At 74.5% G+C, this 56,460-nt stretch carries 38 protein-coding genes (1 of these 38 only partly in view); 25 read left to right on the forward strand and 13 right to left on the reverse strand.

Annotation, left to right across the window (positions count from 1 at the left end; translation table 11 throughout):
* From ORI94_RS20495 to ORI94_RS20520, 6 genes are all read left to right on the forward strand, one after another.
* On the forward strand, positions 1-1,276 hold the final stretch of the coding sequence (locus ORI94_RS20495) for a DEAD/DEAH box helicase (protein WP_266077639.1). 1,580 nt of this gene lie to the left of the window's left edge; the window shows 1,276 of its 2,856 coding nt (coding positions 1,581-2,856); its start codon lies beyond the left edge, outside the window; its stop codon occupies positions 1,274-1,276.
* A gap of 422 nt (positions 1,277-1,698) precedes the next feature.
* Positions 1,699-3,333 (forward strand): sensor histidine kinase, encoded by a 1,635-nt coding sequence (locus ORI94_RS20500; RefSeq protein WP_266077641.1) that lies wholly within the window; start codon positions 1,699-1,701, stop codon positions 3,331-3,333.
* A complete protein-coding gene (locus tag ORI94_RS20505; protein ID WP_042168469.1) occupies positions 3,330-3,737 on the forward strand; it encodes a roadblock/LC7 domain-containing protein in 408 nt (135 codons plus the stop codon). Before ORI94_RS20500 ends, ORI94_RS20505 begins: the two co-directional genes overlap by 4 nt.
* A complete protein-coding gene (locus ORI94_RS20510) occupies positions 3,734-4,141 on the forward strand; it encodes a DUF742 domain-containing protein (RefSeq protein ID WP_266077643.1) in 408 nt (135 codons plus the stop codon). Before ORI94_RS20505 ends, ORI94_RS20510 begins: the two co-directional genes overlap by 4 nt.
* Positions 4,122-4,742 carry a GTP-binding protein gene (locus tag ORI94_RS20515; RefSeq protein WP_042168463.1) on the forward strand — a complete coding sequence of 207 codons (621 nt, stop codon included), beginning with the start codon at positions 4,122-4,124 and terminating at the stop codon, positions 4,740-4,742. Before ORI94_RS20510 ends, ORI94_RS20515 begins: the two co-directional genes overlap by 20 nt.
* Positions 4,743-4,787: 45 nt before the next feature.
* The gene (locus tag ORI94_RS20520; RefSeq protein WP_266077647.1) at positions 4,788-6,374 is read left to right on the forward strand and encodes a cytochrome P450; all 1,587 of its coding nucleotides are present in this window, start codon (positions 4,788-4,790) and stop codon (positions 6,372-6,374) included.
* Here ORI94_RS20520 and ORI94_RS20525 read toward each other — a convergent pair.
* The 4 genes from ORI94_RS20525 to ORI94_RS20540 all read right to left on the reverse strand — a co-directional run bounded on the left by ORI94_RS20525 (position 6,368) and on the right by ORI94_RS20540 (position 9,781).
* Positions 6,368-7,429, reverse strand: a complete 1,062-nt coding sequence (locus tag ORI94_RS20525; RefSeq protein ID WP_266077649.1) for an RluA family pseudouridine synthase — start codon at positions 7,427-7,429, stop codon at positions 6,368-6,370. The two genes, ORI94_RS20520 and ORI94_RS20525, sit on opposite strands and share 7 nt — an antisense overlap.
* Before the next feature lie 11 nt (positions 7,430-7,440).
* On the reverse strand, positions 7,441-7,728 hold the full coding sequence (locus ORI94_RS20530) for a hypothetical protein (protein ID WP_042168457.1): 288 nt from the start codon (positions 7,726-7,728) through the stop codon (positions 7,441-7,443).
* A gap of 187 nt (positions 7,729-7,915) precedes the next feature.
* Positions 7,916-8,770, reverse strand: a complete 855-nt coding sequence (locus tag ORI94_RS20535) for a siderophore-interacting protein (protein ID WP_266077651.1) — start codon at positions 8,768-8,770, stop codon at positions 7,916-7,918.
* An 81-nt stretch (positions 8,771-8,851) separates the two neighbouring features.
* Entirely contained in the window at positions 8,852-9,781 is a 930-nt protein-coding gene (locus ORI94_RS20540) for a 5'-3' exonuclease (RefSeq protein WP_266077723.1), read from the reverse strand.
* A gap of 235 nt (positions 9,782-10,016) precedes the next feature.
* Here ORI94_RS20540 and ORI94_RS20545 point away from each other — a divergent pair, with 235 nt between their 5' ends.
* From ORI94_RS20545 to ORI94_RS20565, 5 genes are all read left to right on the forward strand, one after another.
* Entirely contained in the window at positions 10,017-11,105 is a 1,089-nt protein-coding gene (locus ORI94_RS20545; RefSeq protein ID WP_266077653.1) for a quaternary amine ABC transporter ATP-binding protein, read from the forward strand.
* Positions 11,098-13,722: an ABC transporter permease/substrate binding protein gene (locus ORI94_RS20550; protein WP_266077655.1), complete on the forward strand. Its 2,625-nt coding sequence runs from the start codon at positions 11,098-11,100 to the stop codon at positions 13,720-13,722. The genes ORI94_RS20545 and ORI94_RS20550 overlap by 8 nt, the downstream gene beginning before the upstream one ends.
* A gap of 468 nt (positions 13,723-14,190) precedes the next feature.
* Positions 14,191-14,760, forward strand: coding sequence for a helix-turn-helix domain-containing protein (locus ORI94_RS20555; RefSeq protein WP_266077657.1), 570 nt, complete (start codon positions 14,191-14,193; stop codon positions 14,758-14,760).
* Positions 14,757-15,488, forward strand: a complete 732-nt coding sequence (locus ORI94_RS20560) for a helical backbone metal receptor (RefSeq protein WP_266077659.1) — start codon at positions 14,757-14,759, stop codon at positions 15,486-15,488. The genes ORI94_RS20555 and ORI94_RS20560 overlap by 4 nt, the downstream gene beginning before the upstream one ends.
* A 24-nt stretch (positions 15,489-15,512) precedes the next feature.
* Complete coding sequence (locus ORI94_RS20565) at positions 15,513-16,448, forward strand: LysR family transcriptional regulator (RefSeq protein ID WP_266077661.1); 936 nt, start codon at positions 15,513-15,515, stop codon at positions 16,446-16,448.
* A gap of 68 nt (positions 16,449-16,516) precedes the next feature.
* Here ORI94_RS20565 and ORI94_RS20570 read toward each other — a convergent pair whose 3' ends face one another.
* From ORI94_RS20570 to ORI94_RS20580, 3 genes are all read right to left on the reverse strand, one after another.
* The gene (locus ORI94_RS20570; protein ID WP_266077663.1) at positions 16,517-17,206 is read right to left on the reverse strand and encodes a gamma-glutamyl-gamma-aminobutyrate hydrolase family protein; all 690 of its coding nucleotides are present in this window, start codon (positions 17,204-17,206) and stop codon (positions 16,517-16,519) included.
* Between the two features lie 45 nt (positions 17,207-17,251).
* Positions 17,252-18,661 carry an ethanolamine permease gene (gene eat, locus ORI94_RS20575; RefSeq protein ID WP_266077725.1) on the reverse strand — a complete coding sequence of 470 codons (1,410 nt, stop codon included), beginning with the start codon at positions 18,659-18,661 and terminating at the stop codon, positions 17,252-17,254.
* 406 nt (positions 18,662-19,067) lie between these two features.
* Positions 19,068-19,802: a FadR/GntR family transcriptional regulator gene (locus tag ORI94_RS20580; RefSeq protein WP_266077665.1), complete on the reverse strand. Its 735-nt coding sequence runs from the start codon at positions 19,800-19,802 to the stop codon at positions 19,068-19,070.
* 97 nt (positions 19,803-19,899) lie between these two features.
* On the opposite strand from ORI94_RS20580, the gene ORI94_RS20585 reads away from it, so the two are divergent.
* The 7 genes from ORI94_RS20585 to ORI94_RS20615 all read left to right on the forward strand — a co-directional run bounded on the left by ORI94_RS20585 (position 19,900) and on the right by ORI94_RS20615 (position 40,072).
* Entirely contained in the window at positions 19,900-21,273 is a 1,374-nt protein-coding gene (locus tag ORI94_RS20585; protein ID WP_266077667.1) for a glutamine synthetase family protein, read from the forward strand.
* A gap of 8 nt (positions 21,274-21,281) precedes the next feature.
* On the forward strand, positions 21,282-22,748 hold the full coding sequence (locus tag ORI94_RS20590; protein ID WP_416237862.1) for an aldehyde dehydrogenase family protein: 1,467 nt from the start codon (positions 21,282-21,284) through the stop codon (positions 22,746-22,748).
* Positions 22,745-23,536: a 3-oxoacyl-ACP reductase gene (locus tag ORI94_RS20595; RefSeq protein ID WP_266077669.1), complete on the forward strand. Its 792-nt coding sequence runs from the start codon at positions 22,745-22,747 to the stop codon at positions 23,534-23,536. The genes ORI94_RS20590 and ORI94_RS20595 overlap by 4 nt, the downstream gene beginning before the upstream one ends.
* Before the next feature lie 223 nt (positions 23,537-23,759).
* Positions 23,760-30,053, forward strand: a complete 6,294-nt coding sequence (locus tag ORI94_RS20600) for a non-ribosomal peptide synthetase (protein WP_266077671.1) — start codon at positions 23,760-23,762, stop codon at positions 30,051-30,053.
* A gap of 184 nt (positions 30,054-30,237) precedes the next feature.
* Entirely contained in the window at positions 30,238-37,560 is a 7,323-nt protein-coding gene (locus ORI94_RS20605; protein WP_266077673.1) for a non-ribosomal peptide synthetase, read from the forward strand.
* On the forward strand, positions 37,557-38,792 hold the full coding sequence (locus tag ORI94_RS20610; RefSeq protein ID WP_266077675.1) for a cytochrome P450: 1,236 nt from the start codon (positions 37,557-37,559) through the stop codon (positions 38,790-38,792). The genes ORI94_RS20605 and ORI94_RS20610 overlap by 4 nt, the downstream gene beginning before the upstream one ends.
* A gap of 29 nt (positions 38,793-38,821) precedes the next feature.
* On the forward strand, positions 38,822-40,072 hold the full coding sequence (locus ORI94_RS20615) for an MFS transporter (RefSeq protein ID WP_266077677.1): 1,251 nt from the start codon (positions 38,822-38,824) through the stop codon (positions 40,070-40,072).
* A gap of 10 nt (positions 40,073-40,082) precedes the next feature.
* Here ORI94_RS20615 and ORI94_RS20620 read toward each other — a convergent pair whose 3' ends face one another.
* The 3 genes from ORI94_RS20620 to ORI94_RS20630 all read right to left on the reverse strand — a co-directional run bounded on the left by ORI94_RS20620 (position 40,083) and on the right by ORI94_RS20630 (position 46,563).
* Positions 40,083-42,995: a helix-turn-helix transcriptional regulator gene (locus ORI94_RS20620; RefSeq protein ID WP_266077679.1), complete on the reverse strand. Its 2,913-nt coding sequence runs from the start codon at positions 42,993-42,995 to the stop codon at positions 40,083-40,085.
* A 131-nt stretch (positions 42,996-43,126) separates the two neighbouring features.
* Positions 43,127-43,324, reverse strand: coding sequence for a hypothetical protein (locus tag ORI94_RS20625; RefSeq protein ID WP_266077681.1), 198 nt, complete (start codon positions 43,322-43,324; stop codon positions 43,127-43,129).
* An 89-nt stretch (positions 43,325-43,413) separates the two neighbouring features.
* Positions 43,414-46,563: a type 2 lanthipeptide synthetase LanM family protein gene (locus ORI94_RS20630; protein ID WP_266077683.1), complete on the reverse strand. Its 3,150-nt coding sequence runs from the start codon at positions 46,561-46,563 to the stop codon at positions 43,414-43,416.
* 529 nt (positions 46,564-47,092) lie between these two features.
* Here ORI94_RS20630 and ORI94_RS20635 point away from each other — a divergent pair.
* Both ORI94_RS20635 and ORI94_RS20640 read left to right on the forward strand, forming a co-directional pair.
* A complete protein-coding gene (locus ORI94_RS20635; protein ID WP_266077685.1) occupies positions 47,093-47,704 on the forward strand; it encodes a helix-turn-helix transcriptional regulator in 612 nt (203 codons plus the stop codon).
* Positions 47,701-48,345 carry a response regulator transcription factor gene (locus ORI94_RS20640; RefSeq protein ID WP_266077687.1) on the forward strand — a complete coding sequence of 215 codons (645 nt, stop codon included), beginning with the start codon at positions 47,701-47,703 and terminating at the stop codon, positions 48,343-48,345. Before ORI94_RS20635 ends, ORI94_RS20640 begins: the two co-directional genes overlap by 4 nt.
* A 130-nt stretch (positions 48,346-48,475) precedes the next feature.
* Here the strand turns inward: ORI94_RS20640 and ORI94_RS20645 are convergent, their stop codons facing one another.
* The 3 genes from ORI94_RS20645 to ORI94_RS20655 all read right to left on the reverse strand — a co-directional run bounded on the left by ORI94_RS20645 (position 48,476) and on the right by ORI94_RS20655 (position 50,338).
* Positions 48,476-49,216 (reverse strand): peptidase E, encoded by a 741-nt coding sequence (locus tag ORI94_RS20645; protein ID WP_266077689.1) that lies wholly within the window; start codon positions 49,214-49,216, stop codon positions 48,476-48,478.
* 161 nt (positions 49,217-49,377) lie between these two features.
* A complete protein-coding gene (locus ORI94_RS20650; protein WP_266077691.1) occupies positions 49,378-50,157 on the reverse strand; it encodes a 4'-phosphopantetheinyl transferase family protein in 780 nt (259 codons plus the stop codon).
* Positions 50,150-50,338 (reverse strand): MbtH family protein, encoded by a 189-nt coding sequence (locus tag ORI94_RS20655; RefSeq protein ID WP_062193195.1) that lies wholly within the window; start codon positions 50,336-50,338, stop codon positions 50,150-50,152. Before ORI94_RS20655 ends, ORI94_RS20650 begins: the two co-directional genes overlap by 8 nt.
* A gap of 335 nt (positions 50,339-50,673) precedes the next feature.
* On the opposite strand from ORI94_RS20655, the gene ORI94_RS20660 reads away from it, so the two are divergent.
* The 5 genes from ORI94_RS20660 to ORI94_RS20680 form a co-directional block, all read left to right on the forward strand.
* Positions 50,674-52,998 carry a lantibiotic dehydratase gene (locus ORI94_RS20660; RefSeq protein WP_266077693.1) on the forward strand — a complete coding sequence of 775 codons (2,325 nt, stop codon included), beginning with the start codon at positions 50,674-50,676 and terminating at the stop codon, positions 52,996-52,998.
* Positions 52,998-54,506 (forward strand): amino acid adenylation domain-containing protein, encoded by a 1,509-nt coding sequence (locus ORI94_RS20665; protein WP_266077695.1) that lies wholly within the window; start codon positions 52,998-53,000, stop codon positions 54,504-54,506. Before ORI94_RS20660 ends, ORI94_RS20665 begins: the two co-directional genes overlap by 1 nt.
* The gene (locus ORI94_RS20670) at positions 54,503-55,528 is read left to right on the forward strand and encodes a threonine ammonia-lyase (RefSeq protein ID WP_266077697.1); all 1,026 of its coding nucleotides are present in this window, start codon (positions 54,503-54,505) and stop codon (positions 55,526-55,528) included. Before ORI94_RS20665 ends, ORI94_RS20670 begins: the two co-directional genes overlap by 4 nt.
* Positions 55,525-55,779, forward strand: a complete 255-nt coding sequence (locus ORI94_RS20675) for an acyl carrier protein (RefSeq protein WP_042168405.1) — start codon at positions 55,525-55,527, stop codon at positions 55,777-55,779. The genes ORI94_RS20670 and ORI94_RS20675 overlap by 4 nt, the downstream gene beginning before the upstream one ends.
* A gap of 234 nt (positions 55,780-56,013) precedes the next feature.
* Positions 56,014-56,460 (forward strand): lantibiotic dehydratase (locus ORI94_RS20680; RefSeq protein WP_266077700.1); only part of this gene is annotated, 447 nt, incomplete at its 3' end.

Consider the following 56,460-nt stretch of genomic DNA (forward strand, 5'->3'; position numbering starts at 1 on the left):
CATCTCGCGGCAGGTGCAGCGCAACGAGGAGGGCCTCGAGGGCTACCAGGCCTCCATGACCTGCCACCTCGGCGACTTCGAGGAATATGCGCGGCTGCGCCGCGACCTGAAGGACCGGGAGACGGAGCTGGCCCGCCAGGGCGCGTCGCAGCGGCGCGCGGAGGCGGCCGTCGCCCTGGAGAAGCTCAAGCCCGGCGACATCATCCACGTACCCGCGGGCAAGTACGCCGGGCTGGCGCTGGTCCTCGACCCGGGCCTGCCCGCGGGCCGTGCGGGCGGCCACCGCGGCATCGAGTACCACGACGGGCCGCGCCCCCTGGTGCTGACCGCGGAGCGGCAGGTCAAGCGGCTGGCGTCGATCGACTTCCCGGCGCCCGTCGAGGCACTGGAGCGGATGCGGATCCCGAAGTCGTTCAACGCGCGCTCGCCGCAGTCCCGCCGCGACCTGGCCTCCGCGCTGCGGACCAAGGCCGGGCACATCGAGCCGGAGCGGCACCGCAAGCGGCGCTCCCAGGCGGCCGACGACAGGGAGATCGACCGGCTGCGCAAGGCGATCCGCGCCCACCCGTGCCACGGCTGCGACGACCGGGAGGACCACGCCCGCTGGGCCGAGCGCTACCACCGGTTGCGGCGGGACACCAAGCAGCTGGAGCGGCGCATCGAGGGCCGGACGAACACCATCGCCCGTACCTTCGACCGTATCGTCGCCCTGCTGACCGAGCTGGACTACCTGCGCGGCGACGAGGTCACCGAACACGGCAAGCGGCTCGCCCGGTTGTACGGCGAACTCGACCTGCTGGCCAGCGAATGCCTGCGGGAGGGCGTCTGGGAGCAGCTCGGCCCGGCCGAACTCGCCGCCTGCGTCTCGGCCCTGGTGTACGAGGCGCGGGTCAGCGACGACGCGGTGGTGCCCAAGGTGCCCTCCGGCAGGGCGAAGTCCGCGCTCGGCGAGATGGTCCGCATCTGGGGGCGGCTGGACGCCCTGGAGGAGGACTTCCGGATCACCCAGACCGAGGGTGTGGGCCAGCGCGAACCCGACCTCGGCTTCGCCTGGGCCGCCTACATGTGGGCATCCGGCAAGGGGCTCGACGAGGTGCTGCGCGAGGTGGAGATGCCGGCGGGGGACTTCGTGCGCTGGTGCAAGCAGGTCATCGACGTCCTCGGCCAGATCTCGGCCGCGGCCCCGGCGGTGGAGGGCTCCACGGTCGCGAAGAACGCCCGCAAGGCGGTCGACGGACTGCTGCGCGGAGTGGTGGCCTACTCGTCCGTGGGGTGACGGCGGACGGGCTCGGCCCGTGCCCCACCCGGTGAAGCCCGGCGCGCTCCGTGTGCGCCGGGCTTCCGCGTCCCCGGTGCCCCGCCGGCAACAGGACCGGATGATTCCGCGGCCGTCGGCCGCGTGCTTCACCCTTCACGGTGAGTGGGATGCGCACGCCCGTACGGCGTTACGCGGGGTGTGCGAACGGTGTCCGAGCGTGTAAATGGGCTCGAGCGTACTCCTGCCCCAGGGGTCGTTTCCGGCACTTGCCGAATATGACACGGCGTTGATCCCGTCGGACTAAGCTCGCCCGCAGCGCACCGAGTTGGGATGAATTCGTGTGTCTGTTCCCTGTTGAGCAGATGGCTCCCGTCATCTCCCGGTCCGTCCCCGCCCGTACGTCCCCCCGACCGCCAGCCGATTCGCTTTCAGAGGCCTACATGGTGAGTGTCCAATCCCCGCCCGGTCGACGCGAACTTCCCTACGCTCGCGTGCTGTTGCTGCCGGCCATACTGATGGCCGCGGCAACCGGAGCCGCCGTCGCCCTGGTGACGGAGCCCGCCCGGATCGCCGTCGGCACCTGCGGCGTCGTCGCCACCCTGCTGGTGATCGCCGCCGCGGCCGAGGCGGTGCGCCGCGGCCGCGTCCTGCGGGACGAGCGAGCCGAACACGAACGTCACCGCGCGTATCTGGAAGCGCGGATCGCCTCCCACGACACGGAGACGCTGCACTTCGCGGACGCCGTCGTCCCCGAGGCCCTGGACTTCCTGCACCGCGGAAACACCCCCAGGGAAGTGCTCCTCCATCTCAAGGAGGTCAACCCGGCCTGGCGTGACCTGCCCGAGTACCAGATCAAGCTGCTCAAGACGATGCTGAAGATCATCGACGACGAGGAGGCCCTGCGCGACTCCTCCCAGCGCTCCTTCGTCAGCATCGCCCGCCGCGTCCAGGCGATCGTCCACCAGCAGGCCAAGGAACTGAGGGAGATGGAGGAGGACCACGGCCGCAACCCCGAGGTCTTCGACGACCTGCTGCGCATCGACCACGGCACCGCGCTGATCGGCCGCCTCGCCGACTCCATCTCCGTACTGGGCGGCGGCCGCCCCGGACGCCAGTGGCCCGAACCCGTCGCCCTCTACAGCGTGCTGCGCGGCGCGATGTCCCGCATCCTCGAGTACCGGCGCATCGACCTGAAGTCCATCGCCAAGGTCAACATCAAGGGCATCTCCGTCGAGCCGGTCATCCACGCCGTCGCCGAACTCCTCGACAACGCCACGCGCTACTCCCCGCCCCACACCAAGGTCCACGTCACCGCCATCGAGGTGCAGACCGGCGTCGCCATCGAGATCGAGGACGCCGGAGTCAGCCTCGACGAGAAGGCGCGGGCCCGGATCGAGGACAAGCTGGAGCAGGCCAAGGCGGGTGTCGACCTCCAGGACCTCGGCACGAGCCCCCGTCTGGGCCTCGCCGTCATCGGCCGGCTCTGCTCCGGATACAAGATGCAGGTCTCGCTGCGGGCCTCCGCCTACGGAGGCGTCCGCGCGGTCCTCATCGTGCCCAGCGACATGATGACCACCGAGCCCGGCGTCGGCCTCGCCCACGGCATCGGCGCGACCGCCGTGCCCATGCAGGTCGACGCGCTTCCCGGCCCCAAGCGCGCCCCCAAGAAGCGCCGCCCCACCAGCCCCAGCATCCCCGCCACCGTCTCCATGGAGGACGACGTCCCCGAGGTCACCGAATGGACCTCCAACGGGCTGCCGCAACGCCGCAGCCGGGTGAAGACGTCGCTGACCCAGCGGTACGCCGAGCAGGCCGCCGCCGAACGGGCCGAGCGGGAGGCCGCCGAGCGGGGCGAGACCATCAGGTCGCCCTGGCCGGCCCCCGAGCCCGAACCGGCCGAGCCGAAGGACGACCGCGAACCCGGGCTGTGGGTCGACGCGTTCTGGGACGGCCTGAAGAAGGACCTCGAACCCGGCGTCCACCCCACCGACTTCACCCGGAACCCGACCGCGTACCTGCATCTGATCAACGAACCGGCCCGCACCGAGGCCGACGACGAGGGGGACCTCAAGTGATCCAGCAACGGGCCAACTTCGACTGGATGCTCAAGGAGCTCGCCGACGGTGTACCCGGCGTCGAGATGATCGTGGTGCTCTCGGCCGACGGTCTGCGCATCGCCCGCTTCGGCGGCGAGCCGGACGCCGCCGACCGGGTCGCCGCCGCCTGTGCCGGCGTGCAGAGCCTCGCCGGTGCGGTCGCCGGGGAACTTCCGCGCAGCGACGGCGAGATGAAGATGGTGATCATCGAGATCAACGGCGGCTACTTCTACCTCATGGCCGCCGGCGCCAACGCCTATCTCGCGGTGCTCTCCGACATGACCTGTGAACCCGGGCGGATGGGGGCCATGATGCGCGACCTCGTGGTCCGTATCGGCGCCCATCTCACCAGCCCGCCCCGCCGGAACGGGACGACCGTATGACTCCTCCGCAACGCCAGAGGCGCTCCCCGCAGGAGGACCCTCCTCCGCAACCGGCCACGGACAAGAAGGAGACCGAACGGCCCAACCCGGAGCGGCTGTACGTCGTCACCGGCGCGGACGGGAACCGCGCGGACCTCGACCTCGTGACGCTGATCGTGTCGCGCGTCGAGGACCCCCCGCACTCCGCCACGCCCGAGCAGGCGGCACTGCTCCGGCTCTGCGCCGCCCCCCTGTCCGTGGCCGAACTCTCGGCCTACCTCAGCCTGCCGTTCGGCGTGGTGACCGTGCTGCTCACCGAGATGCTGGCGGCGGAACTGGTGCAGGCGCGCGCCCCGATCGTCCGCAAGGCGCTCCCCGACCGTTCCCTTCTCGAAGCGGTGATGCATGGACTTCAAAGGCTCTGAGACGATCCCGGGCCCCCGGACCGAGGATCAGCTGCCGCACACGGCCGAGGCCGCGGCGAAGATCGTGATCGTGGGCGGTTTCGGGGTCGGCAAGACGACCATGGTCGGGTCGGTCAGCGAGATCAAGCCGCTGACCACCGAGGAGACCATGACCCAGGCCGGCGTAGGAGTCGACGACAACTTCGGGTCCGCGTCCAAGACGGCCACCACGGTGGCCATGGACTTCGGCCGCATCAAGATCACCGAGCAGCTGGTGCTCTACCTGTTCGGCACCCCGGGCCAGGAGCGCTTCTGGTTCCTGTGGAACGGTCTGTTCGAGGGAGCGCTCGGTGCGGTGGTGCTGGTCGACACACGCCGCCTGGAAGTCAGCTTCGACGTCATGGGACGGCTGGAGGAACGCGGCGTGCCCTTCGTCGTGGCCGTCAACACCTTCCCGGACGCGCCCCGTTATCCCTTCGCGGATCTGCGGACGGCGCTCGACCTGCCCCAGGACGTCCCGATCATGGACTGCGACGTACGACGCCGCGCCTCCAGCCGGGACGTACTGGTCACGCTGATGCGGTTCCTGCACTCGCTCGCCATGACGGGCTCGCGCACCTGACACCCCCGATCCCCTGCTCTCCCCCTGTTCTCCGGAGCGACCACTGTGACGCCTGAATCCCACTCCCCGGCCGGAACGGACGGCTCCCGTCCCGCCCCGCCCCCCGGCTGCCCCGCGCACGGGCAGGGTCCCGGGGGACTGCACCGGCTGCACGAGTCGGCGGACCTGAAGAAGCTGTACGAGGAACTCCGCGCCGAACACGGCCCCGTGGCGCCCGCGCTGCTCCACGACGACGTGCCGGTGTGGGTGGTCCTCGGCCACACCGAGAACCTGCACATGGTGCGCACCCCCGCGCAGTACACCCGCGACAGCCGCATCTGGTCCCCGCTCCGGGACGGCCTGGTCAAACCCGACCACCCGCTGATGCCGCACATCGCCTGGCAGCCGATGTGCGCCCACGCCGAGGGTGACGAGCACCAACGACTGCGCGGCGCGATCGACTTCGCCCTGTCGACCATCGACTTCCGCAGCCTGCGCCGGCACATCAACCGCTGCACCCAGCGCCTCGTCAACCGGTTCTGCGAAGTGGGCGAGGCCGAGGTCGTCAGCCAGTACGCCGAGCACCTGCCGATGGCCGTGATGTGCCACATCCTCGGCATGCCCGACGAGTACAACGACCGGATGGTCGAGTCGGCCCGTGACATGCTCAGGGGCACCGAGACCGCCATCGCCAGCAACGCGTACGTCATGGACGTGCTGGGCCGGCTCACCGCGCGCCGCCGGCTGGAACCGCAGGACGACTTCGCCGGCCATCTCATCACCCACCCGGCCGAACTGACCGACGACGAGGTCAGGGAGCACCTGCGGGTGGTGCTCATCGCCGCCTACGAGTCGACCGCCAACCTCCTCGCCAACGTGCTGCGGACGGTGCTCGTCGACCCGCGCTTCCGGGCCCAGCTCAACGGCGGCCAGATGACCGTGCCGGAGGCGGTGGAGCAACTGCTGTGGGACGAACCGCCGTTCAGCACCATCTTCGCCTACTTCGCCAAACAGGAGACGGAACTCGGCGGCCAGCGCATCCGCCGGGGCGACGGACTGCTGTTCGCCCCGGCCCCGGCGAACGTGGACCCGCGGGTGCGCCCGGACCCGACCGCCCACATGCAGGGCAACCGCTCCCACCTCGCCTTCAGCGGCGGCCCGCACGAGTGCCCCGGGCAGGACATCGGGCGTGCCATCGCCGAGATCGGCGTCGACGCGCTGCTGATGCGGCTGCCCGACCTCGAGCTCGACGTCGACGACGAGGATCTGCGCCACACCGAGTCGATCGCCTCGCGCCATCTCGTCGAACTGCCGGTCCGGTTCACCCCCAGGCCGCCGCAGGACATCACCGAGCGGCCGAACCACGACGCCCAGCCGACGGCCCCGCGCCGCGACTGGCACATCGGCAGTTCCGCACCGGGGGAGCCGGCACCGCCGTCCGCCACCTCTCCCGAGCCGTTCGGCCACCACGACGTCCCCGCCCCGCGGCCCGCGGCGCCGGCCGGGACACCGGACCCGCAGCCGGGTCCGCAGCGGGCGGCCCGGTCGGCCGAGCCACCGGTCGCCGAGCCGGTGGCCGCTGCCGGCCCCGCGGAGCCGGCTCGCGCGCCGGGCGCCTGGCAGCGCTTCCTGTGCTGGTGGCGCGGCTACTGACCGGGGGCGAGGGGGGCCGGCGGCGGCCGCTGGACAGCGGTCCGGGCCGTGCCGGCCGGTGCCTCGGGGATTCGGCCGTCCGGAGCGCGGCCGTCGTCGGCGCGGTCGTCCGCGGCCCAGTCCTCGTACGACGTCCACGCCGTGAGCGTCCGGCCGCTGTGCAGCCGGTGCCGTGCCCCCGTCACCGGGTCGGTGAACTCCAGTGTCCGCGCCAGCAGTTGCAGCGGGCGCCGGAAGTCACCGGCCGGGACGGGGCCGGTCACCTCCGGATACAGGGGGTCGCCGAGGACCGGCACGCCCAGGGCGTTCATGTGCACCCGCAGCTGATGGGTCTGCCCGGTGCCGGGCACCAGCCGGTACCGGGCGAGGCCGTCGGCCCGGTGGCCCAGGAGCTCGACCCGGCTGAGCGCGTTCGGTTCGCCCTCGACCTCGCGGGCGGCCAGTACCCCGCGCTCCTTCACGATCCGGCTGCGCACGGTCCGGGGCAGGACGAGCGCCGGGTCATGGGGCGCGACGGCCTCGTACTCCTTGTGGATCAGCCGGTCGCGGAACAGCGTCTGGTACGCGCCCCGCTCCTCGGGCCGCACGGTGAACAGCACCAGCCCGGCGGTGAGCCGGTCGAGACGGTGCGCGGCGCCCAGCAGCGGGATGCCCAGCTCGCGGCGCAGCCGGGCCAGCGCGGTCTCGGTGACATGGCTGCCGCGCGGGGTGGTGGCCAGGAAGTGGGGCTTGTCGGCGACGACGATGTGCTCGTCCCGGTACACGATCCCCAGCGGGAACGGCACCGGCACCTCGGCCGGCAGCTCCCGGTGGAACCACACGAACAGTCCTGGCACATAGGGGGCGTCGGCCGGCACGGGCCGCCCGTCCACGCCCACGATCAGCCCCGCGTCGAACATGCCGTCGACGACGTCGGAGCCGGCCCGGAGCCGGGCCGCGAGATGGTCCCGTACGGTGGCCCACGACCCCGCACCGGGCAGCCGCACCCGTACCGGGTCCACGCCGTCGCGCTGCGGCAGCGGGGAGGGCGGGACGGTCCTGCGTCTGCGGGTCACGAGGACCAAGGCTACGCGTCCGCCCCACCCTGTTCCTCGTGCCCCACCGCCCGTCTGACCTCGGCCTCGACCACATGGCGCGGTTTCCCCTCGGCCTGCGCGTGCTCGCTCACCGCCACCTGGACGTCACGGGCCAGGTCGCGCCAGGCCCGCCAGGCCGTCTCCCAGGTGGTGGTCTGCCGGCTGCTCCACTTGGTGCCCGTGGGAGACCCGTAGGTCTCCCGCAGATGGCGCACACGGACATGCGCCTCGTCCGCCGCACGCTGCTTGGCCACGAGTTCTTCGAAGGTGACTGTCACGCGCCCGGATCCTCGGGCAGCGGGCGGTGGCGGGACGCCACGCCACGCCGCCCGCCGCGGCGCGGGGGCCGGGGTTCACCCGACCGGAGCCGCCGCGTGCGCCGGCCGGGGCACCGGGACGCCGGCTCGGGCAGGACAGCGGATCAGTGGTGGTCCGAGGGTGCTCCAGGTGCGACCCGGGGGCGGCTCAGCCGGCCGTGGCCGCCGATTCCGACTGCTCCTGCTCCGCCTCGACCCGTGCGTTCCACTCCTGCTTCGAGGCCTGCCAGCCGTCCTCGTCGTGACCGCGCCGCCAGTAACCGGAGATCGAGAGGTCCTCGCGCGCGATCTGCCGCTCGACCCGCAGCATACGGCGCAGCTCCTTCACGAAGTGCGCCTCGCCGTGGACGAAGGCGTGCACCCGGCCCTCGGGGAACTCCAGGCCCCGTACGGCCTCCACCAGAGCCTCACCGACGGGACGGTCCCCCCGGTGCAGCCAGGTGACCGTCACCTCGGAGTCGATCTTCTGCTCCTCCTGGGGCCCCTCGACCTCCACGAAGGCGTACGCCCTGGCCCCGCTCGGCAGGGCCTCCAGCGACCGGGCGATCGCGGGCAGCGCGCTCTCGTCGCCCACCAGCAGGTGCCAGTCGGCGCTCGGGTCGGGGGCGTAGGCGCCGCCGGGGCCGATGAGGAACACGGTCTCGCCCGGCAGGACCCGCCGGGCCCAGGGGCCTGCCAGCCCTTCGTCGCCGTGGATCACGAAGTCCAGCGTCAGCTCGCGATGTCCGGCGTCCCAGTGGCGCACGGTGTACGTCCGGGTCACCGGCCACTGCTCGCGCGGGAACTCCTCGCGGATCCGCTGCATGTCGAACGGCTCGGGGTAGGTGACGCCCTCGGCGGGGAACAGCAGCTTCACGTAGTGGTCGGTGCAGGTGTCCGCCGTGAAGCCGGCCAGGCCCTCGCCGCCCAGCACCACCCGCTGCATGTGCGGGGTCAGCCGCTCGGTGCGGAGCACCCGCCCGGAGTGGGGCCTGCGCGGCTGGCGTACCGGTCGCTGTGCCATGGGGGTCTCCCTGTCACTCAGTTAGGTTTACCTAAGTTAACATTTCCTTTCAGTGATCACCCGTGCGCACCGGCGGTGCTCCTACCGCGCGAGGGTGGCCAGCAGCCGCTGCAGGGAACCGCCCAGGCCCCAGCGGGCCGCCAGTTCCCGTACGGCCTCCGGGTCGCGCGGCGTCCGCGGCAGCGCCGTGACGACCTCCGGGAGCGGGACGTCGTCCGCGACCCGTACGACCTTCGGGGCGACCGCCAGGTACGGGCCCGCCTCGGTGAGGCGCCTCCGCTGGGTCGGGGTGAGCCCGGCCTGCGGGTCGCCGACCGCCGCCAGGATCCCGGCCAGGTCGCCGAACTCGGCCAGCAGCTTGGCGGCGGTCTTCTCGCCCACTCCCGGTACGCCCGGCAGGCCGTCGCTCGGGTCACCCCGCAGCAGCGCCAGATCCGCGTACCCCGAGCCGCCCACCCCGTACTTCTCGCGCAGCACGGCCTCGTCGGTGATCTGGAGCGTGCCGACGCCCTTGAGCGGATACAGCACCCGCACCCCGCGCGCGTCGTCCACCAGCTGGTACAGGTCGCGGTCCCCGGTGACGATGTCCACCGGGCCGCGCGCCCGCGCGGTGAACGTGCCGATCACGTCGTCCGCCTCGTACGCGGGGACGCCCACGCGCGCGATGCCGACGGCGTCCAGCACGGCCTCGATGACCGGCACCTGAGGAGACAGCGTGTCGGGCACCTCCTCCTCGTCGGGGCCCGACGGGCGCTCCTCGGCCACGCGGTGCGCCTTGTAGGAGGGGATCAGCTCCACCCGCCACGCCGGGCGCCAGTCGGCGTCCATGCAGGCGACCAGATCGTCCGGGTGGTGGTCCTTGACCAGGCGGTCGATGAAGTCGAGCAGCCCGCGCACGGCGTTCACCGGCGAGCCGTCCGGGGCCCTGACGGAGTCCGGGACACCGAAGTAGGCCCGGAAGTAAAGAGAAGCGGTATCGAGGAGCATCAGTCGTCCGGTCACGCTCCGCATCATGCCGTACGCCACCGACAGGGCCCGGCAGCCGCCCGACGGCACCGGCCCGGGCCGCGCCGCGCACGGCACGGCGCGGCCTGAATGTGACGCAGGACACGATGGTGTTTGGGGTGGGGGAAAAGGGGGAGGCGCGGCCCCGGAGCGATGCCGGTTGCAGGTTCAACCGTCCGCACGCGTGAGCCGTCCCGGCGGGCGCCGCTCCGCTCCATCGCCGTCGAGACAAGAGGTACGCGTGTCAACCAGGCTAGAGGCCGAACACCTCTACAAGGTGTTCGGCAGACGACCGGGCCAGGCAGTCGAGAGACTGCGCCAGAACGAGACCGACCGTGAGGAGCTGCGTGCCCACGGAACCACGGCGGCCGTCATCGACGCCTCGTTCACCGTGGAGCCCGGCGAGATCTTCGTCGTCATGGGCCTGTCCGGTTCCGGCAAGTCCACCCTGCTGCGCATGCTGAACGGCCTGTCGGAGCCGACCGCCGGATCGGTCCGGTTCGACGGTGAGGACCTCACCGCGCTGTCCGACCGCGAGCTGCGCGCGGTCCGCTCCAAGAAGATCAGCATGGTCTTCCAGCACTTCGCGCTGTTCCCGCACCGCAGCGTCCGTGAGAACGCCGCCTACGGTCTGGAAGTGCAGGGCGTGCCCCGCGCCGAGCGCGAACGCCGCGCCGACGAGGCGCTCGCCCTGTGCGGCCTGGCCGGCTGGGAGAAGTCGTGGCCCGACGAGCTCTCCGGCGGCATGCAGCAGCGTGTGGGCCTCGCCCGCGCGCTCGCGACCGACGCGGACCTGCTGCTGATGGACGAGTCCTTCAGCGCGCTCGACCCGCTGATCCGCCGCGACATGCAGGACCAGCTGGTGGAGCTGCAGAAGAAGCTGAAGAAGACGATCGTCTTCATCACGCACGACCTCAACGAGGCCATGCGCCTGGGCGACCGCATCGCGGTGATGCGCGACGGCCGTATCGTGCAGATCGGCACCGCGCAGGACATCCTGATCCGCCCGGCCAACGACTACGTCGCCTCCTTCACCCAGGACGTCGACCGCTCCCGGGTGCTGACCGCCGGAGCCGTGATGGAGCGCGAGGTGCGCGGCGACGAGGCCGACTGCACGTGCGAGACCGCGACGGCGCAGACGCCGTTCACCGACCTGTGCGCGATGAGCGCCCGCGCGGCGCACCCCGTGGCGGTCCTCGACGGCGAGGGCGCGGTCATCGGCGTCGTGCCCCGGCAGCGGCTCGTCGGTTTCATCGGCGACGAGGAGGGCGCCCCCGGTACCTGCGACTCCCCGCGCGGTGAGGGCGAGAAGGTGATGGCCCGTGCCTAGGATCCCGCTCGGCGAATGGGTCAACAGCGGTGTCGACTGGCTGCTCGCTCATGTGACCTGGCTGTTCGACTTCTTCAAGGCCGTCTTCACCGGTGCCTACGACGGCGTCAACGCCGTCCTCCAGGCGCCCGAGCCGCTGCTGCTCGCCGGTATCTTCGCGGTGATCGCCTTCTGGCTGCGCGGCACTCTCGCCGGTGTCCTCACCTTCCTGGGATTCGCCTTCATCGATTCCATGGAACTGTGGGCGGACTCGATGGTGACGCTGTCACTGGTCGTCGTCGCCACCCTCATCGCGCTGGTCGTCGGAGTGCCCGTAGGCATCTGGGCGGCACGTTCGGACCGGGTCAGCGCCCTGGTGCGGCCGGTCCTGGACTTCATGCAGACGCTGCCCGCGATGATCTACCTCATCCCGGCGATCCTCTTCTTCGGGACGGGGCCCGCCCCCGGCATCGTCGCCACCCTGATCTTCGCGCTCGCCCCCGGCGTGCGCATGACCGAGCTGGGCATCCGCCAGGTCGACAAGGACCTGGTGGAGGCGGCCGAGGCGTTCGGCACCACGCCCCGCAACACGCTGCTGCGCGTCCAGCTGCCGCTGGCGCTGCCCACCGTGATGGCGGGCGTCAACCAGGTGATCATGCTCGGTCTGTCCATGGCCGCGATCGCCGGCATGGTCGGCACCGGCGGCCTCGGCGGTGCCGTCATCGAGGCCATCGGCCAGCTCAACATCGGTCTCGGCGCCGAGTCCGGCCTCGCCATCGTCATCCTGGCGATCTATCTCGACCGCATGACCGGCGCCCTGGGCACCCAGGTGTCCCCGCTCGGCCGGCGCGCCGCCGCCAAGGCCCGCGCCGCGCAGGGGCTGAAGATCTGGTCCTACCGGCCCCGCCCGCAGGTCGCCGTGATCGGTGTCGTCGTCCTGGCCCTGGTGGCCGGCGGCATGGGCGTCTTCGGCGGCAGCGGCAAAAGCGGCGGTACCGGCACCGCTGCCGAGACCGGGAACGTCGGCAACGGCAAGAAGGTCTCCATCGGTTACATCCCCTGGGACGAGGGGGTCGCCTCCACCTTCCTGTGGAAGGAGGTCCTCGAACGGCGCGGCTTCGAGGTCGAGGCCACACAGTTCGACGCCGGCCCGCTCTACACCGCGCTCGCGCAGGGCGACATCGACTTCCAGACGGACTCGTGGCTGCCCACCACCCACGCCGAGTACTGGAAGAAGTACGGCGACAGGCTCGAGGACCTCGGCACCTGGTACGAGGAGACGACGCTCGAACTCGCCGTGCCCGCCTACATGGAGGACTTCGACTCCCTCGAGGACCTCAAGGGCGAGGCCGGTACCTTCGACGGGAAGATCACCGGCATCGAGTCCAGCGCCGGCATGATGGGCCTGCTCAAGGACAAGGTCCTGCCGGACTACGGCCTGGACGAGGAGTACAAGGTCGTCGACAGCTCCACGCCGGCGATGCTGGCCGAGCTCAAGCGCGCCTACAGCAAGCAGGAGCCGGTCGTCGTCACGCTCTGGTCGCCGCACTGGGCGTACAGCGACTACGACCTCAAGAAGCTGAAGGACCCCAAGGGCACCTGGGGCGAGGGCGACGCCGTGCACACCCTGGGACGCAAGGGCTTCACCGCCGAGAACCCCACCGTCGGCCAGTGGCTGAAGAACTTCTCGATGACCGAGGAGCAACTCACCGGCCTGGAGGCCGAGATCAACAAGGCCGGCAAGGGCAGGCAGCAGGCTGCCGTCCGCGCCTGGCTCAAGGACAACCCGGACGTCGTCGACGAGCTGGCCCCGGTGAAGTCCGCCTCCGCCGCCACCCCGGCCGAGGCGAAGCGTCCGCTGACCGTCGCGTGGTTCCCCTGGGAGGAGGACGTCGCGATCACCTACCTGTGGAAGAACGTCCTCGAGCGGCGCGGCTACCGGATGAACCTGAAGCAGATGGAGGTCGGCCCGGTCTACACCGGCCTCGCCAGTGGGGACATCGACCTCAACTTCGACGCCTGGCTGCCGTACGCCCAGAAGAACTTCTGGGACCGGAGCAAGGACGAACTGGTCGACCTCGGCACCTGGTACGAGCCGACCTCGCTGGAGGTCTCCGTCCCCTCGTACGTCAAGGACGTCAAGTCCCTCGAGGACCTCAAGGGCAAGGCGGACCTCTTCGACGGGCGGATCGTCGGCATCGAACCGGGCACCGGCGAGATGGACCTGCTCAAGAACAAGGTCCTGCCGGGATACGGCCTGGACGAGGAGTACAAGGTCGTCGACGGCTCCACGCCGGCGATGCTGGCCGAGCTCAAGCGCGCCTACTCCAAGAAGGAGCCGATCGCGGTCACCCTCTGGTCCCCGCACTGGTCGTACAGCGAGTACGAGCTGACCAAGCTGAAGGACGACAAGAAGCTCTTCGGCGAGGGCAACACCATCCGCACCATCGCGAACAAGGCGTTCCCCGGGCAGTACCCCGAACTCACCAAGTGGATCAAGGGTTTCAGGATGAGTGAGGACGAGCTCGGCACGCTCGAGAAGGAGATCAAGGACCGCGGCCAGGGCAAGGAGGAGGCGGCCGTCGCCGCCTGGCTCGAGGAGCACCCGGACGTGGTGGGGCGCATGACCCCGCAGTGACGCCGAAGGCCACCGCGGCGACCACCGGTCGCCGCGGTGGCCCCCGGCACCGCTCGCTCCCCCCCGCGGCATGTACGGACAGACCGGACGGGGCGCGCGGCCCGGCAACGGGCGCAGCGCTGCGACGGGCGCACAGCCGAGCGGGAACACGGTAGGAATCCGGCCAATCACGCAGCGCTACGCCCTCCCCGAGCCTCCGGTCCTTCGCCGTGACCTCCCGCCCCTCTTCGGGAGACAATGGCGGAAACACCCTGCGTCCTGCGCGCGTCGGACCGGAGGGCTCGCACATCGGCTGGCGTGAACTGTGGGTTGTGCGCGACCGCACAGGACGACGACGTGACAGGCGCCTGAAACGGTCTGCCGAACATGCGTAGGGTGCAGACAGCTCAACAGGAGGCGTGCGCCGGAACCACGGGCACGGACGCGGGCACAGACACGGGACGACGGGCGAAGGAGGGAGCCGAAGCGATGGGCGACCACAAAGAACAGCCACTGCGCGTGGGCGCGGCCGTGCGACGGCGACGTCGCGCGCTCGATCTCACGCTTGCCGTCGTGGCCCAGCGCAGCGGCCTGTCGGTCCCGTTCCTGAGCCAGATCGAGAACGAGCGCGCGCGCCCCAGCCAGAGTTCCCTGGAGAAGGTCGCCGACGCCCTGCGCACCACCGCCGTGGAACTCCTCGCAGCCGCCGACCCGGCGTGCAGCGTCGACGTCGTCCGCGCGGAGGGCGCCGAGCAGCTGCCGGAACCCCGTGTCCGGTCCCTGGTGCGGGGCCATCACCAGATGCACGCCTCCGAGTTCACCGGCGACCACGACGCCGGGCGTGAACTCCAGTTCCGCAACGACCAGTTGATGTACGTGGCGGACGGCGCCGTGGAGATCGAGGCGGAAGGCCGCGCCTACCGCCTCGGCCGCGGCGACACCCTGTACCTCACCGGAGGCGTCCGGCACCGGTGGCGGGCCACGGTCGCGGAGACGCGGCTGATCGTCGTCGCCGTCGCCGAGCACATCGAGGCGGTCCGGGACAAGCCCCGCCGGTGAGTTCCGTGCGGATCGTCTCCCTGGTCCCGTCCCTCACCGAGGCCGTGGCGCTGTCCGCTCCCGGCGCCCTGGCCGGCGCCACCGACTGGTGCACGCATCCCGCCGGACTGGACGTCGTACGGATCGGCGGCACGAAGAACCCGGAGGCCGGCCGGATCACCGCCCTCGCTCCCGATCTGGTGATCGCCAACGAGGAGGAGAACCGCGCCCCCGACCTCGACGCCCTGCGCGCGGCGGGTCTCGAGGTGCTGGTGACGGAGGTACGGACGCTGCCCCAGGCCTTCGGCGAGCTGGCCCGGGTGCTCACGGCGTGCGGCGTGCGCACCCGCCCCCGATGGCTGGACGACGCCGAAGCCGCCTGGGAGGCCGTGGCAGCCCCGGCGACCCGCCGGACCGCGGTCGTGCCGGTCTGGCGGCGGCCCTGGATGGTGCTGGGCCGCGACACCTTCGCCGGCGACCTGCTGTCCCGCCTCGGCATCGACCACCTGTACGCGGGCCATCCGGAACGCTACCCCCGCGTACCCCTGGACGCGTTGCGCGCAAAGGCCCCGGACCTCGTCGTGCTGCCCGACGAGCCGTACCGCTTCACCGCCGACGACGGACCCGACGCCTTTCCCGGACTGCCCTGTGCCCTGGTCGGCGGCCGGCACCTCACCTGGTACGGGCCGTCGCTGGCCGAGGCGGCGGCGGTGCTGCCCCGGGAACTGCGAGCGGCAGGCCGCCGGTAGCACCGCGCGGCATAGGCTGGCGTGATGAGTGCGACGGACGACCACGCGGGACAGCGGCCTGTGGCCACGGGGACCCTGGCCCACCGGGTGCCGGACCTCGGGGCGCTGGAACTGCTGCTGGCGGTGGCGCGGGTCGGGAGTCTGGGCGGCGCGGCGCGCGAGCTGGGCATCACCCAGCCGGCGGCCAGCAGCCGGGTCCGGTCCATGGAGCGGCAGCTCGGTGTGGCGCTGGTGGACCGCTCACCGCGCGGATCGCGCCTGACCGACGCCGGAGCGCTCGTCACCGACTGGGCACGGCGGATCGTGGAGGCCGCGGAGGTCTTCGACGCCGGCGCCCAGGCACTGCGGGACCGCCGGGACTCACGACTGCGGGTGGCGGCGAGCATGACGATCGCCGAGTACCTGCTGCCGGGCTGGCTGCTCGCGCTGCGCGCGCAGCGGCCGGACACGGCGGTGTCCCTGCTGGCCGGGAACTCCGCGACGGTCGCGCAGCGGCTGCTCGCGGACGAAGCGGACGTGGGCTTCGTCGAAGGGCTGACCGTGCCGACGGGCCTGGACTCCGCGGTGATCGCCCACGACCGGCTGATCGTGGTGACGGCACCGTCCCACGCCTGGGCCCGCCGCCGTCGCCCGCTCGCCGCCGAAGAACTGGCGACCACCCCGCTCATCCTGCGCGAGAAGGGCTCCGGCACCCGGCAGGTCCTGGACACCGCGCTGGGCGGCCTGGCCCGCCCGCTGATCGAACTGTCCTCCACGACCGCGGTGAAGGCCGCCGCGGTCAGCGGCGCGGGCCCGGCCGTCCTCAGCGAACTGGCCGTGGGGGAGGAGCTGACGATGCGCCGCCTCGTCCGCGTCCCCGTGGACGGCATCGCCCTGGCCCGCGACCTGCGCGCGGTCTGGCCCACCGGCCACCGCCCCACGGGCCCGGCCCGCGACCTGCTGGCCCTGACCCGAGGCTGAGCACCTCACGCGCCGGGGGCCGGGCGCCGGGCGCCGCGCGGACGGGTCCCGGTGGGGTGCCTCGCGGGTCACGGTGGAGCGGCCGCCTGAACCAGACGGCGTACGACCCGCAGGTCCTCGTCCATCTCCGGATGCCACTGCACGCCCAGGACCCATGCGCCCGTCGGGAGTTCGACCGCCTCCACGGTCCCGTCCGCCGCGTACGCCGAGGGGATCAGGCCCGTGCCGAAGCGGTCCACCGCCTGGTGGTGGAAGGCCGGTACGGACGTCTCCTCCGGGACGGCGTCGGCGTACCGGGTGCCCGGCACCGGTTTGACCGGGTGCCGGCCGAAGACCCCCGGCACCCCCCCGTGGCCGTCGAGGTGCTGGACGAGGGTGCCGCCCAGGGCGACGTCCAGCACCTGCAGGCCCCGGCAGATCCCGAGCAGCGGAACGCGGCGTTCCAGCGCCGCCCGGACCAGGGCGAGCTCCCAGGCGTCCCGGGCACGGTCGGGCGGCCCGGTGCGCGGCCCGGGCTCGGCGCCGTAACGGGCCGGCTCCACGTCGGGACCGCCCGCGACGACCAGCCCGTCGAGCCGGGCCACCGTCGCCGCGGCCTGCTCGGGCGCGTCCGGCGGGAGCATCGCGGCCAGCCCGCCGGCCCGCTGCACCAGCCGCGGGTATCCGAGGGGCAGCAGTGCGGCGTCCATCCGCCACGCGCCCCACCGGACCCCGGACTCCTCGTACGTGCTGATGCCGATCAGCGGCCTGGCCGTCATGCTCTGCTCCTCCGTCCCCGTCCCCCGTCTCCGACACCGGGCGGGTCAGTCCCGGGACAGCTCCGCCTCGGCCGCCGCCAGCGCCGCGAACTCCTCCTCCGGCGCCTTCGCCACCAGATGCCTGCGGCTGTACAGGCCGAAGTACGCCACGGCCGCGATGTACACCGCCAGCGCGACGAAGGCCGCCGTCACGTCCACCAGGAAGGTCGCCACCAGCGCCGCACAGGCCAGTATGAGCGCGACCGACGAGGTCAGCACCCCGCCCGGCGTCCGGTACGGCCGCGGCAGCTCCGGTTCGCGGCGGCGCAGCACGATGTGCGACAGGGACATCAGCGCGTACGAGACGGTCGCGCCGAAGACGGCGACGTTCAGCATGCGGGCGCCGTCGCCCGTGCCGGCGGCCAGCGCGAAGCCGATCGCGCCGGGCACCAGCAGTCCGAGGTACGGGACCTTGCGGCGGCCGGTGAGGGACAGGAACTTCGGCAGGTAGCCCGCACGGGACAGCGCGAACAGCTGGCGGGACCCGGCGTAGATCAGCGAGAAGAACGACGCCACCAGGCCGGCGAGCCCCGCGTAGTTCACGATCCGGCTGAGCACGGTCGCCTCGCCGTCCGGCTGGAGCGCCTCCACCAGCGGGTTGCCCGCGTCCTGCACGGCGGCCGAGCCGCGCGCCCCGGCCGCGGCGAGGAAGGTGACCACCGCCAGGACCACGAGGATGCCCATGGACCAGCGGATCGCCTTCGGCAGTGTCCTGGCGGGGTCCCTGGTCTCCTCGGCGGCGAGCGGTACGCCCTCGACGCCCAGGAAGAACCACATGCCGAACGGGAACGCCGCCCAGATGCCGAGCAGGCCCATCGGCAGCCAGGAGCTCGCGCCGAAGGCGGACGTGTCCACCGGGATGTCGTCGAGCGAGGACGCGTCGAACGAGGGCAGCGCGCCCAGCGCGAAGACGACCAGGGCGGCCACCGCGATCCCGGTGACGACGAAGCTGAACCGCAGCGCCTCGCCGACGCCCCACAGGTGGACGCCGATGAGGACCACGAAGCAGGCGAGGGGGACCGGCCAGCCGGACTCGAGGCCGAACAGGCCCAGCGACTCGACGTAGTCACCGATGAACAGGGAGATCGCGGCGGGTGCGAGGACGTACTCGATCAGGATGGCGGTGCCGGTGAGGAAACCGCCCCAGGGGCCGAGTGCCCGGCGGGCGAAGCCGTAGCCGCCGCCGGCGGTGGGCAGCACCGAGGACAGCTCGGCGAGCGCGAAGACCATGCAGGTGTACAGGGCGCCCATGAGCACCATGGCGATCGCCAGGCCGCCGAAGCCGCCTTCGGCCAGGCCGAAGTTCCAGCCCGAGTAGTCGCCGGACACGACGTACGCGACGCCGAGACCGGTCAGCAGCAGCCAGCCGGCGCTGCCGCGGCGCAGCTTCCTGCGGTCCAGATAGTCGTCCGGCACACCACCGGTGCCGTGGTCCGCGCTCCCGGCCCGCGGTGCGGCGGAGGACGACGACGGAGACGGCGGGGGAGAGGACGGCGGAGGCGGAAGGCTCACGGGGTGACTCCCCAGGGGGTGGTGACGAGGAAGCGGGCAATGGAGCGGATCCGTACCTTTGTGGCCCCATACCTTCCCGGCGCGGACGGCGGGACGCAAGACCCGCGCACCGGACCCGTGTACGAGGTCCCGCACCGCTTCCCCGCGTCCGAGGCCCCAGCCGAAGCCCGCCCGGACCCCCGCACCCGCCGCCCCTGCACCGCAACCCCGCGCCGACCCGCGCCGACCCGCGCCGACCCGCGCCGACCCGCGTGGCGCGCCCCGCGCCCGCGCCCGGGCCCGCCGCTGTCACCGCCCCGTCACCCGGGTGTCACGCCAGGAAACCCCGCAGCAGTGCCGCCGTCCCCGCGCAGTGCTCGCGCGCGATCTCCCGTGCCCCGTCCGCGTCCCCGTCCAGCACCGCCTCGACCAGCGTGGTGTGCTGCCGCTGCGAGTGCTCCAGATTGCGCACCAGCAGGGGGATGCAGTCCAGCAGGTCGTTCACCCTCGCCCGTACGGCCGCGTACTGCGCGGCCAGCGTCGGCGAGCCGGACAGCTCCGCCAGCGTGAGGTGGAACAGCGTGTCCAGGCGGCGGTACCCGGCCGGCGGGGCCTCCCGCGTGCCCGTCAGCGCCCCGCGGAGCCGCGCCGCCCGCGCGTCCGACAGGCCGCGGTCGGCGCACAGACCCGCCGCGCCCACCTCCAGCACCTCCCGGAACCGCAGGACGTCCTCGATGTCGACCCCGGTGGTCCGCCGCCGCAGCTCGGCCCCGCCCCCGTGCGTCGGCCGGGGCAGCACGAACGTGCCGCCGTACCTGCCGCGCCGGGACTCCACGAGGCCCTGGTCCTGGAGCACCCTCAGCACCTCGCGCAGCGTCACCCGGCTGATCCCCAGCCGCTTTGCCAGCTCCCGTTCGGCCGGCAGCCGTTCCCCGCCCGGTACCAGGCCCAGCCGCACCACCTGCAGGATCTGCTCCAGCGCCTCCTCGAAGCCGTTGCCCGCGCGCACCGGCCGCAGCACCGGCGCGAGACCGTCACCGGGCGCGCCGCCCCCGTCCTCCGACATGCGGCCGTGCCCCCTTCCCAAGCAATGGTTCTCCGCAATACCTTATGACTCCCGGCATGGCTCCCGGCAGACCGAAGAAGCCCGAGGAGGCTCTCCCGTGGCAGACTCCACGCCCCCGCTCGGTGTCGAGGAGCTGCACGCCCTCGTCGCGGGCGGTGACATCGACACGGTCGTCCTGGCCTTCCCCGACATGCAGGGGCGGCTCCAGGGCAAGCGGTTCGCCGCGCGCTTCTTCCTCGACGAGGTGCTCCGGCACGGCACCGAGGGCTGCACCTACCTGCTGGCCGTCGACGCCGACATGAACACCGTCGACGGCTACGCCATGTCCTCCTGGGAGCACGGCTACGGCGACTTCGCCATGTTCCCCGACCTCGACACGCTCCGCCGCGTGCCGTGGAACGAGGGCACCGCCCTGGTCGTCGCCGACCTGGCCTGGGCCGACGGCTCCCCGGTCGTCGTCGCCCCCCGCCAGATACTGCGCCGCCAGCTGGAGCGCCTGGCCGCACTCGGGTACACCGCCCAGGTCGGCACCGAGCTGGAGTTCATCGTCTTTTGGGACACCTACGAGCAGGCCTGGGACGCCGGCTACCGCGGGCTCACCCCGGCCAACCAGTACAACGTCGACTACTCGGTGCTCGGCACCGGCCGGATCGAACCCCTGCTGCGCCGCATCCGCAACGAGATGGCCGCCGCCGGCCTCACCGTGGAGTCCGCCAAGGGCGAGTGCAACCCCGGCCAGCACGAAATCGCCTTCCGCTACGACGAGGCCCTGGTCACCTGCGACCAGCACGCCGTCTACAAGACCGGTGCCAAGGAGATCGCCGCCCAGGAGGGCGTGTCGCTCACCTTCATGGCCAAGTACAACGAACGCGAGGGCAACTCCTGCCACATCCACCTCTCCCTCGCCGACCTCGACGGCACCACCAGCGCCATGCCGGGTTCGGCCCAGGACCCCGGCTCCATGTCGGACGTCATGCGGCACTTCCTCGCCGGACAGCTCGTCGCGCTCCGCGAGTTCTCCCTGCTCTACGCCCCGCACATCAACTCCTACAAGCGGTTCCAGCCGGGCTCGTTCGCACCGACCGCCGTCGCCTGGGGGTACGACAACCGCACCTGTGCCCTGCGGGTCGTCGGCCACGGCCGCTCCCTGCGCTTCGAGAACCGGCTGCCCGGCGGCGACGTCAACCCGCACCTCGCCGTGGCCGGCATGGTCGCGGCAGGGCTGTACGGCGTCGAGCACGGTCTCGAACTGCCCGAGCCCTGCCGGGGCAACGCCTACGCCGCCGGCTTCGAGCACGTCCCGACGACCCTGCGGGAAGCCGCCGAACTGTGGGAGAACAGCGCCATCGCGAAGGCCGCCTTCGGCGACGAGGTGGTCGCCCACTACCGCAACATGGCGCGCGTCGAGGTGGACGCCTACGACGCCGCGGTCACCGACTGGGAACTGCGCCGCTCCTTCGAACGCATGTGAGGCCCCCGTTGCCGCTGCCCGACGCCCTGCCCGACGACGTGCCGCCGCCCGCCGAGCTGCACGTACAGAACCCCGCCACCGAAGAGACCGTCGCCACCGTGGCAGCCGCCTCCGCGGCCGACGTCGACGCCGCCGTCGTGGCGGCCGAGCGGGCGCAGAGGACCTGGGCCGCCCTCGGCCCCGGCGACCGCGCCCGGCTGCTGCGCCGCTTCGCCGCCACCGTCGACGACCACCTGGAGGAACTGGCCCGCCTCGAGGTCCGGGAGGCCGGACACACCCTCGGCAACGCCCGCTGGGAGGCCGGAAACGTCCGGGACCTGCTCGACTACGCCGCCGGGGGAGTGGAACGGCTCACCGGCCGGCAGATCCCGGTCGCCGGCGGCCTGGACGTCACGTTCCTCGAACCGCTCGGCGTCGTCGGCGTCATCGCGCCCTGGAACTTCCCGATGCCGATCGCGGCCTGGGGCGCGGTACCGGCCCTCGCGGCAGGCAACGCGGTCCTCCTCAAGCCCGCCGAGACGACCCCGCTCACCGCGCTGCGCCTGGCCCGGCTCGCCCTGGAGGCAGGCCTGCCCGAAGGGCTGTTCCAGGCACTGCCCGGCCACGGCCCGGTCGCCGGCGGCGCGCTCGTCGAGCACCCCGGCGTCGCCAAGATCGTGTTCACCGGCTCGACGGCCGTGGGCCGGCGGGTGGCGGCCAGGGGCGCGGCACTGCTCAAGCCGGTCACCCTCGAACTCGGCGGCAAGAGCCCCAACATCGTCTTCGCCGACGCCGATCTCGAAGCCGCCGCGGCCGCCGCCCCCATGTCCTTCCTGGACAACGCCGGCCAGGACTGCTGCGCCCGCACCCGCATCCTCGTCCAGCGCCCGGTGTACGACCGCTTCCTCGGCCTCCTCGCCCCCGCGATCGAGTCCGTCGTCGTCGGCGACCCGGCCGACGAGCGGACCGACATGGGCCCGCTGATCTCCCGGACCCAGCTGGACCGCGTCCGCTCCTACGTCCCCGACGACGCCGGCGCGATCCGCGGCAAGGCCCCCGAGGGCGGCCCGGGCTTCTGGTTCCCGCCCACCGTCCTCACCGGTGTCGACCCGCACGCGCGCGTGGCCGTCGAGGAGGTCTTCGGGCCCGTCGCCGTCGTGCTGCCCTTCGAGGACGAGGCCGACGCGATCCGCCTGGCCAACGCCACCGACTACGGCCTGTCCGGCTCGCTCTGGACCCGGGACGTCGGCCGCGCCCTGCGGGTCTCGGGCGCCGTCCGCGCCGGGAACCTGTCCGTCAACTCCCACTCCAGCGTCCGCTACTCGACGCCTTTCGGGGGGTTCAAGCAGTCCGGTCTCGGCCGTGAACTCGGCCCCGACGCCCTGGCCGCCTTCACCGGGACCAAGAACGTCTTCATCAGCACCGAAGGCACGGCGAGCAGCGCGAGCACACCGAGCACCGAGCGCACCGAAGGCACGGAGGGCCCCGCACAGTGAGCGAAGCGACCGAGCACATCACCTGCCGCCGCCTGGTCGGCCGTACCGCCGTCGTCACCGGAGCGGGCAGCGGCATCGGCCTGGCCACCGCCCGCCGGCTCGCCTCCGAGGGCGCCCACGTCGTCTGCGGCGACGTGGACGAGGTGCGCGGCAGGGCGGCCGCCGAGGAGACCGGGGGCATCTTCGTGCCCGTCGACGTCACCGACCCCGAGCAGGTCGAGGCCCTCTTCGCCGCCGCCCACGACACCTACGGCAGCGTCGACACCGCCTTCAACAACGCCGGCATCTCCCCGCCCGACGACGGCTCCGTCCTGGAGACCGGACTCGACGCCTGGAAGCGCGTTCAGGAGGTCAACCTCACCTCCGTCTACCTGTGCTGCAAGGCCGCGATCCCCTACATGCGCCGCCAGGGCAGGGGCTCCATCATCAACACCGCGTCCTTCGTGGCCCGGATGGGCGCGGCGACCAGCCAGATCTCCTACACCGCGTCCAAGGGGGGCGTCCTGGCCATGTCCCGCGAACTCGGGGTGCAGTTCGCCCGTGAGGGCATCCGCGTCAACGCGCTGTGCCCCGGCCCGGTCAACACCCCGCTGCTGCGGGAACTGTTCGCCAAGGACCCGGAGCGCGCCGCCCGCCGGCTCGTGCACATCCCGCTCGGCCGGTTCGCCGAGGCCGAGGAGATCGCCGCCGCCGTCGCCTTCCTGGCCAGCGACGACTCCTCCTTCGTCAACGCCACCGACTTCCTCGTCGACGGCGGCATCTCGGGGGCGTACGTCACACCGCTCTAAGCCCTGGGAGCCGTCACAGACGCCGCCGTTCCGGGCCCGGCGTACGCCGGGCCCGGCGTCGCGTGCCCTCTGCCCCCTGCCGTCCCGCGCGCCTCCTCCACGCCTCCCGCACGCCTCCCGCCCACGACGGCAGTCCGCTCTGCTCGCGGTGCTGCGTCTTCTTCCCTATGGGCCCCCGGCCGCCGACGGCAGTCTGCTGCGAAACACGGCTTGGAGGCTCACAGTGACAGCAGGACCGGCCCCCGAGAGGGCACCGAACGGCGTCGACACCCCCACGGCATCCTTCGCGCAGCGCCGGCTGTGGTTCCTGGACCAGTTGGCCGGTTCCTCCACCGGATCCATGCTCCCCCTGGTCCTGCGGCTGCGGGGGCCGCTGGACGCGGACCGCCTGGAGCGGTCGCTGTCCGGGATCACGACGCGGCACGAGGTGCTGCGCACCCGGTTCCGCACCGTCGGCGGGGAGCCGGTGCCGGTGGTCGACGCCCCCGCGGGCATCGCACTGGAGCGGCTCGACGCGGACGGGCCCGAGGAACTGTTCGCCCGCCGGCTGGGGCGCCCCGTCGACCTGTCCGCGCAGCACCCGGTCCGGGCCGTGCTCGCCCGCGTGGCGCCCGACGAGCACCTGCTGCTCGTCGAGGTGCACCACATCGCCGTGGACGGCTGGTCGTGGGGCGTCCTGCTGGACGAACTCGCCGCCGGCTACCGCGGCGAGCCGGTCGCCGCACCCGCCCTGCGGTACGCCGACCTCGCCCGCGCACAGTCCGGACGCCTGCGCGGCGAACGGCTGGAACGCCTCCTCGGCCACTGGCGCGAACGGCTGCGCGGCCTCACCCCGCTCGACCTGCCCACCGACCGGCCGCGACCGCGCCTCTGGGACGGCTCCGGCGACGTGGTCCGCTTCGACCTGCCGGCCGACCTGGTCGCCGCCGTCGACGCCCTGGCCCGCTCCCGGCGCGTCACCCGCTACACGCTCCTGCTCACCGCCTACCAGGCCCTCCTCGGCCACTGGGCGGGCCGCACCGACGTCGCCGTCTGCAGCACCCTCGCGGACCGGGCCCGACGCGGCGCCGACGCGCTCATCGGCCCCCTGGTCAACACCGTCGTCCTGCGCGCCGACCTGTCCGGCCGGCCCGGCTTCGACGCCCTGCTGGACCGGGCGCGCGGGCGCGTACCGGTGGACCTGGCCCACGCCGAGGCCCCCTTCGACCTCGTCGTCGGCGCGCTCGGCGGCTCCCGGGACCTGTCCCGGCACCCGCTCGCCCAGGCCTCGTTCACCCTGCTCAACGCGCCGATCACACCGGTGGAGATGCCCGGTCTGGAGGTGACGCTGGTCAGCCCGCCGCTCACCGAGACCCCGCTGGACGTCTTCCTGGACCTGACCCTGCGGGCCGACGGCAGCGTCGCCGCCCTCCTCCAGTACGCCACCGCGCTCTTCGACGCCGCCACCATGCGTGCCTTCGCCCGTTCCTACACGGCCCTGCTCGGAGCGGTCCTGGCCGACCCCGGCACCCCTGTGCGGGACCTGGTGCGCGCCCTGCCCGACGGCCCCGGCGGCCGCGGCCGTCCCCGGCCCGACTGGCACCGGGCGCCCGACCGCACGGCGGACCCCGCGCCGCCGGTCGCCTTCTCCGGCAGCCCCGACGCCACCGCGCTGCGCTGCGGCGAGGACAGCGTCAGCTACGCGGAACTGGACGCCATGACCGGCTCGCTCGCGGCCGCGCTGCGCGCCGCCGGGGTCACCGCGGGCGGCCCCGTGGGCGTGCTGCTGCGCCGCGGCCTGTGGTCGGTCGCCGCCATCGAGGGCGTCTGGCGGGCCGGAGGGGCCTACGTACCCCTCGACCCCGAACTCCCCGCCGAGCGGCTGCGGTACATGGCCGAGGAGGCCCGACTGGCCTGCGTGGTCGCCGAGCCCGCCACCGCCGCCACCGCCGTCCCGCTCGCGCCGGTGACGGTGGACGTCACCGCGCTCGCCCCGGCCGCGGACGGTCCCCGCCACCGGCCGCACCCCCGTGAACTGGCCCACGTCATCTTCACCTCCGGGACCACCGGCCGGCCCAAGGCGGTCGGTGTCGAGCACGCCGCCCTCGCCTCGCACGTCGCCGCCGCCCGGCAGCGCTTCGAGATGACCTCCGCGGACCGGGTGCTGGCCTTCGCCTCCTTCGCCTTCGACGCCTCACTGGACCAGGTGCTGCCCGCCCTCACCTCCGGCGCCACCGTCGTCATGCGGCCCGACGAGCCCTGGCTGCCCACGCAGGTCCCCGAGATCGTCCAGCGGCACGGCCTCACCGTCGTCAACGTGCCGCCCACCTACTGGTCCGAACTCACGCTCTGCCTCGACCGGCGGCTGGCCGCCGCCCTGGGCTCCCTGCGGCTGCTGGTCCTCGGCGGCGAGGCCGTCCCGCCCGACACCCTCGCCGTCTGGCGCGCCGCCGTCCCCCGGGCCCGGGTCTGCAACGCCTACGGCCCCACCGAGACCACGGTCACCGCCACCACCCACGACGCCGACGACCCGCCCGGGGACACCGTGCCCATCGGCCGGCCCCTGGGTGACCGCCGCGTGTACGTCGTCGACGCCGACGGCGAGCCGGTGCCGGTCGGCGTCGGCGGCGAACTCCTCATCGGCGGCACGGAGGTGGCCCGCGGCTACCTCGGACGCCCCGCGCTGACCGCCGAGCGCTTCGTGCCCGACCCCTACGGGCCGCCCGGCGGACGCCTCTACCGCACCGGTGACCTGGTGCGCTGGACGTTCGGCGGCGCACTGGAGTTCCTCGGACGCCGCGACGACCAGGTCAAGATCCGCGGCTTCAGGATCGAACTCGGCGAAGTGGAGACGGTGCTGCGCGCCTGCCCGCTGGTCGCCGCCGCCGCCGCACGCCCCGACCGGGCCACCGGCCGCGGCCTGACCGGCTACGTCGTACCGGCCCCGGACGCACCCGCCGCCCCCGACCGGGCCGAACTGCGCGCCTGGTGCGCCCGCTACCTGCCGCACTACGCCGTACCGTCCGATTTCGTCGTCCTGGACGCCCTCCCGGTCGGCGTCTCCGGCAAGCTCGACCGCTCCGCCCTGCCCGACCCCGCGCGCACCCGCCCCGCCGACGACCCCGCCCACACCGCGCCCCGCGACGAGACCGAGCGGATCGTCGCCGAGGTGTGGGCCGACGTCCTGGGCCTGGACCGGATCGGCCTGGACGACAGCTTCTTCGACCTCGGCGGCCACTCCCTGCTCGCCACCATGGCGGTCTCCCGGATCGCCCAGCGCCTCGGCCGGGAGATCGAGCTGCGCACCGTCTTCGAGCACCCGACCGTCCGGGCGTTCGCCCCGCGGGTGGCCGCCGCCCGCGTCAGCGGCGCCACCGGCATCGTCCCCGTCGACCGCGGCGGGCCGCTGCCGCTGTCCTTCGCGCAGGAGCGCCTGTGGTTCCTGGACCGCACCTCCGACCGGGGCGAGTCGTACCTGCTGTGGTACTGCTGGCGGGTGCGCGGCGGCCTGGACCGTGCCGCGTGGCAGGCGGCCCTGGACGGCCTGGTCGAGCGGCACGAGGTGCTGCGCACGGCCCTCGTCGAGTCCGACGGCCGCCCCGTGCAGCAGGTCCGCGACCCGGCCCCGGTGCCCCTGCTCTGGGAGCGGGCCCCGCAGGCCCCGGACGAGCAGGCCCGCATGGCGGCCGTACGGAGCCTCGCCGTGGCCCACGCCACCCGCCGCTTCGACCTCGCCCGTCCGCCGCTGCTGCGGGCCGGCGTGTGGGAGCTGGCCGGTGACGACCACGTCGTCCTGCTCGCCCTGCACCACGCCGTCACCGACGGCTGGTCCAAGGGCGTCCTGCTGGACGAACTCGGCCGGCACTACGCGGCCCGCCTGACGGGCGGCGGCGCCCCGCCGGCGCCGCTGCCCGTGCAGTACGGCGACTTCGCCGTGTGGCAGCGCGACCGCGCCGACCGCGGCGCCCTGGAACCGCAACTCGCCTACTGGGAGCGGGTCCTCGAGGCCGCCCCCGTTCTGGAACTGCCCACGGACCGGCCGAGGCCCCCCGCCTTCACCGGCCGGGGCGGCGCGGTCGAGATCGACCTGCCCCGCGCCCTCGTCGACCGGACCGACGCCCTCGCCCGCGAGCGCGGCGCGACCCGCTTCATGGTGCTGCTGGCCGCCGCCCAGACGGTACTGGCCCGCTGGACCGGGCAGACCGACATCTGCGTGGGCACGCCCGTCGCCGGCCGCGGACGGCTCGAACTGGAGCCGTTGGTCGGCTTCTTCGTCAACACCGTCGTCCTGCGCACCGACCTGTCCGGACGGCCCGCCTTCGACACGCTCGTGGACCGGGTGCGCGACGTGGTCCTGGGCGCCTTCGACCACCAGGAGGTGCCGTTCGAGCAGGTCGTGGAGCGGCTTCGGCCGGAGCGCGACCTGTCCCGCAACCCGCTGTTCCAGGCCATGGTCGACGTCCAGGAGTCCACGGAGGAGGGCATCGGCCTGCCCGGCCTCGAGTCCGCCGACTTCGCGCTGCCCTGGGGGTCGGCCAAGTTCGACCTGACCGCCACCTTCGTGATCCGGCCGGAACGGTTCGCGCTCAACGTCGAGTACGCCGCCGACCTGTTCGACCCGGACACCGCGGCCCGGTTCGCCCACCACGTCGGCCGTGTCCTCGAAGCCCTGCTGGCCGACCCCACCGCCCGCGCCGACGAGGCCGCCCTGCTCTCGGCGGACGAGCGGCGCCGCCTCGTCGAGGGTGCCGGGCGGGACACGGAGCCGGCGCCTGCGTTCGAGGTGGCGGGCCTGCCGCACGCCCCCGCCGTCGTCTGCGAGGACACGGTCCTCGACTACGCCCGCCTGGACGCCCTCACCGGAGGACTGGCCGCGGCCCTGGCCCGCGCGGGCGCGGCCCCGGGCGACGCCGTCGGCGTGTGCGTCGGCCGCGGCGTGTGGTCCGTGGCGGCGATGCTCGCCGTCTGGCGGGCGGGCGGCGTCTACGTCCCGCTCGACCCCCGGCTCCCCGGGGAACGCCTGCGGTACATGTGCGAGGAGGCCGCCGTACGGCACGTGGTGTGCGACACGCGCACCCGGGACCGCGCCGCCGCCCTCGCCCCCGGTGCGGTCGACGCCGACGACGTCCCCGCCGATCCCGACGGACCCCGGCACACCGCCCACCGCGACGACCTCGCCTACGTCGTCTTCACCTCCGGCTCCACCGGCCGCCCCAAGGCCGTCGGGGTCGAGCACCACGCCCTGGACGCCCATGTCCGCGCCGCCCGCGAGACGTTCGGGCTGACCGCGCGGGACAGGGTGCTCACCTTCGCCTCGACCTCCTTCGACGCCTCCCTCGAGCAGATCCTGCCCGCGCTGAGCACCGGGGCGACGGTGCTCGTACGCCCCGACGACGTCTGGGCGCCCCAGGAGCTGGCCGCCCGCGTCGCCGCCGAGCGGGTGACGGTCATGGAGCTGACACCGTCGTACTGGACGGAACTGGTCGCCCGCCTGGACACGCTGGCGCCCCGACTGGCCTCCCTGCGACTGCTGGTGACGGGGGGAGAGGAACTGCCCGCCGACCCCCTGCGGCACTGGTTCGCGCATCTGCCCGGGGTGCCCGTGGTCAACACGTACGGCCCCACCGAGACGGTGATCTCCGCCACCGCGCACCCCCTCGCCGGGGCTCCGGCCGGCCGGGTGCCCATCGGCCGCCCGCTGGGCGGCCGCCGCACCTACGTGGTCGACCCGCTCGGTGAACCCGTACCGCTCGGCGTCCCCGGCGAACTCGTCATCGGCGGACCGGAGGTGGCCCGCGGCTACCTGGGGCGGCCCGCCCTCACCGCCGAACGGTTCGTCCCCGACCCGTTCGGCGCGCGCGGCGGCCGCCTCTACCGCACCGGCGACGTGGTGCGCCGACTGGCCGGCGGCACACTGGAGTTCCTCGGCCGCAACGACGACCAGGTCAAGATCCGCGGCTTCCGCGTCGAACCGGGAGAGGCCGAGGCGGTGCTGCGCGGGCACCCGGGGGTGCGGGGCGCGGCCGTCGTGGTGCGCACCCTCAACGGCGAGACCGCCCTCGTCGGCTACGCCGCGGGTGGCGGACTGTCCCAGGAGTCCCTGCGCACCCACTGCCGGGCCCACCTGCCCCACTACCTCGTCCCCTCGGCGTTCGTCCTCCTGGACTCCCTGCCGCTGACCGTGCAGGGCAAGCTGGACACCGCCGCCCTGCCCGAACCCGAGACGCCCGCGCCGCGGTCCGGCGTCGCACCGCGGACCCCGGCCGAGACGGTCGTGGCGCAGATCTGGTGCGAGGTACTCGACCTGCCGAGGACCGGCGTCCACGACGACTTCTTCGCCCTGGGCGGCCACTCCCTGCGCGCGGTGGCGGTCGCCTCCCGTCTGCGGACCGCCTTCGACTGCCCGTTCCAGGTCCGGGACCTCTTCGAGCACCCCACCGTCGAGCGGCTCGCCGCCGAGGTGGAGCGGCGTCTGCTGGAGCTGATCTCGCAGATGAGCGACGACGAGATCGACCTGTCCCTGACGGCCGACCTCTGACCCTCCCCGCGACGCCCGGTCCGCTTCGGCTCGCCCCGCCGGGCCCGTGTCGGCCGCCGGGCCCGTCCGGCCGGCCGCAGGGACGGCCGGCTCCGCCGGCCGCCCGTCAGCCGCCGCCCGGTGTCCGCGCGGCCCCACCCCTCACCGACTTCCTCTCCCCCAGAACCGAGATCGGAGTGCCCTCATGACCACATCCGACGTGCGTCCCGGCCCCGCCGCCGCGGGCGGCGGCCTGTCCCCGGCGGCCCGGCGTCTGCTGGAGCAGCGGCTGCGCGGCCGGGCCGCGTCCCGGGACGCGGGGCCGACCCGGATCAGGCCCCGCCCGGAACGGATCCCGCTGTCCGCCGCCCAGCAGCGCCTGTACTTCCTGGACCGGCTCGATCCCGGAGCGACCACCTACCTGCTCCCCGCCGCCTGGCGGGCGACCGGCCCGCTGGACGTGCCGGCCCTGCGCGCGGCCGTCGCGGACCTGGCCGCCCGGCACGAGCAGCTGCGCGTGGTCTTCCCCGAGCACGAGGGCGTCCCGTACCAGCGGGTGCTGCCCGCGGGCGACACGGTGCTGGACGTGACCGAGGTGACCGGGGCGGGCACCGAGGACCGCGAACGCCGCCTGGCCGCCGCCGTGCACGCGGCCGCCCTGCGCCCCTTCGACCTCGCCCGCGAGCCCGCCTTCCGTGCCACGCTCGTGCGCGCCGCCGCCGACGACCACGTGCTCGTCCTGGGCATGCACCACATCGTCTCCGACGGCTGGTCCCTCGACCTCGTCGTCCGCGACCTGGCCGAGCTGTACCGCGCCAGGACACAGGGGCGCGCCGCGGACCTGCCCGACCTTCCCCTGGACTACACCGACTACGCGATCTGGCAGCGCGAGAGCGACCGGTCGGCCGCACTGGAGCACTGGCGCACCCGCCTGGCCGGACTCACCCCGCTGGAGCTGCCGGCCGACCACCCCCGCCCCGAGACCCCCGGCAGCCGAGGGGCCGTCCACCGGGTCACCCTGCCGCCCTCCCTCACCGGCGCACTCACCGCACTGGGGCAGCGCGTCGGCACGACCCCCTACATGACCGTACTGGCCGCCTTCCAGGCCGCGCTGGCCTTCCACACCGGGCAGCACGACATCGCCGTCGGCACCGTCGTGGCCAACCGGGAACGCGTCGAGACCGAGCAGCTCGTCGGCTTCTTCGTCAACACCCTCGTGCTGCGCGGAGACCTCTCCGACGACCCGACCCCGGCCGCGCTGCTCGCCCGGACCCGGGACCAGGTCCTGGAGGCGTTCTCGCACCAGTCGCTGCCGTTCGAGAAGGTCGTCGACGCGCTGAGCCCGGACCGCGACCTGGCCCGCAACCCGCTCGTGCAGGTGCTCTACACGCAGTCCGGCACCGCCGCGTCCGGCCTCACCCTCGGGGAGGCGGCCGTGACGCCGTACCGGATCGACCTCACCACCGCCAAGTTCGACCTCACCCTGGACCTGCGCGACGGCGAGGACCGCACCGAGCTGGCCTTCGTCTACCGCCCCGAGCTGTTCGAGGAAGCCTCCGTCGCCGCCCTCGCCCGGCACACCGTCACCCTCCTGGAGGCGTTCCGCGCCACCCCCGACACCCCGCTCAGCGCCATCGACCCGCTCACCCCCGCCGAACGCGGCCACCTCCTCGGCCCGGACGGCCCCGCCAACACCGGAACCGGGACCGCCCCCGACCCGCGGACCGCCCCCGACCGGTTCGCCGAGCACGCGGCCCGCACCCCGCACGCCGTCGCCGTCAGCGGATCGGGCCGCTCCCTGACCTACGCCCGGCTCGACGCCCGCGCCCGCGCGCTCGCGCGGAGGCTGCGTGCCGCCGGCGTGGCCCGCGGCTCACTCGTCGGCGTCTGCCTCGACCGCACCCCCGACCTGGCGGTGGCCCTGCTCGCCATCTGGCGGGCCGGTGCCGCCTACCTGCCGCTCGACCCCTCCCACCCGCAGGCCCGGCGCGAGTTCACCGTCACCGACGCCGGCATCGACTGGATGGTCACCGACACCGGCACCGCCGCACGCACCGCCGCCTGCTCCCTGCCCGTCCGGCTCATGCTGCTCGACGGCTTCGACGACGAGCACGGCCCCCACGACGAGCACGGCCCCGACGGGGACGGCGACCTCCGTCCGGCCCCCGGCGACCTCGCCTACGTCATCTACACCTCCGGTTCCACCGGCCGCCCCAAGGGAGTGGAGGTCACCCACGCCAACCTGGCCTGGCTGCTCGGCGCCGCCGACCGGCACTTCGGCTTCGGCCCCGCCGACGTGTGGACACTCATGCACTCACCCGCCTTCGACTTCTCCGTGTGGGAGCTGTGGGCGCCGCTCGCCACCGGCGGACGCGTCGTCGTGCTCACCCCGGACGAGGTGCGCGACCCGGCGGCCGTGCACCGCGTGCTGCGCGAGGAGCGCGTCACCGTCCTCAACCAGACCCCCGCCGCCTTCAAGGGGCTGCGCGCCCACCTGAAGGACGCCGGAGCCGGTTTCGGTGACCTGGCCCTGCGCACGGTCGTCTTCGGCGGCGACGCCTTCGACGTGCGCGACTACCGCGACTGGTTCACCGCCCCCGGGCACCTGCCCGCCCTGGTGAACATGTACGGCATCACCGAGACCTGCGTGCACGTCACCCTCCGCACCATCACCGAGGACGACGTCCGCGGCACCGTCCGCTCGCCCGTCGGACGGCCACTGGCCGGACAGCACGGCTACGTCCTCGACCCCTGGGGCCGGCTCGTCCCGCCCGGCACCGTCGGTGAGCTGTACGTCTCCGGCGGCGGCGTCGCCCGCGGCTACCGCAACCGGCCCGAACTGACTGCCGCGCGCTTCCTGGAGAACCCCTTCGGCGCCCCCGGCGCCCGCATGTACCGCACCGGCGACCTGGTGCGGGTGCTGCCCGACGGCGAACTCGCCTACGTGGGCCGCGCCGACCACCAGGTGAAGATCCGCGGCCACCGGGTCGAGCCCGGCGAGATCGAGACGGCGCTGCGCGCCCTGCCCGGTGTCGCGGACGTCGCCGTGGTGGCCCGCGCCGACGGCGGCACGGCCCGGCTGGTCGCGCACGTCGTCACGCCCGAGGGCCGCCCGCTCGACCCGCCCGCCCTGCGTGAGGGACTGCGGCTGAGCCTGCCCGACCACATGGTCCCGGCGCTGTTCGTCCGCCACGAGCGGCTGCCGCTGACCGCCAACGGCAAGGTGGACCGGGCCGCGCTGAGCGCCGTCCACGCCGACGCGGCCGGACAGCGCACCCACGTGCCGCCCGAGGGGCCGGCCGAGCAGGCCCTGGCCGGCGTGTGGAGCCAGGTCCTCGGCGCCGAACACGTCGGCCGCACCGACAACTTCTTCGACCTCGGCGGCGACTCCATCCTCGCTCTGCGCCTGGTCGGCCTGGGCCGGCTCGCCGGGCTCGCCTTCACCGTCGCCGACGTCTTCCGCGCACGCACCCTCGCCGACCTGGCCGCACTCGTCTCCGACGCGACCGGCAGCCCCGAGCCGGTCGCCCCCTTCTCCCAGGTGGACCCCGCCGACGCCGACCGGCTGCCCGAGGACCTCGCCGACGCCTACCCGCTCACCATGCTCCAGGCGGGCATGCTGCACGAAATGCTCGCCGACCCCCGGCGCGGCGCCTACCACAACGTCACCGACCTGAAGATCACCGTTCCGGAGGGCTTCGACCTCGGCGCCTTCCAGGCCGCCGTGGACGCGCTGGTCGCCGGACACCCGATCCTGCGCACCTCCGTCGACCTCGTCTCCTACCGTGAGCCCCTCCAGCTCGTCCACCGCACCGCCCACCTGCCCGTCGGCTACACCGACCTGCGGCGACTGCCCCGCGAGGAGCAGCGGACGCGGCTGCGCCGCTTCGTCGACGAGGAGTTCGACCGCCGCTTCGACCTGGCCGCGGCACCTCTGGTCCGCCTCCACCTGCACCACGTCACCGACCACGACCTGCGGCTCGTCCTCACCGACTGCCACGTCGTCCTCGACGGCTGGAGCCTGACCTCCCTCGTCGCCGACCTGCTCGCCCTGCACCGGGAGGCCGTCGCCCACCGCACCGCCCCGCAGCCGCCAAACGCGCCGCCGTTCGCCGAGTACGTCGCCCTGGAACGCGCCGCGCTCAACAGCGAGGAGTCACTGGCGTACTGGCGCGACCGGCTCGCCGACCTGAGGCCGGTGACCCTCCGCCGCCGGGCGGACGGCGCCGCCGAGGGGCACCCTCCGGTCCACGAGGTCCGCCGTTCCTACGCCCACCTCGCCGAACGCATCGGCCGGCTCGCCAGGGAGGCGGGCGTGCCCCGCCGCACCGTGCTCATCGCCGCCTTCCACCACACCATGGGCCTGTTCGCCGACCGCGACGACAGCGTCCTCGGCCACAGCATCGGCCTCGTCACCAACGGCCGTCCCGAGCTGCCCGGCGCCGACCGGATGCGCGGACTGTTCCTGAACACCGTGCCGTTCGGTGTGGCCCGCCCGCGCGGTACCTGGCTCGCCCACCTGAGGGACGTCTTCCGGGCCGAGCAGGACATGCTGCCGCACCGCAGGGTCCCCCTGGTCCGCATCGCCGAACTCCGGCCCACCGAACCGCGGCTGACCGACACCGTCTTCAACTACGTCAACTTCCACCGCCTCTCCCACGACTCCTGGGACGACTCCCTGGAGATCGCCCGCACCATGTTCCCGCTGCTGGTCAACGCCAGTGTCAACGCCTTCACCCTCGACGCCGACCCGGAGTACGTGGCCCCCGCCACCGCCGAGCAGCTGGCCGACGTGTACTGCGCCCAGCTGGAGGCCATGACCGCCGACCCCGACGGCCGCGTCACCCGTCCCGCCCTCACCGGCGCCGCCCGCGCCACCGCCCTCGACGACTGGGCCCGCGGCCCCCTCGTCCCGTCCTCCCCGCTGCTCCTGCACGAGCACATCGCCGTCCATGCCGCCCGCACCCCCGACGCGACCGCCGTCGAGCACTGCGGGCAGCGGCTCACGTACGCGGAACTCCACGAGCAGGCCGAGCAGCTGGCGCACCGGCTGCAAAGACTCGGCGTGGGGCCCGAGACGGTGGTCGGCATCTGCGCCGAACGCGGCCCGGACCTGGTGCGCGCCGCCGTCGGCGTGCTGCGCTCCGGCGGCGCGTTCCTGCCGCTGGACCCGCAACACCCCACCGAACGGCTCGCGTTCATGGCACAGGACAGCGGCATGCGGGTCCTGCTGACCCAGCGGGCCCTGGCCGGCACGGTGCCGTTCGGCGGGCCGGTCGTCCACCTGGACGCCCCCGCGGAGCGCCAGGAGCCCGTGCCCGGCGGCCCGGCGGCCGACGCCGACACCCTCGCCTACATCATCTACACCTCGGGCTCCACGGGCACCCCCAAGGGCGTGGCCATCGCGCACCGAGGCCTGTCCAACATGCTCGAGGGCCAGCGGGACCTGGTGGACCCCACGCCCGGGGACCGCGTCCTGCAGTTCGCCTCCTTCGGCTTCGACGCCTCGATCCTGGAACTGACCTGGTCCCTCGCCAACGGCGGCTGCCTGGTCACCGCCCCCAGGGACGCCCTGCGCCCCGGCCCCGACCTCGCGCGCACCCTGCGCGAGCACCGCGTCACCGGCGCCATGCTGCCGCCCAGCGCCCTCGCCGTGCTCGGTGAGGACGCCTTCCCCGGCCTCAGGGTGCTCCAGGTCGCCGGCGAGGCCTGTCCGGCCGAACTCGCCGACCGGTGGTCGCGCGGCCGGCGTTTCCAGAACGTCTACGGCCTCACCGAGACCACCGTCTGGTCCCTCGCCGCCGACATCGGCCCCGGCCGGGGACGCCCGCCCGTCGGCACCCCGATGCGCAACACCCGCGTCCACGTCCTGGACGACGACCTGCAGCCGGTCCCGGTCGGCGTCCCCGGCGAGATCCACCTCGGCGGCGACGCAGTCGGCCGCGGCTACCTGAACAGGCCCGCCCTCACCGCCGCCACCTACGTCCCCGACCCGTACGGCGCCCCCGGCGACCGCCTGTGCCGTACCGGCGACCTCGGCACGCACCGGCCGGACGGCTCCGTGGAGTGGCTCGGCCGCCGCGACTCCCAGGTCAAACTGCGCGGCTTCCGCATCGAACTCGGCGAGATCGAACACGCCCTGAGGCAGCTGCCCGAGGTCCGCCAGGCGGTGGTCCTGCACCGCACCGACCTGCCCGGCGAACCCGCCCTCGTCGCCTACCTCGTCGCCCCGAAGGAGCGCCGGCCCGCCCCGGAGGAGCTGCGCGGCGCCCTGCGGGCCTCCCTGCCCGCGTACATGGTGCCCGCCCGGTTCGTCGTCCTCGACGAGATGCCCGTCAACCGCAGCGGCAAGATCGACAAGCGGGCGCTGCCCCTGCCGACGGCCGAACCCGACCGCGCGGACGCCGAGTACGTCGCCCCGTCCAGTGCCGCCGAGAAGATCCTGGCCGAGATCTGGCGCGAGGTCCTCGGGCTGTCCCGGATCGGCGTCCACGACGACTTCTTCCGCGTCGGCGGCAGCTCCCTGTCCACCGTCCGCGTCTCCCTCATGGCCGCCGCGCGGGGCCTGTCCGTCTCCGTCGGCGACCTGATCGAACACCCCACCCTCGCCCGGCTGGCCGAGCACGCCGTCCGGGCGGCCGGCGAGGGCCTGCCCGCCGCCGTCACCTCCGAGGTGCGGCTTCGCGAAGGAGCCGGGGAACCCCTGTGGTGCGTGCACCCCACAGGCGGCAGCGCCGCCTGGTTCGTCCCGCTCTCCCGCGCCCTGCCGCCCGGCCGCCCCGTGCACGCCTTCCAGGCGCGCGGCCTGCTCGGCGGCACTGATCCGAGCACCGTGACGGGCATCGCCGCCAACTACGTCGCCGAGATCACCGAACGCGGCGGCACCGGGCCGCACGCCCTGCTCGGCTGGTCCATGGGCGCCAACATCGCCCTGGAGATGGCCACCCAGCTGCACGGGGCCGGCCACACCGTCGCACCGCTGGTCCTGATCGAGCCGTACCTGCCCAACGCCGCCGCCCGCACCCGCCTCGACGGGGTCACCCAAGACCTGCGCGAAGCGCTGCGCCAGCGGGACCGGCTGCGCGCACTGCCTCCCTCGCCGCAGCGTGACCGGGCCACCGCCGAGCTCACCGCCACCCTGCTGGGAGCGGGCATGAGCCCGGCCGAGGCGGCCCTCGTCGAAGGCGCCCCGATCGAGGTGTGGCACTCACTGCTCGCCGCCCTCGCCGCCTACGACGTCCGTCCCTGTCCCGGACACGTGCACCTCGTGGTGGGCAGCGAGGCCGCCGGACTGCCGCGCGGCCGCACCATGCCCGGCCTGGACGTCGACTACGACACCTACGTCGCCCGCTGGCGCGAGGTGGCCGGCGGCGGGCTCACGCTGCACATCAGCGACGGCGACCACATGTCGATGATGGCCGAGCCCCGGGTGCACGGCATCGCCGCCCTGCTCACCGGCATCGAGCGCACCGGCACCACCGGGGCCGTCGGCACCACCACGAGCACCCCCACGGGAGAGACCCGATGACCACCCACGCCCCCGCCCCCGTCCTCGCCGAGCGCTACCTGCTCTCCCCGGACATGATCGCCGACCCCTACGACCACCTCGACGCCCTGCGCGAGCAGGCCCCCGTCCACTGGAGCCCGCTGCACCACGCCTGGCTCGTCACCGGCTACGAGCAGGTGATGAACTGCCTGCGCGACCCCGCGGTCTCCGCCGACCGGGTACGGCCGCTGATGGACGCCGTCCCGCAGGGCGCCCGCGAGGACGCCGAACGGGCCTTCGGCATCCTCGCGCGCTGGATGGTCTTCAACGACCCGCCCCAGCACCGCAGGCTGCGCCGGGTCTTCCAGGAGGCGTTCGCCGCCCGAGCCGTGGCCCGCTACCGCGCCTTCACCGAGAAGGCGACCCGCGCCGTCCTCGCCCGCAAGGCCGTGCCCGGCGGCACCGGTGACCTCATGTCCGGCGTCGCCAAGCCGCTGCCCGCCCTGGTGTTCGCCCGCTGGCTCGGCATCCCGCCCGCCGACGGACCCTCCTTCTGGTACTGGAACACCCGCGTCGCCGACCTCGTCCTCGGCACCGCCCAGGAGGAGAGCGAGTACCGGGCCTCCCTCCAGGCACTGGTGAGCCTGGAGGACTACCTCGGCGCCCTCGTCGCCCGGCGCCGCGCCGAACCGGGCCACGACCTGATCAGCCAGGTGCTGGGGGAGGGCCGGATCGGCGACTCGGTCGGCGAGGAGGAGTTCGTCGGGATGCTCACCCAGATGGCGTTCGCCGGCGGGGAGACCACCAGCAACCTCATCGCCAACACCGTCCTGGCCCTGCTCACCCGCCCCGACCAGCTGGCCGCCGTCCGGGCGGAGCCCGAACTGGCCCAGGGGGCGGTGGAGGAGACCCTGCGGCTGGACGGCCCGTCGAAGATGTCCATCCGCACCGCCGCCCGCGACCTCGACCTCGACGGCCGCACCCTGCGGGCCGGGGACCGGATCTTCCTCGTGACCGCCGCCGCCAACCGCGACCCGGCCCGCTTCCCCGACCCCGGCCGGTTCGACGTCCGCCGCTCCGGCGCCACCCACCTCGGCTTCGGCTTCGGCGCCCACTTCTGCATCGGCGCCGCCCTGGCCCGGCTGGTGGCCGTGACCGTCGTACGGACGCTCGTGTGCGACCACCCCGGCCTCGCCCTCGCCGACCCCGGGGGCCTGGCCTGGCAGCCCTCCCTGCTCAACCGCGGCCTCACCGCCCTGCCCGTGCACTACTGACCGGAGCCCGGTCCGACGAAAGGCACACCATGGCCACCACCCTCACCGGCGCCGGTCCGCGGCTGTGGGCGCCCGCCCGGCACCGTTCCTTCCGCCTCCTGTGGACGGGGCAGTCGCTGTCCCTGCTCGGAGACGGCTTCAGCGTCGTCGCGTTCTCCTGGATCACCCTCGGCCTGACCGGATCCACCCTCACCCTCGGCTACGTCCTGGCCTTCCAGGCCGTACCCCGGGCCCTGTTCACCCTGGTGGGCGGCAGCCTCAGCGACTCCTGGTCGCCGCGCGCCCTGATGGTCGCGTCCAGCTGGACGCGGGCGGTGCTGATGGCGGCCGTCGGATCCGCCGGACTGAGCGGACACCTGACGGTGTGGATGCTGTGCGCCGCGGCCGCCGCCTTCGGCACCGTCGACGCCTTCTTCCAGCCGGCGCGCGTCTCCATCCTGCCCTCGGTCGTGGACGACGAACTGCTCACTCCGGCCAACGCGCTGATGGGGGTCGGCGCGCGGACCGCCGCCGTCGTCGGCCCGGCCGTCGGCGGCCTGGTCATCGCCCTGACCCGGGCGCCGATCGCCTTCCTCGTCGACGCGGTCTGCTTCGCCCTGTGCGGTCTGTGCGTGGCGCGCGTCCGCACCCGTCCCGCGGCGGCCCGCGAAACCCCCGCCGACGCGGTGAGGGAACGGGCGTCCCTCACCGCCCGTATCCGCGAGGGCGTCACCTACACCGCGCGCGACCCGCGGCTGCGGACCGTCGTCGCCCTCGACACCGCCGTCAACTTCTGCTACGCGGGGCCCTTCACGGTCGGCTTCGCGACCCTGGCCGACCAGGTGCTGCGCGGCGGCTCGGCCACGCTCGGCGTGCTCAACGGCTCCCTCGCCGGGGGAGCCGTGCTCGGCACCCTCGTCGGAGGCGCCGTCGGCGGGCGGCCCAGGGTCGGTCTGCTGGTGGCCGCGCTGGCGGGCTGGCTCGGCGCGGGGATGGCCGTCCTGGGCCTGGTGCACAGCACTCCGGTCGTCGTGGCGACCGTCCTCGCGATGGGCTTCGCCATCGGCTTCCAGGGCGTGTTCGGACTGAGCTGGATCCAGCGCAACATCCCCCAGGAGGTGCTCAGCCGCGTCGTCTCCGTCGACATGGTCCTCGGTTACGCCGTGGCCCCGCTGTCGCTGATCCTGTGCGGGGCACTGGCCGGGGAGGACACGTTCGCCCTGTTCGGGGTGGTGGCCCTGGTGCTCGCCGCGACGGGCCTGGCGGTGCTGGGGTCCAGGGCGGTGCGCGAGATGCGGTAGCCGACGCGCCCTACCCCCGGAAGGCGGCCGACCGCGCGCACAGGTCCGCGCGGTTGGCCGACCCCGTCTTGGCGATGAGGCTCGCGATGTGCTTCTCCGCCGTGCGGGGCGAGATGAACAGACGGTCGGCGATGTCCTTGTTGCTGAGCCGCTCCGCGAGCAGCCGGAACACGTCGAACTCCCGGACGGTCACGCCCTGCGCGCGCAGTTTCTCCGGGATCTGGCTGGTGCCGGAGCGATGCTGGTGCACCGGGGCGCCGAGCCTGCGCAGCCCCGCCCGGCAGGCGCCGGTGACGGCCGCGACGTCCCGCTCGTGGAAGTAGTGCTCGGCCCGCCGCAGCCAGCCCACCGGATCGCCCCAGCCGTCCCGGTGCCCCGCGTCCGCGACCAGCCGCAGCCCCAGATGCCGGGCGAGCGGATAGGGCCGCGCCACCTCCAGTGCCGACTCCACCGCCGCCGCGGCGCGCGGCCCCGCGCCCTCCCGGCCCAGCAGCACGGCGTCGGCGAGCAGCACGAACTGGCGGTTCCAGCGCATCCGGGCCATCGCGGTGCCGGTGACCTCCTCGTGCCGCGCCCGCCCCGCGTCACCGGCGAGCACGTCCAGCAGCAGCACCAGGCCGTGGGTGCCGCCGAGGTGGTAGGTGGAGGGGTTGCCCGCCTCCAGTTCCTGCACCGACCGCAGCTCCGCGCGCGCCAGGTCGCGGTCCTCCTCCAGCAGCGCGCAGAAGGCGCGGGCCAGGCCGAGACTCAGCGGCTCCTCCTGCGAACCGGCGCCGTCCCACTCGGTGAACGCCGCCAGGGCCGTCTCCATCGCCGCCCGGTCCGCGCGGTGCGCCTCCAGGGCGGCCCGCGCCATCAGGACGTACCGCACGGCGGGTGCCAGGCGCAGCCGCCGCACCACGGCCAGGCAGTCGTCCGCCGCCGACCGCGCGCTCTCGTGGTCGCCGCGCAGCACCGCGTCCAGGATGAGGATGCCGTCCACCGTGTGCACGATGCTCACCGAGCCGAGCCGCAGTGCCTCCTCGCGGGCCGCCAGCAGACCGGAGGTGTCGCCCTCGGCGAGCCAGGTGTTGCCGCCCATGCGGGTGGCCGCGTACATGCGCTGCAGGGGCAGCCGGTGCCGCTCCGCCGTCGCCAGGGCCTGCTGGAGCATCGCCGCGGACTCCTCCGGGTCCCGCTCGCGGGCGACGGTGGCGAGCAGTTCCCGGGCCTGGCAGGCGACCACGGGCAGGCCGTGGCGCTCGGCGGTGTCGGCCGCCGACCGGGCCAGCTTCTCCGCGTGCTGGGTGCGGTCCGACCCCGGCGTGTCCAGGGCGAGGTAGGCGGCCGTGACGTCGACGGACGCCTCCGTCGCCTCGTCCGGGGCCGTCGCCAGCACCTCGCGTGCCCGGTCGATCTGCCGGTTGCCGTCGCTCCACCGCCCCGCCGTGTGGGCCACCTTGGCCAGCCGGGCGTGCAGCGTGGCCAGCCGTACGGCGCTCAGTCCGGCGCCGCCCAGTGCGTGCAGGTCCTCGGCCAGGTCGAGGGCGCGGGCGAAGTCACCGGCCTCCGCGAGCGCGGGCAGCAGGTTCTCCAGTACCGAGGCCCGCGCCTGCGGATCGCCGGCATCGGCCAGCAGGCCCTCGGCCCGGCTGAGCAGCGTCACGGCGGAGCCCAGGGCGCCCGCCGCCAGGGCCCGCCCGCCGGCGTCCGCGTACAGCAGCCCCGCCTCCACACGGTCCCCGGCCTCGCAGCGCAGCCCGGCCGCCAGCGCGCACCAGTCGCCTCCGAGACCCGGATGGAGCTCCTCGACGGCCCGTGCCCCCCGCCGGGCCAGGTCCGCCCGCTGACCCGGCGTCATCTGTGTGAACAGGGCCTCGACGGTGGGGGAGTGGCGGAAGGAGTACCAGTCGGGAGCGGGCTCGTCGGGGACGACCAGCCGGGCGGCGACACCCGCGTGCAGATGGCCGAGCAGCGCCCGGTCGTCGACACCGGTCATGCGCTGGAGCACGGTGAGGGGGAAGCGGCGGCCCAGGACGGCGGCGGCCGACAGCAGGGTCAGACCCTGCGTGCCGAGCCGGTCGATGCGCCGCAGGATGCCCCGGGCCAGCGTCGAGGAAACGTCACGGCGCAGATCGCCGACCGCCCGCCAGCCGTCGGTGCCCTGCACCAGCGTCCCGGCCCCGATCATGGACTGGAGCAGTTCCTCGACCAGGTACGGACTGCCCGCGCTGTCCTCCCACAGGCGCTCCAGCACCGCCGCCGGCACGTCCCCCGGACCGCCGGCCCCCAGCTGCGCCGCCGTCATCTCGTCCACCTGGGGCCGGGTCAGCGGCGGCAGTTCGGCCAGGGTCGCGACGCCCCGGCGGCGGGCGGACTGCGCCAGGTCCAGGGCGTCGCTGAAATCGGTCCGCACGGTGGCCAGCAGCAGGACCGGTGTGTACTCCAGGTTGTCCACCAGGTACTCGAGGACGCCGAGCGTCTCGGGGTCGGCGTCGTGCAGGTCCTCCAGCAGCAGCAACTGGCCCTGCCCGCGCCCGGCGGCCAGCAGCAGACGCAGCACCGCCTCGCCCAGGATCACCATGGAACTGCTCTCGCGCTCCCCGGTGTCCCAGTCGGGTATCAGCCGCCCGAGGACCGGCCGGTAGGGACCGAGGGCCAGGTCGTCGAGGGGCTCGCCGCTGCGGAACAGCGACATCAGCGCCTCGGTGAGCGGCCGGAACGGCACGGCGGGCCCCGTGGTGCTGCTGCGGCCGCGCAGTACCCGCATACCGGAGCCCAGCGCACCGCCCACGGCCTGTGCCGCGAGCCGCGACTTGCCCACCCCGGCCTCGCCGATCAGGAAGACGACGCCGCCGCGCCCCTGTCTCGCCTGGGCCATGGCACTTTCGAGCAAGGTGAGTTGGGGGTCCCGCCCGACGAGGAAAGGCGCATGGGAACGCATGGACGCAGATGATAATCGGCAAGCCGGGGCCCGGGGCAGATCGCGACCCCGACGGAGAACCGCCGGACGCGCCGCGGCGCGGGACCGCCCGGCGGTCCCGCGCCCTCACCCGACGTGACAACCGCGCGGGGTCAGCTCGGCGCGGAGACCGAGGTGTCCAGGGTGCTCAGCGTGACGACGATGCCGCTGGTCAGCACCATCCCGGCCAGGACACGGGCGCGGGCGCAGGCCCGGTTGCGGCCGGTGAGCGTGATCCCGCCCGCCGCGTCCTGCTCGTCGGCGGTGTGCTGGGCGGAGTCGGCGGCGGTGGTGGCGAGGTGCTGATCCATGAAAGGTCTTCCCCTTCTGTTTTCCGTACGGCGGGTACGGGGCGGAGGCGGAGATGCCATGGGGCCGAGGAGCGCGGGTGCCTTACCGGTCAGTGGTCGGGGTGGGCCAGGAGCAGGACGGACGGGACGGTGCCGGGGTGGGCCAGACGGAGCAGCCCGTAGCCGATGCCGGACAGCCCGTCGAGCAGCCCGGGGGAGGGAACGTGGTCGGGGGTGGCACAGCGGTGGCTCTGCGCCTCGACGAGGGCGAGGGCCCGGCCCGCGCACCGGGCGAGCGTCCCGGCGGCGGCCGAGTCACCCCTCCCGGCGCGTACGGCCAGGGCTTCCAGCGTGCCGAGCGTGCCCCGCCCGAGGCTGAGGTCGGGACGGACCCCGGCGTCCGCGGGCCGGGCCGGGGCCGGGGACACGGAGGGGGCGGGGGACAGGTGGGCGGCGACGGCCGCCGCACCGGCGAGTCCGCCGGACCAGGACACGTCCGCGGGCGCCGCCCCGGCGCCGCGCAGCGCGGCCTCCAGCAGCGTCCGGGCGGCGGCCGTGTGCCCGGCGGCATCCCCGGGGCGGCGGGCGGCGTACCGCAGCAGGGCCCAGGCGATGCCCGCGGCACCGTCGGCGAAACCGGCCGGAAGGCCGTCCGCGGCGGCGGCACACCGGTCCGCACCGGGCGGCACGGCGCCCTCGGCGCCGGTGGCCTCCCCGGTCACCGCACCGAGCAGCCGGTCCGCCAGAGCGTCCGCCAGCCTCAGCGCCGCCGGATCGCCGGTCGCCTCGTGCACCGCGACCACGGCGGTCAGGGCTCCCGCCGTACCGCCGGCGAATCCGGGCTCGGAGCACGCGGACGCGGAGTGGCCGAGAGCGGTGAGCGCGTTCGGCAGGCACTTCGCGACGTCCGGGCCGAGCAGTGCCGACAGACGCAGCACCGCGTACACGACGCCGCCGAGACCGTCGTACGCGCCGGGTCCCGCCGCCGCGCTCAGCTCGGGCTCGTCCGCCAGCGCCTTCAGCAGGACGGGCAGGGGGCGGACGGCCTCCCGGGCGAGTGCGGCGTACCGGCCCGCCTTGGCCAGTGCGTCGGTGTGCGCCAGGAACAGCGCCACTCCGCAGTAGCCCTGCGCGAGTCCGGCACCCATCGGCAGCACCGCCCAGTGCGGCCCGGACACCCGCTCCAGACCGAGCCAGTTGGTCCGCCCGCCCTCGCGCACCGCGCGGGCGGCGATCTCGTCGGCGATCCCGCACGCGGCGGCGAGCAGCCGGGACGCGTCGGGCGCGACGGCGGGCACCGGCTCCACCACCAGTTCGGACCTGGGCCGGTCCAGCGGGGAGCCCGCGCCCCGGGCGGCGAGCGTGGCCGTGATGATCCACTCCTGGTCGTGGCAGTCGACCTCGTCCATCCGGGCGATCTTCTCCCGCACCGCGGCCACGCCCGCCACCGGCAGCACATCCGGCAGCCACGTGCCGTCGTCGGCCCGGACCGCGGTCCCCGACGGCCGATGGGTGAAGAGCGGCACGTCACCGCGCCACAGCGCCGCCGTCTCGTGCTCGATCAGCCGCCGCCGGGTCCCGTCGTGCCCGGACTCGGTCCACAGCACCGCGAACACGCCCTCCCGGGCGAGCGCGTCGCCGAGCAGCGACGGGTGGGCCGACTCCTCCAGCAGCGTCGCGTACAGGCGGGTGGAGCGGACGATGAGCCGGGCGGGACGGTCGGCACCGGCCACCAGCGGGCCGTCGTCGCCGAGCAGTTCACGGCCGTGCGCGGCGAGCGCCGCGTACGCGGCGCGGAACCCCTCCAGCAGGGCCGCCCGGTGGTCGGCGCCCTCCAGGAGGCGGCCGGCGGGCAGCGGCTGGTTGTGCGCCGCGGGACTGAGGAGCGGGGCGCGTACGGCCCGCATGGTGTCCAGACCGCTGTCCCGCCAGTGCAGGCCCTCGCTCGGGTAGGTGCCGTCGGCGGACCGGCCGAGCGCGGAGATGTCGAGGGCCCCGTGCTCGCCGATCAGCAGGTGCGGCAGCAGGCAGGTGCGGTGCACGGAGGCGTGCAGCGCGTCCGCCGCCGGGTCGGCGCCCGCCGTCGTGGACTGCGCGAGCCCGGTGTGCAGCAGCGTCTCGGCGTCCACCAGAACCGGCTGGTCGCCACAGGCGATGACGTTCTCGTAGTGCATGTCGGCGCCGTCCACCGCGTACAGCAGGGCCAGCAGCGCGCCCTGGCGCCGGTAGAACGCGTCCGTCTCGGTCACCGACCGGCACCAGCGGTGCTCGACGAACTCGAGCCAGCCGTACGCCTCGCGGCGCAGGCTGCGCGGGGTCCGCAGGTCCAGTCCGGGGACCTTGGAGTTCAGCCAGTGCACCAGGTCGTCGAGGAGCGCGTGCTGGCCGAGCGGCCGTGGCTTGTAGACCAGCCGGTCGCCGCCGGCGAAGCGCAGGACGGCGACGGACCGGTTGCCCTGGTGGGCGTCACCGCGGCCGAGGTCCACCCCGACGAGCGGCCCCGGGGCGCGTCCGTCGAGGAGTCCGGCGGCCAGGTCCTTTCGGTCGGCCGCGAAACGGGCCGCCAGTTCGGCTGTGGCCGCCGTCGCGTCCAGGGCGGTCCGCGCGAGCATCCGGGCCAGCACCGGGTAGGCGGCGAACAGCGCCCCGAGGCCCTGCCGGGTGGCTGCGGCGGCGGTGAAGGCGTCGAACCGCTCGCGGGCGCCGGCCCCGGCCAGCCGCCCGGCGCGCCGCGCCGCGTCGAGTTCGCGGACCAGGGTCCGTGCCGCCAGCCGGACCAGCTGGTGCGTCAGCCGCCGTGCGAACGCCTCCCGCCACACGGCCGGTTCGGCGTCCGAGGAGGCGGGCAGCAGCCCGGAAAGCCGCGCGGTGGCCGTGCCGACCAGCGGCTGGACGACCGGGGCGAAGACATCGGGTCCCTCGCCCGGGGCGAGCGTGTCCACCGGCGCCGCCGCGGCCTGGTCCAGGACCGCCTCGGCGTACCGCGCCCAGTCGGGCTTCGGGGCACGGGCGGCCAGCCGCGCCGCGGGCTCCGCGGCCAGTGCCGCGGCCGTGGCACCGTCCACGCCCAGACCGGCCAGCCGCAGGGCGAAGCCCTCGGCGTCCCCGGCGGCCCAGGGGGCGGGTCCGGCGGTGGCTCCGGCGGGCGCCCCGGGAAGGCCGGGGGCGGCGAGTCGTTCCGCGAGGGACAGCGCCGGTGCCCACCACGAGGGCGGAAGGCCGGTGCTCCGGGACGTCGGGAGGCTGGCGGTCTCAGTCACGAGAAAGAAGGTCGCAGACCCCCTGTGACCCCCACATGGGTAGGCGGCCCCCATATTCTGCGAGGCCCCCGCCCCGCTCCGGCGGGCCGCCCCGCCCGGCGCCACCCCTCGAGGGGTAAACCCGCAGCTCGGAGGCGGGACCACCGGCACCGCCCGGATGGGGGACGGAGCGCCGGACGGAAACGTGATGCTGCGCGTTCGGCCCTTGTGCCCGCCCGTCGGCGCATGCGCGGCCCCTCGTGCGCGCCCCTCCCCCGGGGCACCGGCCCCACGGCCGCTTCTTTCCCGCTCCCCGGAGCCCCGGCCCGCTGATCACGCCGCCGCGCGGACCGGCCGACGGCCCCCGTGGGCAGGGCCGGAAGGAGGACCCCGGGGGGTCCCGGGCCGACGGGGCCGCCCCGCCCGGGGGAAAGGTGGGGGCCGGTTACCGATGCCGCCGCGTCCCCGCCCCGGCACTGTGGTGCGCAGTCCCCACCGCACACCGCCCGGAGTGCCCGCGCCGGGCGGACCGACTTCCTAGGAGCAGCAGATGGGAGCACCCGTATCCGTCGGCGTGGTCGCCCTAGATCCGGTACTGGAGGCCGGCACGCGTGCGACCCTGCTCGCCTGCCCGGAACTGACCGTGTGCGAGCCCGCCGAGGCCCGGGTCGCCGTCCTCACCGTCGACCGTCTCGGCCCGGGCGAGCTGGACATGGTGCGCGCCACCCGCGCCCTGAGGCACGGTCCCGCCGTCGTGCTGGTGGCCGGTGTCCTCGCCTCCGGCGACGCCCTGCACACCCTGGCCGCCGGTGCCCGCGGCCTGCTGGTGCGCCGGGACGCCGACGCCCCGCGCCTCGCCCACGCGGTGCTGGCCGCCGCCCGGGACGACTGCACCCTGCCGCCCGGTCTGCTCGAACAGCTCCTGGACCGCCCGTCGGACACCCGGCACGGCACCGGCGGCTGGACCGACGGCATGCTGTCCGACAGGGAACGCTCGGTGCTGCGGCTGGTCGCCGACGGCCACGAGACGGCCGAGATCGCCCAGCGGCTCGCCTACTCGCCGCGCACCGTGACCACCGTGGTGCACGACATCACCCAGCGGTTCCGGCTGCGCAACCGCGCCCATGCGGTCGCCTACGCGCTCCGGGCGGGACTGCTGTGACCGCGACCCTGACCGCCGCGCCCGCGCCCGCCGCCCCCATGGCGTCCGCTGCCGCGGCCGGCGTGCTCCCCACCCTTCGTATCCCTCCCTCGCGGGGCGCCGACCGGGTCCGCGCAACGGCCCGCCGCGCCGGCCTGGCCCACGCCGCGGAGCACGGCGGGCCCGGGGCCGTCACCGTGGTGGCCGCCGCCGACGCCGCACAGGCCCTGCGCGGCCGGCACGGCGCGGGCCCGCTGGTCCTGGTGTGCGACACCGTCGGCCGCACGGGACTGCGGCTCGCGCTGCGGGCCGGGGCGGTCGTCCTGCGGGCCGCCGACCTCACCGGGGAGAGTCTGGCGGCGGCGGTGCGCCGCGCGGCCCATCCGCACCCGAGCATCCCCTACCCGGACCTCTCCCACCTGCTGGCCGGCGGTCCGGGCCCCGGTGATCCGGCCGACGACGGCGGCCGGCCCGTCCTGACCGCCCGGCAGACGTCGGTGCTGCGCCTCATGGCCGAGGGCCACGGCAACGCGGACATCGCCCTGCTGCTGCGCTGCTCCGAACACACCGTCAAGAACGTCATCTACGAGATCATGGCCCGGTTGCAGGCCCGCAACCGGGCCCACGCGGTCGCCCACGCGGTACGTCACGGCCTGGTCTGAGGCGGCGGAGCGGGCGACACGGGGACGGACGCGGGGGCGGGTCGGGAGCCGCGGTCAGGGGGCCGCGACGGTCGCCCGCGTCGCCCCGCGCGGTCGCCGGGCACCTCCGAGCGGTCGTCCGTCCGGCCGGTCAGCCGGGGGGCGTGGGCAGCAACCGCGGCTCCATCCGCTCCTCCACGGCCCGCTCGCCGTCCCGGCGCACCACGTAGGCGGCCTTGCCCGGCTCCTCCGCCACCGCCTCGACCAGCTCGGTGCCCCGGTAGACCAGACCCACACCGTCGTCGGTGCAGTGCGCCGTCGGGAAGACGCCCTGGGCCACCAGCCGGTGGATCAGCGGACGCCGGCCCGCGTCGCTGTCGTAGTGCACCCCGTTGCCGTACGGCAGCAGGCCCAGCCCGTCGGTGACCGGGCGCAGTTCGGGACCGAAGGAATCCGTGGTGCCGCCCTGGAACCAGCAGATGGAACCCGCGCTCACTCCGGCGAGCACCACCCCGGAGCGCCACGCGCGCCGCAGTACCCCGTCCAGCCCGTGCACCCGCCACACGGCGAGCAGGTTGGCCACCGAGCCGCCCATCACCCAGACCACGTCGTGGTCGAGCACCGTGCCCTCGACGTCGTCCACGCTCGGCATCGGGAAGAGCTGGAGCGGGGTGAGGTCGAAGCCCGCCACCCGGGCGGCCTCGCCCACCCGCGCCGTGACGTGCTCGGCGTCGCCCACCGCCGTGCCCAGGTACAGGACTCGGGGGCGTCGGCCGTGCACACCGGAGAGATCGACCGCGTGGTGGACCAGAGAGTGGAACAGGACCCGGGTGCGTGTGCCCACGCGATGACCTCCGGAGGTGGCGACGATGGTCGGTTCCGGAGCGCTCACGCCGGTGATCGTAGCGCGCCAACTGCTGTGCGCTTGTGGGTTATTGGTGAAGGCGTCGGGTTCCTTGCCCACGTGAACGGCGCAGGACCGGGCACGTACGCCGCAACGCCGCGGCGGGGACCGCCCACCGGGCGGCCCCCGCCGTGTTCGCGCGTACGCCGTCAGGGCGTCCGCAGGGCCACCGCCGCCGCGTACCCCGCCGGGACCAGGACGTCCCGTACGGTCCACCCCGGTGCCGGGGCGGTCGGCAGCGGCCCGGTGCCCACGTAGTCCAGCGCCGGATCGCGCACCAGACCCGTGCCCAGACCCTTGAGGTAGGCCTCCTTGCGCACCCAGGCCCGGGTGAACGCGACCGGACGCTCGTGTGCGGGCAGCAGCGCCAGCTCGTCTGCCTCCGCCGGGTGCAGCGCCGACTGCGCGCCGAGCACCGCACGCGCGGTGGCCAGCCCCTCCACGTCGACACCGACCGGTGCGGGGGCGAGTGCCACCATCACCAGATCCCCGCTGTGGGACAGCGAGAAGTGCACGCCCGGCATGCGCAGAGCCGGCCGCCCGTGCGGCCCGCCGCAGCCCGCGCACGGCTCCCGCGTCAGCGGCAGCGCGTCGGCGGGCACGCCGAGCAGGGCGCTCAGCACGTCGCGCAGGGCCGCGTGCGCGACCACGTACGCGTCCCGGTCGCGGTCGCGGAGGAACGCGCGGGCCCGGTCCCGTTCCTCCGCGTCCAGCAGCTCCCGGGCATCCCGCAGTGCCCGCTCGTCCAGGGCACCGACGTGGGCCAGGTACAGCTCCAGCGGCCCCCTCAGCACACGCGGGCCCGGCGCCCGCGTCCGGTGCCGCAGCCCGGACAGGTCCAGCACGGCCGGGCCCGGCAGCCCGGACGGCGCCGGCGGTGGGGCGTGTGCCGGCGGGTCCAGCAGCCGGCCCGCCGGTGGCTCAGACATCTGCCCCGGCCAGCCGACGGCGCAGGCTGAGCGGACGCATGTCCGTCCAGATCACGCCGATGTGGTCCAGGCACTCCTGCCGACTGCCCCGCCGGCCCTCCGGATGCCAGCCGGCGGGCACTTCGCGGTCCGCCCGCCAGATCGAGTACTGCTCCTCGTCGTTGCGCACCACGAGATACACCTCGTCGGTGCCCGGTTCCCCGGAGCCCGGGCGGGCCTCCTCGGCACCCGGACCGGTCGCGGAGTGGGGTTGCGTCACGGTGAACCTCCCGCAGGTGATGGGCCGGCCGCAGGTCGGGGCCGACGCCGACAGCGTGCCGGGCGGCCCTCCTACCGGGGCAGGGACGAACGCGCCGAGCCCGCGGCGCGCGTTGCTGCCGGATCTTCTCTGGTGCCCTGCCGCCCCGGCGCGGGACGGTGCTGTCCGCCCGGGGAGCCGGGCATCCCGGCGGCGGCCACGGCCCGGCCGAGCGCCGAGCGGCCTCCCCGCGCACCCCCTTCCGGAAGGAGCACGTGATGTCGGACGAGCACGCACCGGTCCTGCTGCCGGGCGGAGGCTGGCGGCTCTGGGAGGAGTTCGCGCTGCGCGGCCCCGGCTTTCCCGCCGACGGGGTGCTGCGGCTGGCCCCGCCCGGACTGGCCGAGGCCGCCGACAAGTTCGGCCCCGGCACCGATCCGGCCGGACCCGAGTGGCAGGCCTTCACCGAGGAGCTGTCGGCGGCCGCCGTGGACACCGCCCGCCACCTCCAGCGAGTCGCCGCAGAGCCCCGTTTCCAGGCGGCTCTCGCCTGGCAGAACCCCGCCGTCCTGCGCACCGGTATCGCCCCGTTCCTGCGCTGGACGCCGGGCGTGGACAGCCGCAGCAGCATGCCCCGCCAGCGCGAGGAACTGGTCGCCCACTACTGGCAGCGGTTCTGCGTGAAGAACGACACCATCGGCTTCTTCGGCCCCGTCGGCTGGGGCCGCTGGGACCTGTCGGCGCCGCACGCCGTCACCGTGGACGCCGGCCGGGGCTTCCTCGCCGCGCAGGAGGTCTACTTCTCCGGCTGGGCCATCGACGCCCTGGCCAAGGTGCTCGCCGAGGACACCGAACTGATGGGGTGGATCCCGCCGCGCCGGATGTCCTTCGTCCGCTGCCAGGACGGCACGGTACGCATCCCGGGACGGCCCGCCCAGCCCGTCGGGGAGCTCCAGCAGGCCGTGCTGCTGCGCTGCGACGGCACCCGGCACCTGGCCGCCGTCGCCGCCGAGCTGGGCCTGGAGACCGCCGACGTCGCCGGCGTCGTGCGCGAACTGGCCGGCCGGCGCTGGGTGCAGTGGCGTCTGGAGGTGCCCGCGGCCACCCACCCCGACCGGGCCCTGCGCCACATCCTGGAGCGCGTACCCGACGAGGCCGTCCGCGACCGGGCGCTGGCGAAGCTCGCCGTGCTGGAGCGGGGCCGCGACGCCGTACGCGACGCGGGGACCGACGCCACCGCGCTGACCACCGCGATCGGCGCCCTGGAGGCCGACTTCGCCGCCCTCACCGACAGCGAGGCCCAGCGCGCCAAGGGCGCGCGCACCGCCCCCTGCCGGGGACTGGTGTACTCCGACGCCCGGCGGTCGGCCACCGCCACGGCCGGACCCGCCCTGCTGGCCGGGCTGGAGCCCCTCCAACTGTGTCTGACGGCCGCCCGCTGGATGACGAACCGCTTCGCCGACGCCATCCGCACCCGGCTGCGCACCGTCCACGACCGCCTGAGCGCCGGCGGCGCACCCGTCGACCTCGCCACCCTGTGGATGAATACCCTGCCCTCCCCGCACCCGGACGCCGGCGACCTGATCGACACCGTCCAGGCCGAACTGCGCGCCAGGTGGGCCCGGATCCTCGACCTCCCGCCCGGCGCCCGCCGCGTCCGCCTGACCACGGGGGAGCTGGCCGACCGGGTGCGCCGGGAGTTCGGTGAGCCCGGCGACGGCTGGTCCCTCGCCCGCTACGTCAGCCCCGACCTCCTGGTCGTCGCCGAGGACGCGGACGCCCTCGCCCGCGGCGACGTCGACCTCGTCCTCGGCGAGATGCACTGCGCGCTGAACACCATGGGCGCCTCCCTCTTCGTCCACCAGCACCCCGAGCGGGACCGGCTGATCGCCGAGACCGGCCGCGACTTCCCCGGCCCACGCCTGCTGCCCACGCTGCCCAAGGAACTGCCCCTGCGCTGGTCCACCCGCAGCCGGCCCTCCCTGGACCGGCCCGAGGACCACTACGTGACCCTGGTCGACCAGACCGGCGACCCGCACCGTCCGAACTCGGTGCCGAGCGCCGACGTCCGCGTCGAGGACCGGGACGGCCGGCTGACCGCCGTACTGCCCGACGGCAGCGCCCACGACGTCCTCGACGCCTACGCCAACACCCTCACCCAGCGCGTCATGGACCGCTTCACCCTCCGCCCCGAGGGCGCGCACACCCCGCGCATCACCGTCGACCGCATGACCGTGGCCCGTGAGACCTGGCAGCTGCCCGTCTCGGAAGTCGACTTCGCCGACGAGAAGAGCGAGGCCGCCCGGTTCGTGCGGGCCCGGCACTGGCAGCGCCGCCACGACCTGCCCCGCTTCGTCTTCGTCGTCTCCCCGACCGAACCCCGCCCGTTCTACGTCGACTTCGACAGCCCCGTGTACGTCACCATCCTCGCCAAGGCCGCCCGCCGGCTCGCCCGCAAGGACTCCGGGGCCCGCCTGAAGGTCAGCGAGATGCTGCCCACCCCCGAGCAGTCCTGGCTCACCGACGACGACGGCCACCGCTACACCTCCGAACTCCGCTTCGTGGCCGTCGACCGGACCGTCACCGGCAGGGAGGAGGCGTGATGCGCACCGTCGCCGACGACCTCGCCGCGCACGCCGTCCGCCACCCGGAGCGGATCGCGCTGGACACCCCCGCCGGTGAGATCACGTACGGCCGGCTGGCCGCGCGCGCCGACGAACTGGCCCCGCTGCTGCGGGCCCACGGCGCCGGACCGGAGACGGTGTGCGCCGTCGCCGTCGAGCACGGCGCCGACGCGGTGGCCGCGATGGCCGCGGTCATGCGCTGCGGAGCCGCCTTCCTCACCCTGGACGTGGCCCAGCCCCGCGACCGGCTGGCGGCCTTCGTCCACGGGGCGGGCGCCCGCCTGCTGCTGACCACCTCCGCGCACGCCCGCGCACTCGACCTGGACGTGCCCACGATCCTGCTGGACCGTCCGGCCGCCGGACCCGCCACCGGGCCGGACGGACCCGCGACGCCGCCCCCGCCCGTCGACCCGCAGGCCCTGGCCTACGTCAGCCACACCTCCGGCAGCACCGGCGAACCCAGCCCGGTCCTGGTCGAACACCACGCCCTCGACGCCTACCTGCGCGACACCGCGCGCGCCTTCCGCCTCGGCCCGGACACCGTGGCCCTGCAGACCGCGCCGCTCGGTTACGACGCCTCGATCCGGGACACCTTCGCCCCGTTGCTGGCCGGAGCCCGGCTGGTGATCGTGGAGCGCGCCCGGCTGCTGCGCCCCGCCGACTTCGCCCGGACCGTGCGCGAACACCGGGTGACCGCGCTGCTCAGCGTCACCCCGTCCTTCCTGGCGCACCTGGCCGGACAGTCGGACCCGGCCGACCCGCTGGCCGACGTCACCCTGGTCGCCTCCAGCGGCGAGTCCCTGCGCCCGTTCCTCACCGCCGGCGGACGGCGGACGGTACCGGGCACGCTCGTCAACCAGTACGGCCCGACCGAGTGCACCATGACCACCACCCGCCACGTCGTCCCGGCCGAGCCCGACACGGCCACCGACGTGGTGGGCACACCCCGGGCGGGCACGGTCGTCCGGGTGCTCGACGCCGGTCTCGCGCCGGTCCCCGACGGCGGCGTGGGCGAGGTGTACATCGGCGGCGCGGGCGTGGCGCGAGGCTACGGCGGGTGCCCGGCCCGCACCGCCGAGTGCTTCCTGCCCGACCCCTTCGGCCCGCCCGGCGCCCGCCTCTACCGCACCGGTGACCTCGGCCGGTGGGGCCCGCAGGGCCTGACCTACGCCGGCCGCACCGACCGGCAGGTCAAGATCCGGGGCCACCGGGTCGACCCCGCCGAGATCGAGGGCGCCCTGCTGTCCCACCCGCGCGTCGGCGGCGCCGCGGTCACCGCACACACCGACGACCGGGGGCGGGTCCATCTGGCCGCCCACGTCACGGGCGACCTGACCGGCACCACCGACGCGGAGCTCCGCACCCACCTGGCCCGCTCCCTGCCGCCGCACCTGATGCCCCGCCGGTTCCAGCGCCACGACGCGCTGCCCACCACCCGGGGCGGCAAGGCGGACCGCCGCCGGCTGGTCGTGGGGAGCGCCCCGTGACCGCCACCCGCCTGCGGCCGGCCGAGGCCGGTACTCTGCCGGGACCTGCCGACGTCGCCGCGGCGGCCGTCCGCATCGCCCCCTACGTCCTGCGCACGCCCCTGCTGCGCGGCCCGGTGACGGCGGCGCACGGACCGGACCTGCTGCTGAAGGCCGAACACCGGCAGACCGGCCACTCGTTCAAGATGCGCGGAGCCGCCAACGCCGTCCTGGCGCTGGACGCCGACCGGGTCGTCACCGGTTCGTCCGGCAACCACGGCATCGCCCTCGCCTGGCTCGCCCGCTCCCTCGGCATCCGCCTGACCGTCGTCCTCGCGGCGGGCGCGACTCCCGCCAAGGCCGCCGTCATCCGCGCGCTCGGCGCCGAGACGGTCCAGGTGGGCGGGGGAGTGGCCGAGCGGGAGGAGCGGGCCGGCCGGCTCGCGGAGGAGACCGGAGCCACCCTCGTGCCCTCCTCGGACCACCCCCTGGTGGTGGCCGGGCAGGGCACGGCCGGCACCGAACTGCTCGCCGACGCCCCCGACACCGAGACGGTCTACGTCCCGGCCGGCGGCGGCGGACTCCTCGCCGGCGTCTGCCTCGCCGCCGCGGACCACCCGGTCCGGGTGGTCGGCGTCGAACCGTCCCTGACGCCCCGCTACGCCCGCTCCCTGGCCGAGGGGCACCCGGTCCAGCTGCCGCCCTGCGCCACCGTCGCCGACGGCCTGCGCGGCCAGCGGCCGGGACGCGTCCCCTACCCGATCATCCGTGACCGCGTCGACGACCTGATGGCCGTCGGCGACGCCGAGATCCTCGCCGCCGCCGCCCTGCTGCACGGCCTCGGCGTCGACGCCGAACCCAGCGGAGCCGTCGCCCTGGCCGGAGCCCTGCGCGCCGGCCGCCGCGAACGGGCCGTGGTGGTCGTCTCCGGCGGCAACACCCCCGCCCGCCTGCACGCCCTTCTCCGCCCACGCACCGCGACACCCACGGAAAGAGCCGTGGAAGCACCCACCGCCACCACCATCGAGGAGCACACGTCATGACCGAGAACACCGCGACCGCCACCCGCACCGCCGACCTGCTCGTCGGGATCTTCCGCGACGTGCTCGGCCTGCCCGACCTGACCGCGGACACCGACTTCTACGAAGCGGGCGGCGACTCGCTCACCGCCTTCCAGATCACCGGCCGGCTCGAGGAGGTCCTCGGCGCGGAGGTGCCGGTGTCCCTGGTCTTCGCCTACCCCACACCGCGGGACCTGGCCGAGGTCGTCGACGCCGACTACGGCCGCCCCTGACCTCCACGGCACCCGCTGCCCCCTCCACCGTGCGCCCCACCGGTCCCCGGCCCCGACGCGACCGCACGAGGGCCGGGGGCCGGCGCGCGCCGCGCACCGGCCCCCGCCCCGCCCCGCGCCGGCCCGCACCCCTTCCCGCCCCGCCGCCGCGCCCTCGCGCGCCTCGTCCCGCCCCGACCCGCCCGCGCCGTGCCCCTCCGCCCGTCCCCCGCGCTCGCCAAGGAGAGCCCTGCCATGACCGAAGACCGCGTACCGTCCCTCGGCCGCTGGCGTCTGTGGGAGCAGTTCGCGCTGCGCGGCCCCGGCTTCCCCGCCGACGGGGTGCTGCGGCTGGCCCCGCCCGGACTGGCCGAGGCCGCCGACAAGTTCGCCCCGGAGGCCCCCCTCGACGGCGCGCGCTGGACGGATTTCGCCCGCCTGTTCGCCGACGCCGCCGTGGAGACCGCGCACACCCTCCAGGACATCGCCCGCACGCCGTCCTTCCGGGAGGCGGTGGCCTGGCAGAACCGCCCGGTCCTCACCTCCGGTATCGCCCCGTTCCTGCGCTGGACGCCGGGCGTGGACAGCCGCAGCAGCATGCCCCGCCAGCGCGAGGAACTGGTCGCCCACTACTGGCAGCGGTTCTGCGTGAAGAACGACACCATCGGCTTCTTCGGCCCCGTCGGCTGGGGCCGCTGGGAC

It is taken from the genome of Streptomyces sp. NEAU-W12 (assembly GCF_026242095.1).
Taxonomy (GTDB): domain Bacteria; phylum Actinomycetota; class Actinomycetes; order Streptomycetales; family Streptomycetaceae; genus Streptomyces.

Coding starts and splice junctions, on each gene's coding strand:
- ORI94_RS20620 (WP_266077679.1), bottom strand. CDS start 42,995: ATGCGTTCCCATGCGCCTTTCCTCGTCGGGCGGGACCCCCAACTCACC.
- ORI94_RS20675 (WP_042168405.1), top strand. CDS start 55,525: ATGACCGAGAACACCGCGACCGCCACCCGCACCGCCGACCTGCTCGTC.
- ORI94_RS20610 (WP_266077675.1), top strand. CDS start 37,557: ATGACCACCCACGCCCCCGCCCCCGTCCTCGCCGAGCGCTACCTGCTC.
- ORI94_RS20570 (WP_266077663.1), bottom strand. CDS start 17,206: ATGACGGCCAGGCCGCTGATCGGCATCAGCACGTACGAGGAGTCCGGG.
- ORI94_RS20665 (WP_266077695.1), top strand. CDS start 52,998: ATGCGCACCGTCGCCGACGACCTCGCCGCGCACGCCGTCCGCCACCCG.
- ORI94_RS20635 (WP_266077685.1), top strand. CDS start 47,093: ATGGGAGCACCCGTATCCGTCGGCGTGGTCGCCCTAGATCCGGTACTG.
- ORI94_RS20565 (WP_266077661.1), top strand. CDS start 15,513: ATGAGTGCGACGGACGACCACGCGGGACAGCGGCCTGTGGCCACGGGG.
- ORI94_RS20580 (WP_266077665.1), bottom strand. CDS start 19,802: ATGTCGGAGGACGGGGGCGGCGCGCCCGGTGACGGTCTCGCGCCGGTG.
- ORI94_RS20500 (WP_266077641.1), top strand. CDS start 1,699: ATGGTGAGTGTCCAATCCCCGCCCGGTCGACGCGAACTTCCCTACGCT.
- ORI94_RS20660 (WP_266077693.1), top strand. CDS start 50,674: ATGTCGGACGAGCACGCACCGGTCCTGCTGCCGGGCGGAGGCTGGCGG.
- ORI94_RS20615 (WP_266077677.1), top strand. CDS start 38,822: ATGGCCACCACCCTCACCGGCGCCGGTCCGCGGCTGTGGGCGCCCGCC.
- ORI94_RS20555 (WP_266077657.1), top strand. CDS start 14,191: ATGGGCGACCACAAAGAACAGCCACTGCGCGTGGGCGCGGCCGTGCGA.
- ORI94_RS20535 (WP_266077651.1), bottom strand. CDS start 8,770: ATGGCACAGCGACCGGTACGCCAGCCGCGCAGGCCCCACTCCGGGCGG.
- ORI94_RS20540 (WP_266077723.1), bottom strand. CDS start 9,781: ATGCGGAGCGTGACCGGACGACTGATGCTCCTCGATACCGCTTCTCTT.
- ORI94_RS20650 (WP_266077691.1), bottom strand. CDS start 50,157: ATGTCTGAGCCACCGGCGGGCCGGCTGCTGGACCCGCCGGCACACGCC.
- ORI94_RS20510 (WP_266077643.1), top strand. CDS start 3,734: ATGACTCCTCCGCAACGCCAGAGGCGCTCCCCGCAGGAGGACCCTCCT.
- ORI94_RS20625 (WP_266077681.1), bottom strand. CDS start 43,324: ATGGATCAGCACCTCGCCACCACCGCCGCCGACTCCGCCCAGCACACC.
- ORI94_RS20605 (WP_266077673.1), top strand. CDS start 30,238: ATGACCACATCCGACGTGCGTCCCGGCCCCGCCGCCGCGGGCGGCGGC.
- ORI94_RS20515 (WP_042168463.1), top strand. CDS start 4,122: ATGGACTTCAAAGGCTCTGAGACGATCCCGGGCCCCCGGACCGAGGAT.